We start from the raw sequence: 43,599 nt of genomic DNA, 5'->3' as shown, positions 1-43,599 counted from the left end.
ACAGATCGACGACGGACTTCTCGACGTTGTTGCGATGCGCCCCAAGAACCTGTGGGGGTGGATGCGCGTGAGCTACGCCGTGGTCTGGGAAAACGGCGTGCTGCAAAAGAGCAAGATCGGTCAGCGCATTCTCGCCGCCGACAAGAGCGTGCGCGCCCTGCGCTACTTTCAGGGCCGGCACATGACCCTTGCGTTCGATCGGCCAGAAGAGTTCGAGATCGACGGCGAAGAAATGGGCCTTGTGACCCGGCTCGATGTGCGCGTGGCGCCCGCCTCGCTCATCGTGCGCGTGCCGCGCGATTAGTCGACACGCATCGTGTGCATGAAATCGGGCAGTTCGCCGTAGATCACAGTGAGGGGCAAGCGCCTCTGATCACGAAGAGAACAGGACCCATCATGACCACTCAGCCTCGCACCCGCCGCCGTGGCATCATCGCGGCCGGCATCACGACGGGCGTTGTCGCGCTCACGCTCGGCGGCATCGGTGTCGGCATGGCACAGGCCGGCGTCGAGCTGCCCTTCGGGCCGGCTGTCGGTTCGGGGGGAGCCTTCGACCTCGAGGGCAACCCGATTCCCGAGTCCGAGCTGCAGACCGAACTGGGAGAGCTCGAATACTCGGGCGACGTCTCGGTTGACGACATGCCCGCCGGCGAGTCGGTGCTCGAAGGCTCGTTCGACGAGTAACGCCTGACCACCATCACCATCATGAGAACGCACGATCGCTCACGCTCAGAGTTCGAGCGGTTCTTTGCGACTCAGAAAGATGCGTGTTTTCGGGCCCTGTGTGCCACCGTCTCCCCCCTCGACGAAGCAGACGACCTCACGTCTGAAGGCTTCGCTCGAGCGTGGGAGCGGTGGCCCGAGGTGCGCGAGCACCCGTCTCCGGCCGCGTGGGTCGTGCGCACGGCGCTCAACCTGCACCGCGACCGCTGGCGTCGCGAGGGGAATCCGCGGCGCCACCTGTTTCTCGTGCCCGACGAACATCACGACCGCGAGTCGCTCGTCGACCCCGCCCTGCTCGCCGCCCTTCGGGCGTTGCCCGAGCAGCAGCGTGCCGTCATCGTTCACCGCGTGCTCCTCGACCTGTCGACCGAACAGACAGCAATCGAACTGGGCATCGCCGCGGGAACCGTGGGCACCCACCTCAAACGCGCGCTCACCGCGCTGCGCATTCACCTTGACGACCAGTCCACCGCCACGGAGGCAGCATCATGACCGATTCCGACGACCTGACCGACGACGACGTCGCTCGGTTGAGCAGTGCCCTTCGCGCGCAGCTGCAGCCTCTGCGGCACACGCGGCCGACTCCGGCGACGGATGCTGTGGCCGACGATCTGGCGCAGCGCCGCATCCGTCGCCTGCGTGCCGGGGCGATCGCGGCCATCGCTGCCGTGTCGGCGGGTGCCCTCGCGGTGTCACTGACGGTGGGATCGCCGGCCGACGCCGCGTGGGCCGCCGACCCCTCGCCCGTGACCGACGAGCTCATTGGCGACGTGTCGAGCGCCTGCGCCGCCGCCCTCAACCCTGGATCGCTCGAACAGTCAGGCTCGGCGACCGCAACGGAGACACCGACCGTTGAGAGTCTCGGCACGGCGCCCACGTCGACCGACGGCATGCTCGCGCCGCCGACCGAACTTCCTGACCTCGTGGCGATCGACGTGCGGGGTGACGGCGGCTTCGCGGTGTTCTCCACCGGCGACATTGGCGCACTCTCGACCTCGGTGTTCTGCGTCGTGTCGCTTGATGGTGCCACCTCGGTGACGTCGCTCTCGAGCGAGGTTGGGCCGGCGACACCCGGCTCAGCCGGAGTGAGCCTGGCGTCGGGCACCACAATTGCGGGCCAGGCGGGTTCGTCGACCCTCACCGGCACTCTCGTCGAGGGAGCGACCTCGGTCGAGGTGGTCATCGATGGTTTGCCGACCGCACGCGCATCGATCATCGACTCGCGGTATGCGATCTGGTGGCCAAGCACGACCGGTGCTCTCGTGCGCCAGCTCGACGCAGCGGGGCAGGTGCTCGCCGAAACCCCCGTGGGCTGACGCAACTAGCGCGTGTCGGGCTCGCCGTTGAGGATCGCGCGCAGCCAATCACGGGCGTCGGTGAAGACGTCGTCGCCGTACTGCGAGACGACCTCGATCTGGCGCGCATCCGCCCGCGGGTACGACCCCAAGAAGATGACACTGGGGCTGAACCGACGAAGGCCCAGCAGGGCATCGGCGACGCGCTCGTCGTGCACGTGCCCGTCGAGGTCGATGACGAAGCGGTAGCGGCCGAGGGCATCGCCGATGGGCCGCGACTCGATGAGGCTCATGTTGACGCCGCGCGTCGCGAACTGCTCGAGCATCTCGAGCAAGCGACCCGGAGCGTCGTCAGGTAGCTCGGCGATGACGCTCGTCTTGTCGGCACCCGTGCGCGCCGGCAGCTCGAGGCTGCGGCTCACGAGCACGAAGCGCGTGACCGCGTGCGGGTTGTCACCGATGAGGTCGCCGAGCACAACAAGGTCGTGGTGCTCGGTGATGCCGGGAGGGGCGACAGCGGCCTGAGCGGGCGAGCCCGGCTCGAGCAACGAGGTGGCGGCGGCAACGTTCGATGCGGCCGGAATGTGCCCGTGGGTCGGCAGCGTGCGCTCGAGCCAGCCGCGGCACTGGGCATAGGCAACGGGATGCGCGGCAACAACGCGCACATCATCGAGGGTCACCCCCGGCCGCGCCACGAGCACGAAGTTCACGGCGACCAGGTATTCACCAATGATGCGCAGACCCGGGATCGTCGCGAGCGCATCTTGCGTGGCACTCACTCCGCCCTCGACCGAGTTTTCGACGGCGATCATGGCGCCCACGCTCCGGCCCGAGACGACATCGTCGAGGGCTTCGCCCACGTTGCTCACGCTGCGCCACTCGGCGCCGACGGCCTCGGGTACTTGCCCGAGCGCCTGCCACGTAAACGTTCCGGCCGGACCCAGGTAGCTGTAGGTCGGCGCGGTGGCGGGCGGCTGATTCATGCTCGGCAGTCTATTGCCGCGCATCCACCCTCCCCTTCGTCGGCGACGGTGGTTGGATGGCATCATGAGCCGCGCCGGAACACCCGCCTTGCCCGCTGACCTCGTTGATCTCTCCGCACTGCTCGCGGCCTATGCCGATCGCGTGCCCGATCTCGACGACCCGGCACAGCGGGTCGTGTTCGGCACGAGCGGCCACCGTGGTTCGAGCCTCGATGGCGCGTTCACCGACACCCACATTGCCGCCATCACGCAGGCGATCGTCGAATACCGCGCGAGCCAGGGCACCACGGGGCCGGTCTTCGTCGGCGCCGACACCCACGCGCTGAGCGCTCCCGCGATGCAGACGGCGCTCGAAGTTCTCGCGGCCAACAGCGTGACGGCGCTGATTGACGCAAACGACGACTTCGTGCCGACCCCCGCGCTGAGCCACGCGATCATTCGCTACAACCGCGACGCGACAGCGAAAGCCGATGGAATCGTCATCACGCCGAGCCACAACCCCCCGCGCGACGGCGGCTTCAAGTACAACCCCCCGCACGGCGGGCCGGCCGACTCTGATGCGACCACCTGGATCGCCAACCGCGCCAACGCACTCATCGCCGAGGGCAACCGCGAGGTGCGCCGACAGACCACCCTGCTCACCGAGCCCTACGACTACCGCCTGCACTATGTCGCCGATCTCGCGAACATTCTCGATCTCGATGCGGTGCGCGGCAGTGGATTGCGCATCGGCGCCGACCCTCTCGGTGGCGCGAGCGTCAATTACTGGGCCCTCATCGCCGAGCACTATGGCCTCGACCTCACGGTGGTCAACCCGAGCGTCGACCCGCAGTGGGGGTTCATGACCCTCGACTGGGACGAGAAGATTCGCATGGATCCGTCGAGCCCGAGCGCGATGGCGAGCGTTGTCGCACGGCGCAACGACTTCGACCTGCTGACGGGCAATGACGCCGACGCCGACCGCCACGGAATCGTCACCCCCGACGCGGGGCTCATGAACCCCAACCACTACCTCGCCGTGGCCATCGAGTATCTCTACACGCACCGCCCCGACTGGCGCCCCGACGCCGCGATCGGCAAGACCCTCGTGTCGTCGACGATGATCGACCACGTCGCTGCGGGTCTCGGGCGACGGCTGTGGGAAGTTCCCGTGGGCTTCAAGTGGTTCGTGCCCGGACTCATCGACGGTTCCGTCGCGTTCGGCGGAGAAGAGAGTGCGGGCGCGAGTTTCGTTCGCCGCGATGGCAGCGCGTGGACCACCGATAAAGACGGAATCTTGTTGGCCTTGCTGGCATCCGAAATCACTGCCGTCACCGGCCGCTCGCCCTCGGCGCTCTATGGCGATCTCACCGAGCGCTTCGGTGCCCCCGTCTATGAGCGGGTGGATGCTGCGGCCAGCCCCGAACAGAAGGCGGCGCTCAGCAAGCTCAACGGAGCGGCCATCACGGCGACCGAGCTCGCGGGCGACACCATCACGGCTCGCCTGAGCGAGGCGCCCGGCAACGGTGCGGCGGTTGGCGGCGTCAAGGTCGTCACCGATCGTGCATGGTTCGCCGCGCGCCCAAGCGGCACCGAAAACGTCTACAAGATCTACGCCGAATCGTTCGTGGACGAGGAGCACTTGCGGCTCGTGCAGGCCGAGGCGAAGGAGATCGTGGATGGCGCCCTCGGCTGAGACTGTTGATCGCGCGGCGCTCTTCGCCGCGTGGGATGCCCTCACGGCCGAGCAGTTGCGCGCGGCGGGTGGCATCAAGTGGACCCTCTTTCCGAACACGATCGGCGCCTTCGTCGCCGAAAGTGATCTCGGCACCGCCCCGGCAGTCACCCGGGCATTACACGACGCCATCGACCGCGGCATGGTCGGCTATCTGCCGCGCGCCGTCGGCACAGAGATGGGAAAGGCCACGGCCGAGTGGATGCTCGACCGCTTCGATTGGCGCATCTCAGCGGGTCGCGTGCACCCCGTGGGTGACGTCATCGCCGGGCTCGATGCCGCTATCGCTCACTACTCGCGGCCAGGGTCGGCCGTCATCGTGCCGACCCCCGCGTATATGCCGTTCTTGACGGCGCCCGCGCGGCACGGCCGAGCCGTCGTCGAAGTGCCCATGGTGCTCGACGGGGGTCGCGAGACGCTCGATCTCGAGGCGATCGAGCGCGAGCTCGCGGCGGGGGCCGGGCTCGTTGTGCTGTGCAATCCCCTCAACCCGGGCGGGCGCGTGTTTGAGCGTGCGGAGCTCGAGGCACTCTCCGAGGTCGTCGACCGGCATGGCGCGCGGGTCTTCGCCGACGAGGTGCATGCGCCGATCGTGTTCGGGGCCGCGCGGCATGTTCCGTATGCGAGTGTGAACGCGGCAGCATCCGCCCACAGCATCACCACGACGAGTGCCTCGAAGGCCTGGAACCTGCCGGGCACGAAGGCGGCCCAGCTCATCACGACGAACGACGCCGACGAGCGAACCTGGCAAGCGCTCGGCCCCGGCGCGAGCCACGGGGCCAGCACGCTCGGCGTCATCGCGAACACGGCGGCCTATCGCGAGGGCCGCGAGTGGCTCGACGCGACGATCGCCTACTACGACGCCAACCGTCGACTGCTCGGCGAGCTGCTCGCTGAGCGCCTGCCCGAGGTTGGCTACCGCATGCCCGAGGGCACCTACATCGCCTGGCTCGATGTGTCTCGCCTCGGACTCGGAGACGACCCCGCGGTGACGCTGCGCGAGCGCGCCGACCTTGCCGTCACTAACGGGCAGGCGTGCGGCGTCGTGGGTGCCGGACACATTCGGGTCATCCTGGCGACCCCGCGGCCGATCGTCGAGCAGATCGTCGACCGCCTTGTCGCGGCCGCGCGGGGCTAACTAGTCGGTCGAGCCGAGCCGCTGCTCGACGAAGTCCGTGAAGATCCACAGCGACTTTTCGGTCTCTTTCGGGAACGAGCTGCGAAAGAGCACCCCGACGAGGCGCATCATCCCGGTGAGGCGCCACACGTTGTGCTGCTCGATGCGCGTCGTGTGGGCATCCACGGCAACGAAGCGGGTGTCGCAGATGTTGTGGATGCCCGACGCTTCGTAGACCGCGTTCCAGGTGCCCGGCAGCTCGCTCAGCGAGACGGTCTCGGTCATCACGATCGTGCCGCGCCCACGTCGATAGGTCAGCCGCGAGCGACCTCCCGTGGCCGGGGGCGCACCCTCGAGCACCTCGACACTCAGCAGCTCTGGCTGCCACTCGGGCCACGTCGACGTGTCGACGTACAGCGCCGCGACCTTCTCGAGCGGTGCGGCAACGGTCGTGCTGCGCGTGTATTCCATGGCCGCACGCTAGCGCGGTCGGGTGACGCGCGACAAGAAGCGAATGTCAGCCGGCGTAGGTCGGGGCAGGAGGCAGCCCGAAGAACTCTTCAAGGGTCGGGTTGCCTTGCGCATGCAGTTCGGCGGCGAGATCGAGGCCAACGTAGCGATAGTGCCACGGCTCAAACTCATAACCCGTAGTCGCGGTCTTGCCGTTTTGGTAGCGCAGCGTGAAGCCGAACCGGTAAGCGTTCGCGGCGAGCCACTGCCCGTGCGCCGTGTCGGCGAAGCACTGGTCGAGCGAGCACGAGGCCGGCGATGCCCCAATGTCAATCGCGAAGCCCGTCTGGTGTTCGCTGTGCCCGGGGCGCGCGCTCGTGAGGTCGGCGCCGGCCTGACCGAGGCTATTGACGAAGCCGTTGTAGATGCGCGTCTGGCTGTCGAAGCTGCGGTAGGCGCTTTCGAGGCGCAATGTCAGGCCCGCCTCGCTGAGCGCCGCGGCGAACATCGCTTCGGCAGCGGCGGCCGTTTCGGCGCGCATGAGCATGTCTTGAGTCGCCGGAATGTTCGCTTGCACGAGGTCACCTGGCACATAGGTCGTGGGGTTGAGCGGCCGCATTTTGTTGACGACGACCCAGATGCTGGTGGGGTCGTCGATCGAGTACTGCGCCGTGTCGAAGGTCGGCGTCGGAGTGGGGGTCGGCGTGGGCGTCGGGGTCGCCGTCGCCGTCGGCGTAGGGTCAAGAACAAGGGGCTCACGCTCGACCGCGCAGCCACCCAAGACAAGGGTTACGGTCATGCCGAGAACGACACCAGAGAGAGCAGCACGAGTCACAGAGCGAGCCTACTGGGCCGCCGTCGACGTCGAGCGACGCCCATTCGCGCCCACTCGTGTCGTGCAAGACATGGGTGCTGACCAGCCATTTCATGTTTTTCTGGAACAGTCGTTGACATTGCTGGTGCAACGTGCGTAGTGTTCGACTCAATGTGAGAGCGCTCTCACAACCACCACATGAGAGCGCTCTCATCCACACCACACCCACGCACACAAAGGAGTGACCGTGAATCTTTCACGACGCAGCACTGCGGCAGCCGCCATCGCGGGCGCCGCAGCATTCGCCCTTCTCGCCTCGGGCTGCAGCTCGACCGAGACGCCCGAGGCCGGGGGTGACATCACCCTCACGGTCGCCACGTTCAACGACTTCGGCTACACCGACGAGTTGTTCGCGCAGTACGAAGCCGAGAACCCCGGCGTCACGATCGTGCACAACCGCGCGGCAACCTCGAACGAAGCCCGCGACAACTTCTTCACGAAGCTCGGCGCCGGCAGCGGCCTCGCCGACATCGAGGCTGTCGAGGTCGACTGGTTCGCCGAGATGATGCAGTACAGCGACAAGCTCGCCGACCTGAGCGACCCCGAACTGGCTGACCGCTGGGTCGACTGGAAGACCGCTGCGGCGACGGATGCGAACGGCCGCTTGGTCGCCTACGGCACCGACATCGGCCCCGAGGCCGTCTGCTACCGCTCTGACCTGTTCGCTGCGGCTGGCCTGCCCACCGACCGCGAAGAGGTTGCTGCGTTGCTCGAGGGCGACTGGGACACCTACTTCGAGGTCGGCCAGGAGTACGTCGACGCGACCGGCGCTGCCTGGTTCGACTCGGCCGGAGCCACCTACCAGGGCATGATCAACCAGGTTGAGTTCGCCTACGAAGAGGCTGACGGAACCGTCATCGCCACGGAGAACCCCGAGGTCGAGCAGATCTTCACCGACGTGCTCACCGCCAGCAGCACCCTCTCGGCCCACCTCGGCCAGTGGAGTGACGACTGGTTCGCGGGTCTCTCGAACGGCGCGTTCGCGACGATGCTCTGCCCCGGCTGGATGCTCGGCGTCATCTCGGGCAACGCTCCAGACGTGACCGGCTGGGACGTTGCCAACGTCTTCCCCGGTGGCGGCGGAAACTGGGGCGGTTCGTACCTGACCGTTCCCGCCCAGGGCGAGAACATCGAGGCTGCGACGAAGCTCGCCGCCTGGTTGACCGCTCCGGAGCAGCAGCTGTCGGCGTTCGCCGCAGCGGGCACCTTCCCGAGCCAGGTTGAGGCCTACGAGTCGGAGGAGCTCACGAGCGCCACCAACGAGTACTTCAACAACGCGCCGGTCGGCCAGATTCTCATCGAGCGTTCGCAGGCCATCGAGGTCGCGCCGTTCAAGAGCGTCAAGTACTTCCCGATCAACGACGCACTGCAGAAGGCGCTGACCCGCGTCGACGTGGATGGCTCGCAGAGCATCCAAGAGTCGTGGGATCAGTTCGTCGCTGACGTCGCGGCGCTCGGCTAGCCACATCCTGCACCACCCGGGGCCGCTCTCCTCCTCCATGGCGAGCGGCCCCGGCCACACCACCCCCTTGATGACCACCGTCGTTCACAGGAGAACCACCATGTCGAAGACCGCCGCCTGGCCGCCCACGCAGCCGCAGAAAGAACGATCGGTTCGCCGCATCGCTTTCTCGCAGACGCTGTCGCGGTGGGACGTCAAGATCTCGCCCTATCTCTACATCTCGCCGTTCTTCATCCTCTTCGCCATCACCGGCTTGTTCCCGCTCGTCTACACGGCGTGGGTCTCGGTGCACGAGTGGAACCTCATCGGCGGCCAAGGCGACTTCGTGGGCTTCGACAACTTTGCCTTCGTGCTCTCGCAGCCGCCGTTCTGGATCGCCCTGCGCAACACCTTCTCGATCTTCTTGATCTCGGCCGTGCCGCAGGTTGCCTTCGCCCTGCTGATCGCCGCCGTGCTCGACCGCAACCTGCGGGCAAAGACCTTTTGGCGCATGGGCGTCTTGCTGCCCTACGTGGTAGCCCCCGTTGCCGTCACCCTCATCTTCAGCAACATGTTCGGTGACCAGTACGGGCTCATCAACAATCTGCTCGGCAACATCGGGCTCGACCCGATCGGCTGGCACTCCGATGTTGTGGCGAGTCACATCGCGATCGCCACGATGGTCAACTTCCGCTGGACGGGCTACACCGCCCTCATCTTGCTCGCCGCTATGCAGGCCATTCCGCGTGACTACTACGAGGCCTCGATGATCGATGGAGCCGGCATCGTGCGGCAGTTCTTCTCGATCACGATCCCCCAGCTGCGGCCCACGCTCATCTTCGTGATCGTCACGTCGACGATTGGTGGCTTGCAGATCTTTGACGAGCCGCGTCTCTACGACCAATACGGCCAGGGCGGCGCCAACAACCAGTGGATGACCATCACGATCTACCTCTACAACCTCGGCTGGGGCCAGCTGAACTTCGGTCGCGCGGCTGCTGTGGCGTGGCTCTTGTTCCTCATCATCGTGCTGGTCAGCTTGATCAACGTGGCCATCACTCGATCGATTGCGAAGGCATCATGACCGGCACCGGACTTCTCGAACGCCGCCCCCGTCGCCGCGGGCTCGCCAACGGGCAACGCCCCGGCTGGATGGCCTACGGCTTCCTCACCGCGGTCATGCTCGGCTCGATGTTTCCGATCTACTGGTCGTTTCTCATCGGCTCGGGTGATGCATCCACCATCAATCAGCAAGACATCGTGTGGTGGCCGGGGGGCAACTTCCTCCCCAACGCGGCCGCCGTGCTCGAGAGCGACAGCGTCAACTTCTGGCGCGCGATCGGCAACTCGATTATCGTCTCGAGTGTTGTGGCGGCATCCGTCGTCTTGTTCTCGACGCTCGCGGGATACACCTTCGCCAAGCTACGCTTTCGCGGCCGCGACGGCCTGCTGATCTTCGTGATCGCGACGATGGCGGTGCCGACCCAACTCGGCGTCGTGCCGCTGTTCATCGCGATGAGCCAACTGCAACTCGCGGGCACCCTGTGGGCCGTGATCTTGCCCGCGATGGTGAGTGCCTTCGGTGTGTTCTGGATGACGCAGTACCTCGCCCAGGCGCTGCCCTATGAGCTCATCGAAGCAGCGCGCGTTGATGGTGCCAGCATGATTCGCACCTTCTGGTCGGTCGCCTTGCCGGCGGCCCGACCTGCGGCCGCCATGCTCGCGCTCTTCACCTTCATCGCCACGTGGACCAACTTCTTCTGGCCGTTCATCGTGCTCGACCGCCAGAACCCCACGCTGCCCGTTGCTCTCTCGTTGCTGCAGAGCAACTACTTCGTTGACTACTCGGTCGTCATGGCGGGTGTCATCTTGAGCACGATTCCGCTGCTCATTCTGTTCATCGTCACCGGCCGCCACCTCGTGAGCGGCATCATGCAAGGAGCTGTCAAGGGATGACCGCCCAGACGTCTGCGTCGCTCTCGACGCACACCTCATCGCGCCCGATTCCGTCGGACTTTCGGCTGGGAGTCGCGACCGCGGCCTACCAAATCGAAGGCGCAACGCACCGCGATGGCCGAGCCGACTCGATTTGGGATGCCTTCTGCCGCGTTCCCGGTGCCGTCGTGGGCGGCGACAACGGGGACCGCGCGTGCGAGCACTACGACCGCTACCGCGACGACGTCGCGCTCATGAGCGACCTTGGCGTGCAGGTCTATCGCTTCAGTACCTCGTGGGCGCGCGTGCAGCCCGATGGGCGCACCGCCAACGCCGCGGGCCTCGACTTCTACAGCCGACTCGTCGATGAGCTGCTCGGAGCGGGCATCACTCCCTGGCTCACGCTCTACCACTGGGATCTTCCGCAGGCGCTCGAAGAAACGGGTGGCTGGCCTGCGCGCGACACCGCCCTGCGGTTCGCCGACTATGCGGCCGACGTGCACAGCGCGCTGGGCGACCGCATCGTCAACTGGACGACCTTGAACGAGCCCTGGTGCTCGGCCTTCTTGGGTTATTTGAGCGGGGAGCACGCGCCGGGCATCCAAAACCCCCAAGCGTCGCTTGATGCCGCACACCACCTGTTGCTCGGGCACGGCCTCGCGACGCAACGACTGCGCGAACTCGGACCCGACTTGAGCCTCGGCATCACCCTCAACATGACCGTGGCTGACCCCGTCGACCCGACGAGCGCAGGGGATGTCGACGCTGCTCGCCGCATCGACGCGCAGCACAACCGGCTCTTTCTCGACCCGATCTTCCGTGGCGAGTACCCGGCCGATCTCATTGCTGATCTGGATGCGCGCGGGCTGCACCTGCCAGTGCTCGACGGCGACCTCGCCGCGATCGCGACTCCCATCGACGCCCTCGGCATCAACTACTACAACGGCCAAGCGGTCAGCGTGCTGCCGCCGGTCGATGCGCCGCTGAATAACGCCGCGCCGTCTGAGCGCGTCAAGCTCTCGCCGTTTCCGGCGGGCGACGGCGTGCACACGCACCCGCGCGGCCTGCCGACCACGGTCATGAACTGGGAAGTTCAGCCCGACGGCCTGACACGGTTGCTCGTGCGCATTGACGAGGAGTACACGCGCGAGGCCGGGGTCACTCTCTATGTGACGGAAAACGGCGCGGCCTACACCGACGTCGTCGGGCCTGACGGCTCGGTTGACGACCGCGACCGCGCGGAGTTTTTGCGGCTGCACGTCGACGCGATTCTCGACGCAATCGACGCCGGAGTGAACGTCAAGGGCTATTTCTACTGGTCGCTCATGGACAACTTCGAGTGGGCCTGGGGCTACGACAAGCGATTCGGGCTCGTGCGTGTCGACTATGAGTCACAAGAGCGAACGGTGAAATCGAGCGGGCGGCTGTATCAATCGATGATCGCGTCGCGCAGCGTGCCGCGGCACGCTGGCTAGGATTCAGCCATGACGGCCGAAAGTTCGAGCGGGCGCGTCGCCCCCACGCTCGAGATGGTCGCCGAGCGCGCGGGAGTGTCGCGAGCGACGGTCTCGCGCGTGGTCAATGGCTCACCGCGCGTGAGCGACGACACGGTTGCGGCGGTGACCGCAGCGATCGAAGCGCTTCACTACACCCCCAACCGCGCGGCCCGGTCGCTTGCCAACCGGCGCTCGATGGCCATTGCCCTCGTGATTCCCGAAGACACCTCGCGCTTCTTCGGCGACCCGTACTTTGCGGCCATCGTGCAAGGCATCTCGACCGTGCTTGACGAGACGGGCTACGTGCTCAATCTGCACCTCGCGAGCTCGAGCGGCTCGTTCGACAAGACCCTGGCTTATCTGCAGGGCGGCAACGCCGACGGAGCCCTTGTGGTGTCACATCACACGGGCGACCACGTTCTTGCGCAACTGGGCACGAGCATCCCCGTCGTTTTCGGCGGTCGGCCCCTCGACCCGCAGGCCACGACGAGCTATTTCGTCGACGTCGACAACGCTCTCGCGGCCGCGGCCGGAACCCAGTACCTCATCGATCAGGGTCGGCGCCGAATCGGCACGATTGCGGGGCCCGATGACATGCCCGCTGGCATCGACCGGTTGGCGGGCTGGCGCACTGCGATGACGGATGCGGGGCTCGCGTCTGACGCGATCGTGCACGGTGACTTCTCCCTCGCCGGTGGAGTGCATGCGGCCCGCGAGCTGCTCGATGCCCACCCCGGCCTCGACGCGATCTTCGTGGCGAGCGACCTCATGGCCATGGGTGCCGTTTCGGTGCTGCGCGAGCGAGGAATCGCCGTGCCTGAGCAGGTTGCGGTCATGGGCTTCGATGATTCGCCCGCAGCGCTCGCGAGCGAGATTCCCCTCACGACGGTGCGCCAGCCCTCGGTCGAGCAAGGCGAGCGCATGGCCCGCATCTTGCTCGGTTTGCTCGACGGCGAGACCTTGCCGCGCCGCCACATCATGCCGACCGAGATCGTCGTTCGCGCCAGCGCCTAAGCTCGGCGGCTACCCTGGTGCCATGACTCGCGGTCGCGCCATTCTGTCGGCAGTGCTCGTTGCGCTCGGGGCGCTCGCCTACGGCGCATCGCCGATCGACATCATTCCTGAGTTGCTCACCGGCCCCCTCGGCCTCGCCGACGATCTCGCGGTGTGGGTCGGCGCGGGCGTCGCAATCTGGAAGCTCTTGTCGGGCAGCAAGCCCGCGCCGGGCACCACACCGCCTGCTGGCGAACAGCCGCCCGCTGCGCAACCCGCCGCCGAGCAGCCGCGGTGGGAGCAGAAACTGCCGGAGTAGGGTTCGACCATGAGCCTCACGGTCATTCACGAACCCGACGCCGATCGCTATGCCGCCTATGACGGCGATGAGCTGCAGGGTTGGATCGTGTACGACCGCGTGGGCTCGACCATGCGGCTGTTGCACGCCGAGGTTCCGCCCCTCATGCGCAACAAGGGAGTAGGCGGCGAGGTTGTGCGCGCGATTCTCGACGACCTGAGGGTCTCGACGACCGACCGAGTTCAGCCGTTCTGCGGTTTCGTCGTCATGTGGATGCGCCGGCATCCCGAATACGCCGACCTCACGACGCGCTAGGCACGTCCAGGGTCGCCCGGCACCCGTCGTCGGTCCATTGGAAGTGCAGCGGTATGCGCTGAAAGTAGGCGAGTTCTCCCCACGCCCACTCGAGAGTCACTTCAGATAGTTGTATTCCGTCGCGTGGAGCGGTGCGGGTGAGTTCAACCACAAGAACTGTTGGCTCGAACCCCACAACCGCGCTGGAACCATTCGCTGCAAGTAGTGCGGTGAGCGACCGTCGTTCTTCGCGACTCAGCGACGCGATCGACTCGCCCTCGAATGAGGTGACGGCGGCTATCGACATAGCTTCGCTCTCGACGGGCTCAACGCCCACGTAGGTTTCTTTGTCGAGCGCGGACAGCTGAACCTCGAGCAGGGCGCTGTTCGACCCCGACTGTGACCTACAACTCACCGACGTGATCGTGAAGCCTTCCGCTGATTTCGCCGAGAACAGAAGGAACACGCCACCCCACACGGCCATGGAGAGCGCCCAAATGACGAGAAGCGGGATGACCACGATGGCCACGAGAGAGATCACGACAACGATTGCCTGCGCGCCACGGCTGCGAGCCGTGGCCGTGCTGACGACATCGACGGGCTCGTTGAAGAGGTCCATGAGAGGACTCTTGCAGACGATCACATTGGTCGGTGCGCTTGTTTCCTGATCGTGATGGGCGCCCGAACTACAGGCGAATGGTCCCTCGGTAGCGGTCGGGGGCATCCGGATCGGCGTCTGCCGACAGCATGCCCGCATGGCCGTCTCCGGGGATCGGCGCGGGCGCGGGCAACGAGGTCTGGCGGTCGCGCTCGAGCTGCGCTTCGTGGCGCGTGGGCGCGAAGACTTCGTCGAGCGACCCCACGAGGCCCGCGGTCGATCCGCCACGACGGCCGTTGCCGCGCAGGTCGATGTAGCCGAGACGCTGGGCGATCGCGCCCAGCACGATTGCCGCGGTCACGATGAGCAACCAACCCCACCACGCGATCACGGTGCGAGCCTAGCCGCCGAGCCCTGCCGCACGGTCAGTCGCGCAGCGGAAGAACGATCGGGCGGTCGGATGCTCCCAGGCGGTGAATCTGCACATCGAGCCCATAGACCCGCCCGACACGGTCGGCCGTCATGACCTCGTGCGGGGTGCCGACGGCGTCAAGCCGGCCGTGGTCAAGCAGGGCGATGCGATCGGCGTATGCCCCAGCGAGCGAGAGGTCGTGCACCACGACCACTACCGCGCGGCCGTCGGCGGCCAAGCGACGCGCAAGGCGCATGACGTCTTCTTGGTGGCGCAAGTCGAGGGCCGCCGTCGGCTCGTCGAGGAACACGATGGGTGTGGTCTGAGCAAGCACGCGAGCGAGCGACACGCGCGCCTGCTCGCCGCCACTGAGGCTCGTGAAGCGACGGCCCAAGAGGTGCGTGATGTCGGTGGCCTCGATGGCCTCGGTGACGGCACGTTGGTCGTCGGCGAGCTCGGCGCTGCGCATCCACGGGCTGCGCCCCATCTGCACGATCTCGATGACGCGAAACGGAAAACTCACGGTGTTCGCTTGCGAGAGCACCGCCCGGCGACGCGCGAGCTCGAGCGGTCGATAGCTGTGCACGGCACGACCCATGAGGTCGACTGTGCCCTCAGTGGGCCGCAGGTCTCCGCTCAACACCGAGAGCAGCGTCGACTTGCCAGCGCCGTTGGGCCCGACGAGGGCGAGCACCTCACCACTGCGCACCTCGAGGTCGACGGCTGCGAGAATCTCACGATCATCGCGGCTCACCCGCACGGCGCGCGCGGCGATCATGACTGACGATGTGCTCATGCCCACCCCCCGCTGCGACGACGTTGGCGGTAGAGCAACCAGAAGAAGAACGGGCCACCCACAAGCGAGGTGAGCATGCCGATGGGCAGCTCCGCTCCGGCGATCAGGGTGCGCGTGAGCAAGTCAGCGACCACGAGCAGGGCACCACCCCCAACGGCACTCGCGAGAATGAGGCCGCGGTGAGCAGGGCCGATGATCATGCGAATGAGGTGCGGAACGACGAGGCCGACGAACGCGATGATGCCCGTGAAGGCCACGGCGGCTCCGGTCAGCAGCGCGACAAGCACAATCGAGACGAGCCTGAGTCGCTCGACGTCAACGCCGAGATGGCGGGCATTGCGCTCGCCGAGCGCGAGCAGGTCATAGCGTCGCGCGAGCACGAGCGCCAGCGCGATGCCCACCGCGGCGACCACGGCGACGAGCGCCACCTGATCCCAGCGCGACCCACCGAGCGACCCCAGCTGCCAGAAGACGATCTGCTCGCGGCTTGCGGTGTCGGCGGCGAAGAGCACGAACGCGATGCCCGCTTGCGCAATGGCGTTGACCGCGATTCCCGTGAGCAGCAGCGTCACGACCTCGGTGCGCCCACCCGCGCGCGCGACGGCATAGACGAGCAGCGTCGCCAGCAAGCCACCGATGAACGCGAAGAGGGCCACGCCCGGGCCCCCGAGAACGGAGACACCGAGCGCAATGGCGGCCGACGCGCCCAGTGCGGCTCCCGACGAGACACCCACGACGCCGGGCTCGGCCAACGGGTTACCGAAGACTGCTTGCATGACGGCGCCGGCCACGGCGAGCGCCGCGCCGACCGCAAGCCCCATGACGATTCGCGGAAACCGCACGACCCACAGCGTCGACTCAACGATCGGGTCGGTCGGCGCCCACGCCGTATCGATACCGATCGCGCGCAGCAGCGACCCCGCCACTTCGGTGGGCGTGATCGGCAGTTGCCCCGTGATGGCCGACAGCACGATGCCGCCGACGAGCACGCCGGCGAGCAAGAGGATGAGGGCGAGCGCCCGGATGCGCGGACTCACGGCACTCGATACAACCACTCGTGCGTGGAGAACTTCTCGGCCACGAGGCGATTGGCGCGCTCGAGTTCGGCTTCAGTAATGACGCTCTCGGTGAGCCCGTTCTGGGCGCGGAACGTCGCCACGAGTCGGTCGATGATCTCGTCACGCGCGAGGCCCGTTTGCGATTTGAGCGGGTCGACGCGCTTATTGGCGCTCGCAATGCCCTTGTCGCTGAGCTTCTCGCGGCCGATACGCAGCACCTCGACCATGCGATCCCCATCCATGTCATAGGCCATCGTCACGTGGTGCAGCACGGCACCCGAGCCGAGGCGTTTCTGCGCGGCCCCGCCGATCTTGCCGCTCGGGCTCGTGATGTCGTTGAGCGGTTGGTACGAGGCCTCGATGCCCAGCCCCTTGAGAGCCGTGATGACCCACTCGTCGAGAAAGGCGTACGAGTCGGCGAAGCTCATGCCCTGCACGAGAGCCGTGGGCGCATAGAGCGAATACGTGATCGCGGATGCTGGCTCGATGAACATCGCGCCACCCCCCGAAATGCGGCGCACCACCTCGAAGCCGTACTTCTGCGCGTTCTCGAGGTCGACCTCATTGCGCACACTCTGGAACGAGCCGATCACGACCGCGGGGCTCGACCACTCCCAGATGCGCAGGGTCGGGCCACGGCGTCCGTCGCCAACCTCTTCGGCGAGCACTTGATCCATGGCCATCTGCTGCAGGGGAGCCAGCGCGGGCCCGCGGAGCAACTGCCACTCGTAATCCGCGAAGGTCGTGGCGCTCGAGAGCGCGCGACGCACGGTCGTGGCCACGGCCTCGGGGCTGAAACCGAGCAGTACGGCGCCGGGCGGAAGGGCATCCCGAACCGCGACCGTGAGAGTGGCGGCATCGGTATCGGCGGCAAGCCCGAGCACGGCGGCCTCGATCGCGGGGATGGTCTCGTCGGGTTCGACGAAGAAGTCTCCGGCCAAGCGGAACGCGCTGATGCGACCGTCGGTCACGTCGAGGTCGACGACGACGAGCTTGCCGCCGGGAACCTTGAATTCTCCGTGCAGCGTGTCAGCGGGCATAGCCCCAGCCTATTCGTCGGTGGCGAGGGGCCGTGCGGGGTCGGCCGCGTACTGCGACCACGATCCGGCGTAGAGGCGGCCGGGGGCGAGGCCGGCGTGCTCGAGGGCGAGCAGGGTATGGCACGCGGTGACTCCCGAGCCGCAGTAGCTGATCACTGGCAAATCGGCGGCCCCGAGCGCCGTCAGGCGGTCGCGCAGAGTGTCGACGTCGAGCAGGGTTCCGTCGGCGGCCACGTTGTCGCGGCACGAGAGGCTCTGGGCACCGGGAATGTGCCCCGCGCGGGCATCCACGGGCTCGGTCTCGCCGCGGTAGCGGTCGATTGTGCGGGCATCGAGCACGAGCGCCGAGCCGTCGGCCGCGGCGCGCTGAGTTTCGTCGATCGAGGCGAGCGCGGCATCCGGCCACGATCGCGCGGTGAAGGATGCGGGGCGCACGTCGCGCGCACCTCGCTCGAGCTCGGCATCCGGGTGTGCCCGCCGCCACGCGTCGATGCCGCCATCGAGCACGGCGGCCTCGAGCCCGAGGGTGCGGAGCATTCACACCAAGCGCGAGGCAATCACTCCCCCGGCGTCGTCGTACGCCACGACGATCGACGTGTCACCGATGCCTGCCGCGCTCATGCCGGCGGCGAACACCTCGGGATCGGGCAAGGGGTGTCGTCCGGCGGCTGCCGACGGTGGCCCGGCGAGCCAGCGATCGAGCTCAACGAACACGGCCCCGGGAATGTGACCGGCGGCGAAGGCCTCCGCGCCCGACCGGCCATCGAGGTACCAACGCGTGTCGACCACGACGGCGCGCTGGGCTGCGTCGTCGACGAGACGATCGAGCGCCGTGGAATCGACGAAGGGGGCGATCATGGCCACCAGTTCAAACGCTAGGAGAAGAGGCGGTTGTTCAGCCAAGCAATGAGGTCAGCGCGCACCTCGGCCTGGTTCGTCTCGTTGAAGACCTCGTGGCGCGCACCGGGGTAGACGATGAGTTCGACGTCGCTGAGGGCACCGCGCTTGAGGTAGGCATCCGCCAGCTTCTTGGCGCTCTTCTCGCCACCCAACGGGTCGTCGTCGCCCACCATGATGAGCAGAGGCACGGGCGGCTGCACACGCTTGGGCGTGCCGAACAAGCGCAGGCCGTCGGCGAGGCCGAAGAGCTGCAAGACCTTCGCGTCGGTCGTGAGCGGGTCGGCGACGAATGCCGCCGACACGGCGGGGTCGCGGCTGAGCCACTCGGCGCCCGTCGTGCCGAGGTGCTTGTGGCGGTGGTTCAGGTCGCCGCCGTACATGTCGAGTGGCGTGCGCAGGGCGGTTCCCGTGAGCACGACGGCGTTCCAGGGATGCTCACCCGCGTTGAGCAGGTTCTGCACCATGAGCGAGCCCCACGAGTGGCCGAGCATCGTGAAGGGAAGGCCGGGGTACTCGGCCTTCGCGAGCTCCGTCAGGTCGAGGAGGTTCTGCTGGGTGGCCCGCAGGCCACCGACGCCCAGCTTGCCGATCTTGGAGAGGTCGCCCTTCCAGTACTCGACACCCGTCGCGCCGTGGCCGCGGTGGTCATCGGCGTAGACGGCGTAGCCCGCCGCGACGAGGTCGTGAGCGAGCAACTCGTAGCGCAACGCGTGCTCACCGACGCCGTGCGCGAGCTGCACAATGCCCTTCGGCTTACCCGGGGCCCACACATAGAAGTGCACCGACACCCCGTGGGAGTCGGTGAAGGTGCGGTGTTGACGCTCGGCAGTAATCTTCGGCATTGAAGGCCTCCTGGGCTCGATCTTATGAGCAGTGCGACCCTGCCGCACTCACGCTTCGCGCATGATCTCGACCGTCACGAACAGCTTCGAGCTCGAGGTGCCCGCTGGAGGCGCGCTAAGCGTTATCAACAATCACTTGATTTGAGATTGTCACTTCGCAACGCTGGGCTCTACACTCGAGTAAGTAGCTAGAGGTGAAACAGTCCTCTGAGCGCTGATTCCAGAGCCCACGCCTTTGTGCGTGGGTTTCTGTGTTTCGGAACTATTCTCGTCTATATGTTGCTCGCGTACATCGATGAAGTGGGCGAGCCTGGGGCATTCGTTTCTCGAACGGACGCCCGCTACAACACCAGCCCCGCGTTCGGCTACGCCGGCTTCGTGATTAGCGAATCGGCCGCTCGTCGAATGGGTGAGGTTTTCACGTTTAAGAAGCGTCAGCTGTTCGCCAGCGAAATCGAGCTCGCAAGCCACCCCGGGCGTTGGGAACGAAAGGGGTCGGAGTTGTTGAGGCCCGACACGCCACAACGGTTCCCACAACACATTCGGGTGCTGAACTTCTTGTTCAAGACATTGACTGCGTTAGGCGGCACCCTCTTCTACTACGCAGAAGAAAAGAAGATTGGCACACCGCGTCAGACTGAGCTTGACCCAGTCCAACGAGAGACCGATGTGATGGGCCAAACCCTGAACAGGCTGTGCCGATACGCCGACGCGAGCGATCAGAATCTTCTCGTCATGATTGATCAAGTGAATGAAAAGACCCGGGCGGAACGACTTCCAACGATGTACGGCCACATACTCGGGCGAGCAGCTATGTACCCAGAGATGAAACGAATCGTTGAGCCTCCAATGCACATCGACAGCGTGCTGAGTGCCAACATCCAGTTCGCAGACTGGGTGGCGGCGACGGTGAGCCGGGCGGTCGACAATCAATTGATTCGCGAATCCCGCTACCCCTGGGCCAACTATCGCGATGGTTTCAAGGCCATACGTGGAGCATTCACCCGCGAGTCGAAGCTCTTCCTTCGAAATCGATCGATCGAGCACCTCCATCACTCAGAACTTTTCCAGGTCGAGCGACCACTGTTCCCTCGAGCAGCTGGGCAACTGCTCCAAGACCAGGTGGATCCAGCGGTCTTTCGCAGGATCAAAGCTGCGGCTGAACGAGCGCGATCGCGAGACGGCGGAAGCTAGCCCAGTGCGACCCCGCCGCACTCACGCTTCGCGCGTGATCTCGACCGTCACGAACAGCTTCGAGCTCGAGGTGCCCGCATAGACACCGCGCAGCGGCGGAACGTCGCGGTAGTCACGGCCGCGACCCACGATGACGTGACGGTCGCGAATCTCGAGCATGTTGGTGGGGTCGAAACCGTGCCACTCGCCGTCGAACCACTCGACCCAGGCGTGCGACTCGCCGGCGATGGTTTCGCCGATCTGGGGCTCGCGCGAGGGGTGCAGGTAACCGCTGACGTAGCGGGCCGGGATTCCGATTGACCGCAGGGCCCCGAGCGCGAGGTGCGTGATGTCTTGGCAGACACCTTTCTTGTGCATCCACGCCTCGGCGGCCGTTGTGTGCACACCCGTGATTCCCGACATGTACTGCACTTCGTCGTAGATCCACTGGCAGATCTCTCGGGCCGCCGCCTCGGGGTTGGCCGCGACGGCGGCGAACTCGCGCGCGCGATCCGCAACCTCGGCGGGGGGCGCCGTGAGCTTGGTTTGCACGGTGTTTTCGACCGAGCTCACGGTCTTCTCGACGGCGATGGCCAGGTCGGCCCAACTGATCGATCCCTCGGTCGAGCCACGAGGGCGCAATTCAACGAGACTGTCGGCCGTGAGCGAGAGTTCTTGGTGCTGTTCGAGTTGCTCAAACGCCGCAACGCGCGTGCCGAAATAGTCGACGTAGTGGTGCTGCGACGAGCTCGGGCTGATCGCGAGGTGGGAGTGCAGCACGACCTGACCGTCAGAGCTCGCGGGCAGCATGCGCGCCTCGTTGTACGACGCCGTGGCGTTGCCCTTGTAGTGGTAGCCGGTGATGTGCCGGATGCGCAGGCGGTTCATGTTTTCTCTGCCACCCAACTCGGCGCCGCGTTGGTCGGGAAGTACCGGTGCCGCACGGCTTCGCTCGTGGCGCTCGTGGCCAGTTGCACAGCATCCATGTGTCGCTGCAAGTCGTCGAGAATCTCGGCGATCGGTCGGTACTCGAGTTCGCTGCGAATCTGACCCAATTGCCGCAGGGCCTGGTCGCCGATGCCGGCGCGATCGCTGCGCGGTTCGATGTCGCGCAAGCACTGCTCGGCACGCGTGACCGCAAAAAGAATCGAGCGCGGAAACAGTCGGTCGAGCAGCAAGAATTCGGCGGCATTCTTGGCGCTCGGTACGCCGCGGTAGGTGCGCAAATATGCCTCGTAGGCGCCGACGCTGCGCAGGATCGTGGTCCACGAGGGGCCGGATGCCTCGGTGAGCGAGCGTGTCGCCAGCAAGCGGGCGGTCATGTCGGCACGTTCGAGCGAGCGGCCGAGCGTGAAGAACGAGTAGGCCTCGTCGCGGCTCGTCGCCGATTCGACGATGCCCACGGCGAGCGCCGAACGCTCGCGCACCCAGCCGAAGAACTCGTGCACCTTTTCGGGAGCAACCTTGCGCGGCATGCGCGCCCGCGTGGTGTTCAGCACCTCCCACAGCTCGGTGCTCACGACCTCGCGCGCGCGCCGAGCGTTTTCACGAGCCGCTCCCAGTGAGTAGGCAATCGACGCGGGATGCGAGCGGTCGACCGCGAGAATCGCGAGCACGTCGGCCCGCGTAATCGCGTGGCCGGGCTCGACGTCGCTGCCCATGACACTCAAGAGCGAACGGCACGCGGTGTCTTCGTCGATCCACGGGTCTTCGAGCAGCAACTGCAAGTGCACGTCGAGAATGCGCGCTGTGCCGTCGGAGCGCTCGACATAACGCCCAATCCAGAACAGGCTTTCAGCAATCCGGCTCAGCATTTCTTGACCCCCCGCGAAGATGCGAGAGCCTCGTTGCTCAACGATGTGACAGAAGACGTGGACTGTTGTTGTTGTTCTTGTTGCGCCCGCCGCGGATCGTCTTGCGGGTTGTGGTCAACCTCGTGCACGAGGGCGTCAGAAATGATCGGAATCGCCTGCGTCACGGTCGCTTGCTCGGCCACGATGCCTTGCACGTCGTGACTGTCCGCAACCATCGGCAGTTGGCCGACGACCCAGGTGTCTTTTGAGCCGCCGCCCTGGCTCGAGTTGACGACGAGTTGCCCCTCGGGCAGCGCGACGCGCGTGAGACCGCCAGGCAGCACCCACACGTCGCGGCCGTCGTTGACGGCGAAGGGCCGAAGGTCGGCATGGCGCGGCCGCATGCCCTCGTCAACGAGGGTCGGGATAGTCGAGAGCTGAACGACCGGCTGCGCGATCCACCCGCGGGGGTCTTCTTGCAGGCGCATCCGCAATTCATCGAGTTCGGCGGCGCTGGCCGCTGGGCCCACCACGAGGCCCTTGCCGCCCGAGCCATCGACGGGCTTGACGACGAGCTCGTGCAGGCGGTCGAGCACCTCTTCGAGCGAGTCCGGCTCTTCGAGCCGCCACGTGTCGACGTTGGGAATGATGGGGTCTTCGTTGAGGAAGTAGCGCACGAGGTCGGGCAGATAGGTGTAGACGAGCTTGTCGTCGGCCACGCCGTTGCCCACGGCGTTGGTGATCGTGACGTTGCCGAGGCGCGCGGCGAGCATGAGGCCCGGCGTGCCGAGCATCGAGTCAGCGCGAAACGTGAGCGGGTCGAGAAACTCGTCGTCGACGCGGCGATAGATGACGTCGACACGCTGCGGGCCCGCGGTCGTCCGCATGAACACGCGACCGCCCGAACAGTAGAGGTCGCGGCCCTCAACGAGTTCGACGCCCATGAGGCGCGCGAGCAGCGTGTGCTCGAAGTAGGCCGAGTTGTAGACACCGGGTGTGAGCACGACGACGGTCGGGTCGTCAACGCCGGCGGGGGCGGATGCCCGCAGCGCGTCAAGCAACCGCGTCGGGTAATCGCCCACGGGGCGCACGCGCATCGACACGAAGAGTTCGGGCAGCGTCTGCCCCATGACGCGGCGGTTTGAGATGACGTAGCTCACGCCACTCGGAACCCGCACGTTGTCTTCGAGCACGCGCCACGTGCCGTGCTCATCGCGGATGAGGTCGATGCCCGAGACCTGAATGCGCACGCCGTTGGCACTCTCGATGCCCGCGGCCGAGCGGTGATAGTGGCTCGAGCTCGAGATGAGCCGCGCGGGAATCACCCCGTCGGCAATGCAGCGCTGCGGGCCGTAGACGTCGGTGAGAAAGGCTTCGAGCGCGCGCACGCGCTGGGCAACCCCGGCCTCGAGGTGGCTCCACTCGGCGCGTTCGATGACGCGCGGCACAGCATCCAGCGGAAACGGCCGCTCTTCGCCCGCGAAGTCGAACGTGACGCCTTGCGCAAGGTAGCTCGACGCGAGGGCCTCGGTGCGACCGCGCAGTTCTTCTTGCGACATTTGCGCGAGAGCCGCGTGAATCTGCCGGTAGGGCATGCGCACGTCGCTGTCGGGCGTGAACATCTCGTCGAAGGCGACGGCCGTTCCCGTACGGGCGGCGGTCGCCGCATACCCGTCAAAGAGGTCGGCCATGACGAGAGCCTAGTCGCGGCGTGTTGCGGCGATGTTTCGCAGGATGCTCGCCGCGCGACCCCCGCCAGCCCGAGGTGCGCTCGGCCCGCGCTTAGGCAGTTGCCGCGGCCGCGAGGTCGCGCTCAAACTGCTCGACCACATCGCGGTGGCAGAGCTCGGTCGCCTCGGTCGTGGCCGTCGCTACACCGGCCGCAACGCCCGCGCGGAATGCCGCCGCGAGGTCGTGGCCCTGGGCAAGCCGCAACACGAGCGCCGCGAGAAAACTGTCGCCCGCGCCGACGGTTGAGCGCACGGTGATGGGCGGCGAGGCGAGACGCGTGACCGAATCGGCCGTGACGAGCACGGCGCCGTCGCCGCCGAGGGTGAGCGCAACGACCTCGACGCGGCCGCGGCCCACGAGCTCGCGCGCGGCCTCGATCTTCTCGTCGATCGTGAGGGTGGGAGCCCCCAGAAGCTCACCGAGCTCACGGCCTGAGGGCTTCACGAGATATACGCCCTCGGCGACGACCTCGGCGAGCGCGGCACCCGACGCATCAACGACACACCGCACGCCCAGTTCGCGGGCGCGCCGAGCGATGCGCGCGTAGAAGTCGTCGGGAACGCCGGGCGCAAGTGACCCGCTCGGCACAACGTAACCGCCGAGGTGCATCGCCGCTTCGGTGGCACTCACGCACTGTTGCCACTCGGCTTCACTCACGGTCGGGCCCTGCAAGACGAAGCGGAACTGCTGGCCCGTCGACGTCTCGTCGATCGTGATGTTCTCGCGCGTCGACCCCTCGATCGCGATTGCCCGCCCGATGATTCCCTCGGCCTCAAGCAATTGGCGATAGGCCTGACCCGTGGCGCCGCCAACCGCATAGATGGCCGTCGAGTGACCGCCAAGCCGTTCGATCACCCGGCTGACATTGACGCCGCCCCCACCCGCGTCGACACGACTCGGGCCACAGCGCATCTTGTGCTCGGGCTGCACCGCCTCAGTGCTCGTGCTGACGTCGAGCGCGGGGTTCACGGTGAGCGTGACGATGGGGGCCGGATGAGCGGCGGATGCTGCAGGGCTGTGCGCCATGCCCTCAGGCTAGTGACCGCTGCGCGCAAACGCCGCGGCATAAGCGGCGCGAACCTGGGGCTGCGACGGATGCTCGACCGAAGCATGCAGCGCGAGCGGCCACTCGGGGCTCGCGCCGAGCAGCACCCCGGCCGCTTGCCGCGCGGCCCCGCGAGCCACGTACTCCCCCGGCTCGGGCACCACGACCGGAAGCCCGAGCACGGCCGACGCGATCGCGGGCACCGCCCGCGATCGGGCCGCGCCCCCCACGAGCAGCAAGCGCCGGGGGTGCAGGCCGTGGCGCGCGATGGCGTCGAGTCCGTCGGCGAGGCCGCACAGCATCCCCTCGATGGCGGCGCGCGCGAGGTTTTCGCGGGTCGTCGACGTGAGGGTCAGGCCGCTCAGCGTCGCGGTCGCGTCAGGCAGGTTGGGGGTGCGCTCGCCGTCGAAGTAGGGCAGCAGCACGACTCCGCCGGCGCCGGGCTCGGCCGCGAGTGCGAGGTCGGCGAGGCCGTCGTGGTCGACGCCGAGCAGCCCCGCGACCGAGTCGAGCACGCGCGCGGCGTTGAGCGTGGCGACGAGGGGCAAGAAGTCACCCGCGGCATCGGCGAAGCCCGCGACCGTGCCCGACTCATCGGTGACGGGCTCGGGGCTCACGGCGAAAACCGTTCCGCTCGTGCCGATCGAGATGACAACGTCGCCGGGGCCGGCGCCGAGGCCGAGGGCCGCTGCGGCGTTGTCTCCCGCACCGGGGCCGACGAGCACGCCCGCGCGCGAACCGCGCAGCGACGGCGTCGCCGCGTCGACCGTGACCCAGTCAGCAGGCTGCAGCACGCGCGGCAGAATCACCGCGTTACCGGCTGACGCCCCGTGCGGGTCGGCTTCGCGGGCCGGGCGACCGAGGGCGAGCGCGAACAACTCGAGGTCATACTCGCCCGAGGCAGGAGACCAGTAGGCCGTGCCACTCGCGTCGGAGCGGTCGGTCACGAGTTCATCGAGCACGGGACCGAGCGGGCTTTCGCCGAGGGGGCCGTAGCCGCGCAGTCGCCAGGTCAGCCAGTCGTGGGGCAGGGCGACGGCCGCGATCGTCGGCACGAGGTGCGGCTCGTGATCGCGCATCCAGCGCAGCTTCGTTGCTGTGAACGAGGCTACGGGCACCGATCCGGTGCACGCGGCGTAGGCGGCGGCACCCACCTCGGCCACGAGGTCGGCGGCGGCGGCGGCCGAGCGGGTGTCATTCCAGAGCAGGGCATCGCGCACCACACGACCCTCGGCATCGAGTGCGACGAGCCCGTGCTGCTGGCCGCCGACCGCGATCGCCTCAACATCGGCAAGCCCGCCCGCCTCGTCCACCGCCGCGATGAACGCGGCCCACCACGCGGCGGGGTCGACCGACGTGCCATCCGGATGCGGCGCGCGCCCCTCGCGCACGGTCGCCCCCGTCGCAGCCTCGACGATGAGCACCTTGCAGCTCTGCGTCGAGGTGTCGACGCCCGCGACCAGGGTCATCGTCAGCGGGCACCCATGAGGTGCTCTGCAGCGAGCTGCTGCAGGTGCACAAACCCGAACCCGCGACCGTTGAAGTACGAGCCCGAGTCGAAGTTTTCAAACGCCGACGCGTCGGCGAGCAAGTCGTCGACCGTCTCCCCCGCGCCGAGCGTGGGCTGCGCAAGCTCGTCGACGCGCGCCGCGGCGAGCGCCGCCTGCACCTCGGGGTCGGCGCGGAACGCCTTGGCGCGCTCCTTGAGCAACAGGTAGGTGCGCATGTTCGCGGCGGCCGAGGCCCACACGCCGGTCTCGTCTTCGGTGCGGCTGGGCTTGTAGTCGAAGTGTCGGGGGCCGTCGTAGGCGCGGCCACCACCAGGCCCGCCGTTCTCGAGCAGGTCAACGAGCGAGAACGCGTTGTGCAGGTCGCCGTGGCCGAAGACGAGGTCTTGGTCGTACTTGATGCCGCGCTGACCGTTGAGGTCGATATGGAACAGCTTGCCCGCCTCGAGCGCCTGGGCGATGCCGGCCGTGAAGTTGAGGCCCGCCATCTGCTCGTGCCCGACCTCGGGGTTGAGGCCGACGAGCTCAGGGTGCTCGAGCGTCTCGATGAAGGCCATCGCGTGACCGACGGTCGGCAGCAGAATGTCGCCCCGCGGCTCGTTGGGCTTGGGCTCGATCGCGAAGCGGATTCCGTAGCCCTTGTCGATCACGTACTGCGTCAGCAGGTTGACGGCCTCGCGGTAGCGCGCGATCGCCGAGCGCACATCTTTCGCCGCGTCATACTCAGCACCCTCACGCCCGCCCCACATCACGAAGGTGTGCGCGCCCAGCTCGGCGGCGAGGTCGAGGTTGCGCAACACCTTGCGCAGCGCGAACCGGCGCACGGCGCGGTCGTTTGAGGTGAACCCGCCGTCTTTGAACACGGGCGCGCTGAACAGGTTGGTCGTGATCATGGGCACCTTCAGGCCCGTGGATGCCGTGGCCGCGATCAAGCGATCGATCTGCGTGCGCCGCTCGGCATCCGTCGAGCCGAAGGCGAAGAGGTCGTCGTCGTGCAGCGTGAGGCCGTAGGCACCCAGTTCGGTGAGCCTCTCAACGACGTGCACGACGTCGAGCGCGGCGCGCGTGGGCCCGCCGAAGGGATCGGCGCCGTTGTAGCCGACGGTCCAGAGGCCGAAGGTGAAGTGGTCGGCGGGGGTCGGCGTGAGGGCCATGAGCGACTTCTTTCTGCGCTGAAAGGTATATGTTGTGAAGCACAACGTATCACCCGAGGGCGGGGCGCGCCAGACTGGATGCATGGTGACCTCACGAGCGGCGACGGATGCCGGCCGAGTGCGCCAGCGCAACCTCGCGGCGGTGCTTCAGCTTGTGCACCACAGCCGCGGAGTCACCCGCGCCGACCTCACCCGCGCGCTCGGCCTCAACCGCTCGACCATCGGTGATCTCGTCGCGGCCCTCGCCGAGGCGCACTGGGTCGACGAGGTCGACGACGCGCCGCGCGAAGGCGTCGGCCGGCCAAGCCCGCGCGTTGTGCCGCGACGCGACCGACTCGTCGCGGCGATCAACCCCGAACTCGATGCCGTCGACGTCGCACTCGTCGCGCTCGGGGGGCGCGTGGTCGCGCGGCGCCGGGTGGTGATCGACTCGCCTGCGGTCGACCAGGCCGTGAGTCTTGCGGCGCGCGTGGTCGGTGAGCTCGCGAGCGAGCATCCGTCGTCGCGGGTGGTGGCAGCGGCCGCCGCGATTCCCGGACTCGTGCGCACCGACGACGGTGTCGTGCGTTTCGCCCCGCACCTGGGCTGGCGCGAAGAAGCGTTTGCCGAGCCCCTCGCGCGCGCGCTCGGCGTGCCGGCCTTCGCCGCCAACGACGCGCAACTCGGCTGCCGCGCCGAGCTCGCGTTCGGCGCCGGACTCGGCGCGCGCACCATGGTGTACCTCAACGGCGGAGCGAGCGGCATCGGCGGCGGCATCGTCATGAGCGGCCAGCTCGTCGAGGGCCGGGATGGCCACGCGGGCGAATTCGGCCACCTCAGCGTCGACCCCCTCGGGCCCGTGTGCGCGTGCGGTGCCCGCGGCTGCCTCGAAGCTGTGGTGTCGCGCGCGCACCTTGTGGAGACTCTCGGCCTCGAGCACCCCGACGACGTCGAACTCGAGGCCGCCCTCAGCGCAGCGGATTCCTCGATCACCGACCCCATCGTGGCCGACCAGTTCGCGGCGCTTCGCGTCGCGCTGCGCACGATCTCGACGATGGTCAATCCCGAACTCATCGTGCTCGGCGGGTACCTCGCAACGCTGTGGGCCGCTGCGTCGACCGACGGCCGTCGCGCCGTGCTCGCCGAGGCGCTGCCCGCGATCGCGGCCGACGTGCGCATCCAGCCCGCGGCCCTCGGGTCATCGCGCCTGTTGATCGGCGCGGGCGAACTGGCGTGGGCCCACATCGTGAGCGATCCCCTCGCGGGGTAGGCGGGCGCGACGACCAGCCTTAGTCGCGCGGCTCGAATCGCTGCGGCGGGTACGCCTCAGCGACGAGCGCCCGCAGGTTCTCAAGCGAACCACCCAAGCCGAGGGCGCGCGCTTGCACGAGCACGTTGCCGAGAGCCGTGGCTTCGACGGGGCCGGCGAGCACGGGCATCCCGGATCGATCGGCGACCAGTTGACAGAGCAGATTGTTGAGCGCGCCACCCCCCACGAGGTGGATCACCCCGACCTCGCGATTGGCGAGTCTGGCGGCATCGTGCACGGCGCCCGCAAATGCCACCGCCAGGCTTTCGAGAATGCAGCGCGTCATCGCGGCGGGAGTGGCCGGCACGGCGTCACCCTGCTCGACGAGCACTGCGGCAATGCGCCCGGGCATGTCGCCGGGCGGCAGAAAGCGTTCGTCGTTGGCATCGAAGAGGGGCACCGGTGAGCTGACTGCGGCCGCGTCGACAAGCAGACGGCCCAAATCGACGGGGCCCGATTCGGCCTCCCACGAGCGAATGGTCTCGCTCAGCAGCCACAGCCCCATGACGTTGTGCAAGAACCGCACGCGCCCGTCGACGCCACCCTCGTTGGTGAAGTTCGCCTCGCGGCTGCCCTCGGTGATCACGGGATGCTCGAGCTCAAGCCCCACGAGCCCCCACGTGCCGCAGCTGATGTAGGCGGCGTCGGGGCGCGTCATGGGCACACCGACCACGGCCGAGGCCGTGTCGTGGGATCCGACGGCCGTGACCCTCACTCCCTCCGGCGCGGCCAGCTCAGCGGCCATCGTCGATGTCAGCGGCCCCAGTTCGTCGCCCGGCCGCACGAGCTCGGGGAACACCCGGCGCGGCAATCCCACCCGCTCGATGAGGGCGTCGTTCCACTCGCCCGTGCGCGGGTCGAGCAGCCCCGTGGTGGAGGCATTGGTCGCCTCGGCGACCGAGCGGCCCGTGAGCCAGAAAGCGACGAGGTCGGGAATGAGCAAGAACCGCTCGGCAGCGGCGAGCGCGTCGCCCTCAGCCGCGAGCTGAAAGACCGTGTTGAACGGCAAGTGTTGCAGGCCGGAGGCGGCGTAGAGCTCGTCGGGCGGCACGACCGCGTGCACGGCGGCGACCCCGCGAGCCGTGCGGTCGTCACGGTAGTGAAAGGGAGTGCCGAGCATCCGGTCGCCCGCCATGAGCGCGTAGTCGACAGCCCACGAGTCGATGCCAATCGAGGTGATCGCCGGGTCTTCGGCGAGCGCCGCGCGCAGCCCCGCGGTGATGTGCCCGCGCAGCGCCTCGATGTCCCAGTGCAGACCTCCTGCACGCTTCACCGGCCCGTTCGGAAAACGTGCCACCTCGACGAGCTCGAGCCGGTCGGGGCCCACGACAGCGCGCATGACCCGGCCGCTTGTGGCGCCGAGGTCGACCGCGGCGACGTGATACTCGTTCACCGCAAGAACGCCGCCGCGACGCCCGCGTCAACGGGAATGTGCAGGCCCGTGGTGTGCGAGAGGTCGGGGCCCGTGAGCACCGCGACCGCGTTGGCCACGTGCTCGGGCAGAACCTCGCGCTTGAGAATCGTGCGCTGAGCGTAGAACTTTCCGAGATCGTCTTCGGCGACGCCGTAGGTCGCCGCACGGTTGGCGCCCCAACCGCTCGCGAAGATGCCCGAGCCGCGAACGACGCCATCGGGGTTGATGCCGTTGACCTTCACACCGTGTTCGCCAAGCTCGACCGCGAGCAGGCGCACCTGATGCGCTTGGTCGGCCTTCGTCGCCGAGTAGGCGATGTTGTTGGGGCCCGCGAAGACCGAGTTTTTGCTCGAGATGTAGATGACGTCGCCGCCCATGCCCTGATCGATGAGCACGCGAGCGGCGACCTTCGACACCAAGAACGAACCCTTGGCCATGACGTCGTGCTGCAGATCCCAGTCGGCTTCGGTCGTGTCGAGCAACGGCTTGCTGAGCGAAAGCCCCGCGTTGTTCACAACGATGTCGATGCCACCGAACGCGAGCACCGCATCCTGAATGCCGCGCTCGATCTGCGCCTGATCGGTCACGTTGACCTGCACGCCGATCGCGACGTCGGTCGAGCCGAGCTCGGCCGCGGCGGCCTGCGCTTTCGCGAGATCGAGGTCGGCGATGACGACGCACGCACCCTCGGCTGCGAGGCGCGTGGCGATGGCCTTGCCGATGCCGCTCGCCGCACCCGTGACGAAGGCGACGCGGGTGGCGTGGCTCTTCGGTTTCGGCATGCGCTGGAGCTTCGCCTCTTCGAGCGCCCAGTACTCAATGCGGAACTTCTCGGCATCGCCAATAGGCGTGTAGGTGCTCACCGACTCGGCACCGCGCATGACGTTGATCGCATTGAGGTAGAACTCGCCGGCGACGCGCGCGGTCTGCTTATTGGCGCCGAAACTGAACATGCCCACGCCCGGCACGAGCACGATGAGCGGGTCAGCGCCGCGCATGGCCGGCGACTCCGCGGTCGCGTGCTTCGTGTAGTAGGCGGTGTAGTCAGCGCGGTACTTCTCGTGCAGTTCTTTGAGGCGCTGGATGCTCGCCTCGACACTCGCGCCGGCGGGCAGGTCGAGCAGCATGGGCTTGACCTTCGTGCGCAAAAAGTGGTCGGGGCAGCTCGTACCCAACTCGGCCAGGGCCGGCGCCTTGGTCGAAGCGATGAAGTCGAGCACCCGCGCGTCGTCGGTGAAGTGCCCGACCATCGGTCGGTCGTGGCTCGCCAGCCCGCGAATCGTGGGCGCGAGGGCGGCGGCCTTCGCGCGGCGCTCCTCTGCCGGCAGTGCCGCGAACTTTGCGCGCGGCTTTCCGAACGGCGCCTTCGCGCCCTTCGCGTCGAGGTACGCCTGCGCGGTGTCGATGATCCACCGGCTGTTCTTTTCGCACTGCGCGCTCGTGTCGGCCCACGCCGTAATGCCGTGCCCGCCGAGAATGCAGCCAATCGCCTGCGGGTTGGCTGCCTTGATGGCGGCAATGTCGAGACCGAGCTGGAAGCCCGGCCGGCGCCACGGCACCCACACGACCTTGTCGCCGAAGATCTTCGTCGTGAGCTTCTCGCCGTCTTTCGCCGTCGCAATGGCGATGCCGGCGTCGGGGTGCAGGTGGTCGACGTGGGCCGCATCCACGAGGCCATGCATGGCGGTGTCGATGCTGGGGGCCGCGCCGCCGGTGCCGTGCAGGCAGTAGTCGAATGCGGCGACCATCTCGTCTTCGCGCTCTACGCCCGGGTACACATTCACGAGGGCTCGCATGCGGTCAATCCGCAGCACGGCCAGCCCCGACGCGGTGAGCGTGCCGAGGTCGCCGCCCGAGCCCTTCACCCACAGCAGCTCAACCTGCTCGCCCGTCACGGGGTCGGTCTCGGTGCCCTTCGCGGAGGTGTTGCCCCCCGCGTAGGTGGTGAGGTGGGGCTCGGCGCCGAGGCGGTTGCTGCGGGCGATGAGGTCGTTCTGGGTGGTCATTACGTCACTTTTCTGAAATCAGTACAGGTTACGGAGCAAGAGGAATGGCGCCCTGCGCGGGCTGGCCGAGCACGACCGGATCGAGAAACCAGACGTCGTAGGGTCGTTCAAGAAGGTCAGCGTTGAGTTCGTTCAATCGCGCAAGCGGGGCGCCCGCCGCATGGGCGTCGAGGTCAGCGCGAGTCGTCCACCGCTCGACCATGACGACCGTGTCGCCACCCTGTTCGAGGTGAGCCGCGTAGAGCTCGCACCCCGCTTCGTTGTGCACAAGCGGAGAGACCTCGCGAAACGACTCAATGACCTGAGGGCCCATGCCGGGTTTGGCGGTCAGCACCGCCACAACAACGAGCGACATGCCTCAGACCTGGCGGAAGTCAATGCCGAGCAGGCTTGCTGCGGCCTTGTAATCGCCGGCGCGGTGGCCAATCGAGAGCGACCAGTGGTGGCCGATTCCCGTGGCGCTCCACTCGTCAACCCACTCGCCCGGGTCACGCCCGAAGTCAACGCGGCTCGTCGTGTTGCCGATCGCCAACAGCGGGCCCGGTACCACCGTGCCTTCGGAGGCAATGAACGAGAGCCCACCATCGCGATCTTGACCGAGACCCAAGAGCGTGACGGGGCCCTGCTGAACGTCGAACTCGACGCTCACACCCCACCCACGCTTGCCATGGAAGACTCCGAGACCACGAAGCAGCGGGTCGCGCGAGCTGACCGCGAGGTGTGCCGGGCCATCGTGGCCCATTTCGACAACACCGTCATCGAAGTTCAGGGCCTGGATCTCGCAGAACGATCCGCCGGCACCGACCACTTGGGTCGCGAGTTGCGCGACGGTCGTGCGCAGTTCGTATTCACCAGTGGCGGGGATGCCGCGTGCCGTGAGCAGCGATGCGCCCAAGATCATGCCGGCACCGAGCCGTTCGTGCTGCTCGCCGTCGAGACCCCGGTGGTAGTACGCCAGGCTGTCGAGCTCGAAGTCGTCCACCAGTCGGTCGAGTCCGACCGACACTTGAGCACCCCAGGCAAAGTCTTCTTCGACAACCGTGTCATCGAGAGTGAAGATCTCGCGGGCGAGGTCCATGCGCGCCCGTGTCTCTGCCTCGGTGACCTTCTCCACCCGAACGCGCAAGTCATCGAATTCGAGAACCTCAACGTGCGAGCCGAACGTCACGGGCAACAACGTGAGGTCAGTCGAGACGTCGAGCATGCCGGGGTAGACGTGGCCCATGAGTCCGTGGCGGGCGTGGCGCAGTGTCGCACGCACGTGCGCCGCATTGATCCACTGCTCGATGCGTCGCCACGCGGGTTCGTGCGTGAGGTGACCCGAAACCGAACGGAACGGGATGCCCGCCCGACGGAAGACGTTGCCCACTTCCGGCACCGAACACTGGCCGCAGTAGGCAAGCCACGCACCCGTGTCGAAGTTCGCGTGATCCATTTTCTCTGACGGCTGCATGTCGATCACGAGCACGGGAGTGTTCGAGCGCTGAGCAATCGGAAGCACCATCGACGACGTCAAGTAGGTCGTGAGGAACATCACGATCAAGTCGCAATCGGCGGCGCGCAGCTTTTCGGCCGCCGCTGCGCCTTCTTGAGCATCGGAGATGAAGCCCACGTCGATCACGTCGGCGTCCATCGCCTGGAAGCGCTGCGACACGTACCGCGAGCTCTCTTGCAACTGAGGCAACAACGTGGGGAACTGGGGCCAATACGTTCCTAGTCCGCCAGCGACCAGGCCAATGCGCGTCTTCCGTCGAACCTTCGGGCTCAACAGTGTCGAAATGTCAGTCATCAGGCTCCCCATCCAGCTTGAGTGCCGCCGACTCGTTCGGCGACGATGCGGTCACGGTATCCACTGGCCGCGTAGGCGGCCATCGGGTCAGCAGGAAGGCCGCGCGACTCGCGCCAGGCGGCGAGGTCGGGGCGAACATCCGTGTAGAAGGCGTCCATCAGGATGCCGTTTGCCGTCAGCACGTCGTTCGCGCGCTGGGCGGCGTTGAGGGCCTCGCGATCGATGAGCAAAGCCCGCGCCGTCATCTCTTGCACGTTCAGCACGCTGCGAATCTGGCCGGGAATCTTCTCTTCGATGTTGTGGCACTGGTCGAGCATGAAGCCGACATCGCTGCCCTCGTCATAGCCCCCACCGCGAACCACCTCGACCATGATGCGGAAGAGCTGGAACGGGTCGGCCGCCCCGACGATGAGGTCATCGTCGGCGTAGAAGCGCGAGTTGAAGTCGAACGAGCCGAGCTTTCCGAGACGCTGCAGCTGCATGACGATGAACTCGATGTTGGTGCCCGGCGCGTGGTGCCCGGTGTCGAGACACACCATCGCACGGTCTCCCAAGGCGGCGACCTGCGCGTACGCCGTTCCCCAATCGGGAACATCGGTGTGGTAGAACGCGGGCTCAAAGAACTTGTACTCGAGCACCAGGCGCTGGTCGTCGCCGATGCGCTCGTAGATCGTCGCGAGGCTCTCGGCGAGGGCGTCTTGCCGACGCCGCATGTCGTCTTGGCCCGGGTAGTTCGTGCCATCGGCGAGCCAGATCTTGAGGTCACGCGAGCCCGTCTCATGCATGATGTCGATGCACTCAAAGTGGTGATCGATTGCGCGTTGGCGTGCTGCGGGGTCAGACGCAGCGAGCGAACCGAACTTGTATTCCTCGTCTTGGAATGTGTTCGAGTTGATCGTCCCAAGGGCCACTCCGAGGCTCTCGGCGTGGGTGCGCAGCGCTGCGTAGTCGTCGACCTTGTCCCACGGAATGTGCAGGGCTACCGACGGCGCGAGGCCCGTGTGTGCGTGAACTTGCGCCGCATCCGCGATCTTCTCGAAGGGGTCACGGGGTGTGCCGGGCGTGCCAAAGACGCGAAACCGGGTGCCGGAGTTGCCAAAGGCCCAGCTCGGAAGCTCGATGGCCTGGCGCTCGAGGTGCGGCGCGATCTGGGCAAAGCGGGAAGTCATGAGTGTGTCTTTCGATCGGGGGTGTCACGGATGGCTGCAAGCTGCGTTTCGAGCTGAAAAACAAGGGGAAGAACGCGCATGTTTTCGTCGGGGCGGCCGTTCAACTCAACGAAGAACGGGGCCATTTCGGACTGCCACCGGCTATTGACATCTGTCTCGGCCATCGCGGCCTGCGCCGCAGCAAAGTCATCGGTCTCGAGATAGCCGACCAGCAATCCGTTGTCGTCAAGGAAGAGTGAGTAGTTGTGCCACCCCGTTGCCGCGAGGGCCTCGAGCATGTCGGGCCACACGGCCTCATGGCGCTCGCGATACTCATCGAGCCGATCAGGGCGCACCTGCAAGATGAAGCAAATGCGAGTACGTTCGGTGGTCATGAGCAGCTCCGGTGGGCGGGGTCGTGTCGAGGAGGTCGTGCGGGGGTTCGGTTGCAGCCGAACCCCCGCACGCTAGGCGACTAGAAGGAGATGTACTCGTACTGGTCGATGTTCTCGGCGTTGAACTCAAGCAGTTCACCGACGATGATCAGGCCGTCTTTGCCGATCGTGTAGGTGCCCAACTTGCCGGCCTCGAAGGTCTCGCCCTCAGCACCGGTGATGGTGCCCTCGAGCAGAGCCTTGCCCGCGTAGGCAGCCAGGTAACCAACCTCCGACGGGTCCCAGAGCGCGAAGCCCTCGACCGTGCCGTCAAGCAGGTATTCCTTCATCTGGCCCGGAAGGCCGAGACCCACGAGCGCAACTTGACCCTTGTACTCCGAGGTCGAGAGGTAGCGAGCCGTGGCCGCAATACCGACCGTCGTGGGCGAGATGATGCCCTTGAGGTTCGGGTACGACTGCAGCAGACCCTGAGCCTCCTGGAACGACTTGGTGTCATCGTCGTCACCGTAAACGGTCGCAACGAGGTCCCACTCGTACTCGGGGTTGGCCTCGATCTCGGCGATCATCGCCTCGATCCACGCGTTCTGGTTGGGGGCCGCGGCCGTCGCCGAGAGGATGGCGATCTCGCCCGTGCCACCGATCTGGTCGAAGAGCTGCTTCAGCTGACCGGCAGCAACGAGCTCGACCGACACCTGGTTGATGAAGATGTCGCGGCACTCGACGGCCGAGTCAGAGTCGAAGGTGATGATCTTCGCTCCGCCGGCGCGGGCGTCTTCGAGCGCGGGGCAGACAGCGTTCGGGTCGTTGGGCGACACCGCAATGATCTGCGTGCCGTTCTGAACCTCGGTCTGAATGAACGGAATCTGGCTGTCGGCACCGGCGTCGAGCGGTGCGGCTTCGTTGTAGACGAAACCGAGCTCCTCTGCCGCTTCCTTCGCGCCGGAAAGCTCAAGCGTGATGTACGGGTTGTTGAGGTTCTTCGGGATGAAGGTGATGGTGGCACCCTCGCTCGATCCCGAACCCTCTTCGGCGGGGGCGGCAGCGGTGCAACCAGTCAGGGCGATCGCCGCGACGGTGCTGACCGCAGCGAACGTAAGCAGGCGGCGACGAACGCCCCCGCGGTTATTGCGAAGCAACTCCATTGTCATTCCTTCTCTTGGTGGGCCGACGTCGAGTGTTCGACGCCGTGATCTCCCCGGGCACTGCCCTGGGGAAGCGAGCGGCGATTGCGAACCGTTGCGCGTCGCCGACGAACGGCGTCGACAACGCTCGGGGCAACCACCGAGACGATGAGCAGGGTGCCGGTGATGATGATGAGAACCACATCGGGCACACGCTGCAGGCGTAGGGCGTAGTTGATGACGCTGATGATCAGCACGCCGGTAATCGCTCCGACGACCGTTCCCCGGCCGCCGAAGATCGACACGCCACCGAGAAGCACGGCGGCGATCACGGTGAGCTCGAGTCCCGTCGCGCTGTCACTCCGCGCGCTGTAGTAGAGCGCCCAGTAGACGCCGATGAGCGCAGAAACGAAGCCGCTCGCAACGAAGAGCCAAAACTTCGAGCGCGCCACCTTGATGCCGACGAACGTCGCGGCGTCTTTCGAGTAGCCAAGCGCGTACAGCCCGCGGCCGAACGGCGTAAGGTGCAGCACGACGGAGAACAGCACGATGAACGCGAGCACGATCAGAATGACCGCCGGAATTCCCGTGGCGCCAAGCTTGAGATTGATGAACTGCGGGAACTCGGGCGGGTACGAACTGCTCGAGACGGAGTTGTCGCCAATGAACACAAGCGTGAGCCCGCGATAGAGCGCGAGTGTTCCAATCGTTACGGCAAGAGATGGCAGTCCCACGAACGCGATCAGGACTCCGTTGAGCACTCCCCCGAGCGTGCCGACAACGACGGCCATGGCCACGGCGGGGAGAAACTCCCAGCCGGCAAGCGTGAGTGAACCAATCGTCGCGGTGCTCATCCCGACGATGCTCGCGACGGAGAGGTCGATCTCGCCCGTGATGATGATGAGCGTCATGGGGAGCGCGATCATCAGAATCGGCACGGCGTTGAGCAGCAGATAGCCGACGGTCACGGGGCTCGCGAAGCGGGGCAACGCGAGGCTAGCGATGAGCACGATGAGCAACAAGACGCCCACGAGCACAGCATCCCGACTGCGAAGCCACGTGACGACCGGGTGGGCACGGCGATGCATACCCGTTGTGGACTCAGTCATTGCGGGCCTCACTCACGCGAAGTCGACGAGCAGTGCGAATGCTCGCGAGGCGGTCGATGATGATTGCGGCGAGAATCAGCACGCCGACGACGGCTTGCTGCCAGAACTTGTCGACGCGCAGCGCCGTCAACGAGCTCGTGATGGTGGTGAGCAGTAGAGCGCCAATCGCCGCACCGACGACGGTGCCGGATCCGCCAAAGATCGCCACACCACCGACGACTGCTGCCGCGACGACATCGAGTTCGATGCCTGTTCCCGTCGTTGCGCCGACCGAACTGAATCGCGATGCATAGAGCACCCCACCGAGGCCGGCGAGCGCTCCATTGATGAGGAATGCCGTGAACACGCGTCGGCGAACGGGAATGCCGAACAGTGTGGCCGCATTCGGGTCAGATCCGATGGCGTAGAAGTCGCGACCGGAGCGCGTGCCGGCCAGCGCGATCGCGAGAATCACGAGCACGACCAAGGCAATGAGCGTGATGATCGGGAAGCCCAGAACGGTGTCGACAGAGAGATTGCCGAACTCCTCGGGGCGGTCACCCGAGAAGTACTCGCGACCTCCGGCCCACGCGTTGTTGATGCCGCGATACACGTACAGCGTTCCGAGCGTGATGACGAGTGCGGGCACGCCGGCGAGCGTGACGAGCAAACCGTTGATCGCTCCCAAGAGTGTGCCCAGCAGAATTCCTGCGAGGAAAACAAGCGGAATCGGGATGCCGGGCACCGTCGCAAAGAGCGTTCCGGTCAAGAACCCTGAGAGCCCCAAGATCGAGCCCACGGAGAGGTCGACGTTGCGAGTGATGATGACGATGGCCTGACCAACAGCCAGAATCAACACGATCGTGGCGTTGAGCAGCAGGTCTTTCGTGCTTTGCGGCGTCAAGAATCGCGGATTGATGAGAGCGGTGACGATTACGAGGGCGACGAGCGCCACCGCGACCGGCAGCTCTCGCAAACGCAACACTGCACGCAATCGGTCACCCATCGTTCGGCGGTGGTCGTGAGTGGTGGCAGTCATCGGGCGTCCTCTCCGGCTGCGGTGGCGGCACGCATGACCGACTCAGGGGTTGCCTCTGCGCGATCGAGCTGAGCCGTGATGGCACCTTCACGCACGACGATCACGCGGTCGGCCATACCGAGCACTTCGGGGAGTTCAGACGAGATCATGATGATCGCGATGCCTCGACCGGCGAGGTCAGAAAGGAGTCGGTGTACTTCGGCCTTCGTGCCGATGTCGATGCCGCGGGTTGGTTCGTCGACAATGAGCAGCTTCGGCTCTGTTGCCAACCACTTCGCGAGCACGACCTTCTGTTGGTTGCCTCCCGAAAGCGTTGACACTTCGGCGTCAAGCCCACCCTTTACCTGAAGGCGGGTGGTCCAGATGGCGGCTTCGCTGTGTTCGCGAGCACCGCTGATAATGCCGAAACGCGCGAGTGCGTGACGCAGGGTGAGGGTCGCATTGCGTGCGACCGAGAGGTCCATCACCAGGCCCTGCTTGCGACGGTCTTCAGGCACGAATGCGATTCCCGCGTCAATCGACGCCATGGGATCGCCCGCACGCAACGGTTGCCCCAGCAGTTCGACTGTGCCCGAGTCATACCGATCGATCCCGAATACGGCACGAGCGATCTCGGTGCGGCCGGCACCCACGAGGCCCGAGAACGCAACAATTTCGCCCGCCCGTACCTCGAAGTTCACGTCGCGGAATACTCCAGCGCTATTGAGACCCGTCACGCGCAGAACGACGTCACCGATCGTCGCCGCCACTTTCGGAAACAGCTGATCGATGTCACGGCCGACCATCTCGCGCACGATGGCGTCGACCGTGGTATCTCCTGTGGCGTGCGTGGCAATGTACTGGCCATCGCGCATGACGGTGATGCGATCACACAGCGCGAAGACTTCGTCAAAGCGATGCGAGATGAAGAGAATCGCCGCTCCGCGGTCGCGGAGGCTGCGCGCGACCGTGAAGAGACGGTCAACCTCGACACCCGAGAGCGCAGCGGTGGGCTCGTCCATGATCAGCACTCGGGCATCCATCGAAATGGCCTTGGCGATCTCGATGATCTGTTGGTCTGCGATCGAGAGACCTTCTGCGAGGCGATCGGGATCGATGGGCACACCGAGCTGCGCGAAAAGCTCTCGTGACTGCGCGCGCATCGCCGAGCGGTCGATGAGGCCAAATCGGCCACGCGGCTGACGGCCGACGAAAATGTTCTCGGCAACTGTCAGATCAGGAAAAAGCGTGGGCTCTTGATAGATGACAGCGACGCCCGCATCTTTCGCCTGAGCCGTCGTGTGAAAGTCAACGGCACGACCGTCGAGCAGGTACTCGCCACGATCAGGGCGATAGAGACCCGCAATAATCTTGACGAGGGTCGACTTGCCTGCACCGTTCTCGCCCACGAGCGCGTGGATGGAGCCAGAGTCGAGGCGAAGTTCGCCGTCACTCAGGGCCACCACGGCGCCAAATGACTTGGCAACCGCGATGAGCTCAAGAGCAGGCGTTGCCGGCTCTGTGTTCGTCGTCACTGACGTGCTCCCAACGTAAAACGTTTCATTAGGTTGAGAGGAAGATACATAAATACTTCGAACTCGTCAAATGAAACGAATCACAATCCGGTAAACCGCTCTAGACTGGCCCGGTGATGAAGGGGTCGCCCGCGAGCATGCGAGATGTCGCCGAGCGCGCCGGCGTATCCATCGGCACCGTTTCCAACGTGCTTAACCGCCCCGACAAGGTGTCGAGCGCGACGGCCCGCAAAGTGCTCGCGGTCATCGATGAATTAGGGTTCGTGCGCAACGACGCGGCGCGCCAACTGCGAGCCGGAAGCAGCCGGGCTATCGGGCTCATTGTGCTCGACGTGCGCAACCCGTTCTTCAGCGAGTTGGCGATCGGAGCCGAAGACGGCGCGCGTGAATCGGGTTACTCGATCATTCTCGGCAACAGCGATGAGAAGACCGAGCGCGAGGCGGGTTACCTCGATCTGTTTGAAGAACAGCGCATGCGGGGCGTGCTCATCACGCCATTCGGTGACGTCGAGACGAGGCTCCGCCGACTTCGCGAGCGCGGCATCCCGGCGGTTCTCGTCGACCGCACGTCGAGTTCTGGCGACGTGAGCTCGGTGTCGGTGGACGACGTCGCCGGAGGGAGACTCGCGGGACAACACCTGGTTGCAATCGGGCGGCGTCGAATCGCGTTCGTCGGGGGGCCCTTGAATATCCGCCAGGTGCAAGATCGCTTGCTCGGTCTACAGCAGGTTGCCCAACAGCATGACGACGTGCGCGTTGAGATCATCACCGGCTCGAGTCTGAGCATTCTCGAAGGTCGCCGACTGGGCGAGCAACTCGCGGCCCGAGGGCCGGGCGACCGCCCTGATGCGGTCTTCGCCGCCAACGACCTCATGGCCATCGGTGTTCTGCAAGCCTTTGTCATGCTCGGTTCGATGCACGTTCCCGACGACATCGCGATCGTCGGCTATGACGACATCGACTTTGCCCGGGGCGCGGTTGTTCCCTTGACGTCAGTTCGGCAGCCGGCCTCGCTCATTGGGCGCACAGCAGTCGAAATGCTGCTCGCCGAGGCCGACGACGGAGTCGAGCCCGGACGACAGGTCGTGTTCACTCCCGAACTCATCGTTCGGGCCAGTAGCCGACGCTAAACGGCAACCCCGCGCGACTCGAGGTCACCCAAAAGAGCGTCGCGTAGCTCGTCATCGATCGGCTCGGACATGGCGGCGACGGCGTCGCGCACGGACGCGACGCGCGTCGATCCGATGACGGGCCAATAGCCGGGCAGCACGGCGAGCATGACCTCGAGCACGAGGCGATGCACCGAGGTTCCGCGCTGGGTCGCGAGGGCGGCAACATGCGGAACGCGCGTCGCGAGTGGCGCGGCGCGTGGGCCCCCGAATGGCGCGTATCCGAAGAAGTCGATGCCGGCCTCACGGCAGTGTCGGTATTCGTCGAACGAGTCGACCCCGAGACCGAGCCGGTTCTGCACAGCGTCGATTGGTGCGACAGTGAGCGCGCGGTCGATCAGCTCCACCGAAGCATTCGAGAGGCCGATGGCGCGAACGAGTCCTTCGTCGCGGAGTGCCGCAAGCGTCGCGACCGACTGCTCGAGGTCGTCGACGCGGTCGGCGCGATGGAGCAAGAGCAAGTCGACAGGGGCGCCGAGCAGCTCGGCGCTGCGGGCGGCGTCGGTGCGTATCCGTTCGACGCTGCCGTCGGAGTGCCACGCCGACGCGCCCGCGCGATAGTGGCCCGCCTTCGTGATGATCGGCAGTCCCGGGCGACGATCGCGACCCTCGGCAGCGAGTCGCTCGCCGACCCCGTCGTCATCGAGCCGGGCATAGGCGCGCGCCGTATCGAGAGCGACGACTCCCTCATCGACGGCCGCCGCGATGACCGCGCGCGCGTTCTCGTCGGTCGCCCCCTCGTTGAGCACGAGGGCGGCGATGCCGAGCACGATGCCGGGGCGATCGAGCACGTGGGTCACTCTTCGAGCGTAGGGCTTCGGCTCAGCGCCGGGATACTCCACGCTGTACAGGCAGATTGACGCTCGTGTACTTGTATAACAATCTGCTACTGTCGCCGACATGAGCAGTGACGCCCTCGCCGTGACGCGCGTGCCTGATGCGGTGTACGAGGCGCTGCGCGAGAGCATCCTGAGCCAGCGCGAAGCGCCCGGGTCGGCCGTGACCGAACAGGCCATCGCCGACCGTTTCGGGGTCGCCCGCCCGACCGCCAAGGTTGCGCTTGAGCGACTCGTTGCCGACGGGCTGCTGCGGCGCGAAGCCCACAAGACCGCGCGCGTGCCTGAACTCACGCGCGTCGACATCGTCGACCTCTATGCCAATCGCGCCATTGTCGAAGAGGCCGCGCTGCGCACGCTTGCTGCCGACGGCGTCGTTCCCATCGCCGCCATTGCGGCGCAACGGATGCTCGCCGACGCCGCCATCGCTGCGAGCTCTTCGGCGCCGGGTTCGGCCGTGCCGCCGGCGCTGGCCCGCGCCGACATCGCGTTTCACCGGGCTCTCGTCGAGGCGCAGCGCTCTCCGCGGCTCGCGCGCCTGCACGCGCTGCTCATGGGCGAGATCGAACTGTGCACGGGCCAAGTGCAGGCCCACCGACTGCTTGCCCTCGACGACGTCGTTGCTCAGCACCAGGGCATTCTCGACGCCGTTGCCGCGGGCGACCACGAGCTCGCCGGCCGCCTGACGCGAGCGCACATCGAGGGTGCGCGCGACCGACTACTCGCCCGCTACGACGCGCAACACACCCAAGCCACCCACGCAGAGGACTAACCCATGGCCAAACGCCGCTTTCCGCGCCCGAAAGAACTCGCGCCGCTCATGCGCTTCAAGAAGCCCGAGCTCAACGCGAAGAAGCGCCGCCTGCAGGGCGCGCTGACGATTCACGATCTGCGCGCGATCGCTCAGCGTCGCACGCCCAAGGCGCCCTTCGACTACACCGAGGGTGCGGCCGAAGCCGAGCTGAGCCTCGCGCGAGCCCGTCAAGCTTTCGACGACATTCAGTTCAATCCCGCGATTCTGCGCGACGTGAGCCAGGTCGACACCGGCTGGGAGGTCCTCGGCAAGCGGGTCGAGCTGCCCTTCGGCATTGCGCCCACGGGCTTCACGCGCATGATGCACACCGAGGGC

Annotated in this window: 46 protein-coding genes; 18 read left to right on the top strand and 28 right to left on the bottom strand. The window is 66.5% G+C overall.

Annotation, left to right across the window (positions count from 1 at the left end; genetic code table 11):
• The 4 genes from SFU54_RS08835 to SFU54_RS08820 form a co-directional block, all read left to right on the top strand.
• The coding region (locus tag SFU54_RS08835; protein ID WP_413466592.1) for a diacylglycerol/lipid kinase family protein at positions 1-304 on the top strand (304 nt) is incomplete at its 5' end.
• A gap of 92 nt (positions 305-396) precedes the next feature.
• Complete coding sequence (locus SFU54_RS08830; protein ID WP_319015912.1) at positions 397-684, top strand: hypothetical protein; 288 nt, start codon at positions 397-399, stop codon at positions 682-684.
• 21 nt (positions 685-705) lie between these two features.
• A complete protein-coding gene (locus tag SFU54_RS08825; RefSeq protein ID WP_319015911.1) occupies positions 706-1,215 on the top strand; it encodes an RNA polymerase sigma factor in 510 nt (169 codons plus the stop codon).
• On the top strand, positions 1,212-2,039 hold the full coding sequence (locus SFU54_RS08820) for a hypothetical protein (RefSeq protein WP_319015910.1): 828 nt from the start codon (positions 1,212-1,214) through the stop codon (positions 2,037-2,039). Before SFU54_RS08825 ends, SFU54_RS08820 begins: the two co-directional genes overlap by 4 nt.
• A 5-nt stretch (positions 2,040-2,044) precedes the next feature.
• On the opposite strand, the gene pheA is transcribed toward SFU54_RS08820, so the two are convergent.
• Positions 2,045-3,001 carry a prephenate dehydratase gene (gene pheA, locus SFU54_RS08815; protein WP_319015909.1) on the bottom strand — a complete coding sequence of 319 codons (957 nt, stop codon included), beginning with the start codon at positions 2,999-3,001 and terminating at the stop codon, positions 2,045-2,047.
• A gap of 61 nt (positions 3,002-3,062) precedes the next feature.
• Here pheA and pgm point away from each other — a divergent pair, with 61 nt between their 5' ends.
• Positions 3,063-4,676, top strand: coding sequence for a phosphoglucomutase (alpha-D-glucose-1,6-bisphosphate-dependent) (gene pgm / locus SFU54_RS08810; RefSeq protein ID WP_319015915.1), 1,614 nt, complete (start codon positions 3,063-3,065; stop codon positions 4,674-4,676).
• Positions 4,660-5,853 (top strand): MalY/PatB family protein, encoded by a 1,194-nt coding sequence (locus tag SFU54_RS08805; protein ID WP_319015908.1) that lies wholly within the window; start codon positions 4,660-4,662, stop codon positions 5,851-5,853. The genes pgm and SFU54_RS08805 overlap by 17 nt, the downstream gene beginning before the upstream one ends.
• Here SFU54_RS08805 and SFU54_RS08800 read toward each other — a convergent pair whose 3' ends face one another.
• Both SFU54_RS08800 and SFU54_RS08795 read right to left on the bottom strand, forming a co-directional pair.
• Positions 5,854-6,303 carry an SRPBCC family protein gene (locus SFU54_RS08800; RefSeq protein ID WP_319015907.1) on the bottom strand — a complete coding sequence of 150 codons (450 nt, stop codon included), beginning with the start codon at positions 6,301-6,303 and terminating at the stop codon, positions 5,854-5,856.
• Positions 6,304-6,349: 46 nt separating this feature from the next.
• Positions 6,350-7,117: a M15 family metallopeptidase gene (locus SFU54_RS08795; RefSeq protein ID WP_319015906.1), complete on the bottom strand. Its 768-nt coding sequence runs from the start codon at positions 7,115-7,117 to the stop codon at positions 6,350-6,352.
• Positions 7,118-7,343: 226 nt separating this feature from the next.
• On the opposite strand from SFU54_RS08795, the gene SFU54_RS08790 reads away from it, so the two are divergent.
• From SFU54_RS08790 to SFU54_RS08760, 7 genes are all read left to right on the top strand, one after another.
• Complete coding sequence (locus SFU54_RS08790; RefSeq protein ID WP_319015905.1) at positions 7,344-8,618, top strand: ABC transporter substrate-binding protein; 1,275 nt, start codon at positions 7,344-7,346, stop codon at positions 8,616-8,618.
• A gap of 100 nt (positions 8,619-8,718) precedes the next feature.
• Positions 8,719-9,681: a sugar ABC transporter permease gene (locus SFU54_RS08785; protein WP_319015904.1), complete on the top strand. Its 963-nt coding sequence runs from the start codon at positions 8,719-8,721 to the stop codon at positions 9,679-9,681.
• A complete protein-coding gene (locus SFU54_RS08780) occupies positions 9,678-10,553 on the top strand; it encodes a carbohydrate ABC transporter permease (RefSeq protein ID WP_319015903.1) in 876 nt (291 codons plus the stop codon). Before SFU54_RS08785 ends, SFU54_RS08780 begins: the two co-directional genes overlap by 4 nt.
• A complete protein-coding gene (locus SFU54_RS08775) occupies positions 10,550-12,007 on the top strand; it encodes a GH1 family beta-glucosidase (protein WP_319015902.1) in 1,458 nt (485 codons plus the stop codon). Before SFU54_RS08780 ends, SFU54_RS08775 begins: the two co-directional genes overlap by 4 nt.
• A 9-nt stretch (positions 12,008-12,016) precedes the next feature.
• Entirely contained in the window at positions 12,017-13,042 is a 1,026-nt protein-coding gene (locus SFU54_RS08770) for a LacI family DNA-binding transcriptional regulator (RefSeq protein WP_319015901.1), read from the top strand.
• Between the two features lie 22 nt (positions 13,043-13,064).
• Positions 13,065-13,340, top strand: coding sequence for a YkvA family protein (locus SFU54_RS08765; RefSeq protein ID WP_319015900.1), 276 nt, complete (start codon positions 13,065-13,067; stop codon positions 13,338-13,340).
• A 9-nt stretch (positions 13,341-13,349) separates the two neighbouring features.
• Positions 13,350-13,634: a GNAT family N-acetyltransferase gene (locus SFU54_RS08760; protein WP_319015899.1), complete on the top strand. Its 285-nt coding sequence runs from the start codon at positions 13,350-13,352 to the stop codon at positions 13,632-13,634.
• Here the strand turns inward: SFU54_RS08760 and SFU54_RS08755 are convergent.
• From SFU54_RS08755 to SFU54_RS08720, 8 genes are all read right to left on the bottom strand, one after another.
• Positions 13,621-14,232, bottom strand: coding sequence for a hypothetical protein (locus SFU54_RS08755; protein WP_319015898.1), 612 nt, complete (start codon positions 14,230-14,232; stop codon positions 13,621-13,623). The genes SFU54_RS08760 and SFU54_RS08755 overlap by 14 nt on opposite strands.
• Positions 14,233-14,299: 67 nt before the next feature.
• Positions 14,300-14,602: a hypothetical protein gene (locus SFU54_RS08750; protein WP_319015897.1), complete on the bottom strand. Its 303-nt coding sequence runs from the start codon at positions 14,600-14,602 to the stop codon at positions 14,300-14,302.
• A gap of 34 nt (positions 14,603-14,636) precedes the next feature.
• Positions 14,637-15,419 carry a heme ABC transporter ATP-binding protein gene (locus tag SFU54_RS08745; RefSeq protein ID WP_319015896.1) on the bottom strand — a complete coding sequence of 261 codons (783 nt, stop codon included), beginning with the start codon at positions 15,417-15,419 and terminating at the stop codon, positions 14,637-14,639.
• On the bottom strand, positions 15,416-16,456 hold the full coding sequence (locus SFU54_RS08740; RefSeq protein WP_413466591.1) for a FecCD family ABC transporter permease: 1,041 nt from the start codon (positions 16,454-16,456) through the stop codon (positions 15,416-15,418). Before SFU54_RS08740 ends, SFU54_RS08745 begins: the two co-directional genes overlap by 4 nt.
• Positions 16,453-17,502, bottom strand: coding sequence for a biotin/lipoate A/B protein ligase family protein (locus SFU54_RS08735; RefSeq protein WP_319015914.1), 1,050 nt, complete (start codon positions 17,500-17,502; stop codon positions 16,453-16,455). Before SFU54_RS08735 ends, SFU54_RS08740 begins: the two co-directional genes overlap by 4 nt.
• A gap of 24 nt (positions 17,503-17,526) precedes the next feature.
• Complete coding sequence (locus SFU54_RS08730) at positions 17,527-18,054, bottom strand: sulfurtransferase (protein WP_319015894.1); 528 nt, start codon at positions 18,052-18,054, stop codon at positions 17,527-17,529.
• Positions 18,055-18,375: a rhodanese-like domain-containing protein gene (locus SFU54_RS08725; protein WP_319015893.1), complete on the bottom strand. Its 321-nt coding sequence runs from the start codon at positions 18,373-18,375 to the stop codon at positions 18,055-18,057.
• Positions 18,376-18,392: 17 nt separating this feature from the next.
• A complete protein-coding gene (locus tag SFU54_RS08720) occupies positions 18,393-19,259 on the bottom strand; it encodes an alpha/beta fold hydrolase (RefSeq protein WP_319015892.1) in 867 nt (288 codons plus the stop codon).
• 276 nt (positions 19,260-19,535) lie between these two features.
• Here SFU54_RS08720 and SFU54_RS08715 point away from each other — a divergent pair, with 276 nt between their 5' ends.
• On the top strand, positions 19,536-20,453 hold the full coding sequence (locus SFU54_RS08715; RefSeq protein WP_319015891.1) for a DUF3800 domain-containing protein: 918 nt from the start codon (positions 19,536-19,538) through the stop codon (positions 20,451-20,453).
• A 21-nt stretch (positions 20,454-20,474) separates the two neighbouring features.
• Here SFU54_RS08715 and SFU54_RS08710 read toward each other — a convergent pair whose 3' ends face one another.
• The 6 genes from SFU54_RS08710 to xylA form a co-directional block, all read right to left on the bottom strand.
• Positions 20,475-21,320: a transglutaminase family protein gene (locus SFU54_RS08710; RefSeq protein WP_319015890.1), complete on the bottom strand. Its 846-nt coding sequence runs from the start codon at positions 21,318-21,320 to the stop codon at positions 20,475-20,477.
• Positions 21,317-22,246: an alpha-E domain-containing protein gene (locus SFU54_RS08705; protein ID WP_319015889.1), complete on the bottom strand. Its 930-nt coding sequence runs from the start codon at positions 22,244-22,246 to the stop codon at positions 21,317-21,319. Before SFU54_RS08705 ends, SFU54_RS08710 begins: the two co-directional genes overlap by 4 nt.
• Positions 22,240-23,916, bottom strand: coding sequence for a circularly permuted type 2 ATP-grasp protein (locus tag SFU54_RS08700; protein WP_319015888.1), 1,677 nt, complete (start codon positions 23,914-23,916; stop codon positions 22,240-22,242). Before SFU54_RS08700 ends, SFU54_RS08705 begins: the two co-directional genes overlap by 7 nt.
• A 91-nt stretch (positions 23,917-24,007) precedes the next feature.
• Positions 24,008-24,982, bottom strand: a complete 975-nt coding sequence (locus tag SFU54_RS08695; RefSeq protein ID WP_319015887.1) for a 1-phosphofructokinase family hexose kinase — start codon at positions 24,980-24,982, stop codon at positions 24,008-24,010.
• Between the two features lie 9 nt (positions 24,983-24,991).
• On the bottom strand, positions 24,992-26,470 hold the full coding sequence (locus SFU54_RS08690) for an FGGY family carbohydrate kinase (protein ID WP_319015886.1): 1,479 nt from the start codon (positions 26,468-26,470) through the stop codon (positions 24,992-24,994).
• Positions 26,471-26,472: 2 nt separating this feature from the next.
• Positions 26,473-27,663 (bottom strand): xylose isomerase, encoded by a 1,191-nt coding sequence (gene xylA / locus SFU54_RS08685; protein ID WP_319015885.1) that lies wholly within the window; start codon positions 27,661-27,663, stop codon positions 26,473-26,475.
• A gap of 82 nt (positions 27,664-27,745) precedes the next feature.
• Here xylA and SFU54_RS08680 point away from each other — a divergent pair, with 82 nt between their 5' ends.
• The gene (locus tag SFU54_RS08680) at positions 27,746-28,912 is read left to right on the top strand and encodes an ROK family protein (RefSeq protein ID WP_319015884.1); all 1,167 of its coding nucleotides are present in this window, start codon (positions 27,746-27,748) and stop codon (positions 28,910-28,912) included.
• Between the two features lie 19 nt (positions 28,913-28,931).
• Here the strand turns inward: SFU54_RS08680 and SFU54_RS08675 are convergent, their stop codons facing one another.
• From SFU54_RS08675 to SFU54_RS08630, 10 genes are all read right to left on the bottom strand, one after another.
• Complete coding sequence (locus SFU54_RS08675) at positions 28,932-30,344, bottom strand: rhamnulokinase family protein (protein WP_319015883.1); 1,413 nt, start codon at positions 30,342-30,344, stop codon at positions 28,932-28,934.
• Complete coding sequence (locus SFU54_RS08670) at positions 30,341-32,371, bottom strand: bifunctional aldolase/short-chain dehydrogenase (protein ID WP_319015882.1); 2,031 nt, start codon at positions 32,369-32,371, stop codon at positions 30,341-30,343. Before SFU54_RS08670 ends, SFU54_RS08675 begins: the two co-directional genes overlap by 4 nt.
• A 28-nt stretch (positions 32,372-32,399) precedes the next feature.
• A complete protein-coding gene (locus SFU54_RS08665; RefSeq protein WP_319015881.1) occupies positions 32,400-32,726 on the bottom strand; it encodes an antibiotic biosynthesis monooxygenase family protein in 327 nt (108 codons plus the stop codon).
• A gap of 3 nt (positions 32,727-32,729) precedes the next feature.
• Positions 32,730-34,160 (bottom strand): L-fucose/L-arabinose isomerase family protein, encoded by a 1,431-nt coding sequence (locus SFU54_RS08660; protein WP_319015880.1) that lies wholly within the window; start codon positions 34,158-34,160, stop codon positions 32,730-32,732.
• Positions 34,160-35,329 (bottom strand): L-rhamnose isomerase, encoded by a 1,170-nt coding sequence (gene rhaI, locus SFU54_RS08655; RefSeq protein ID WP_319015879.1) that lies wholly within the window; start codon positions 35,327-35,329, stop codon positions 34,160-34,162. Before rhaI ends, SFU54_RS08660 begins: the two co-directional genes overlap by 1 nt.
• Positions 35,326-35,703 carry an L-rhamnose mutarotase gene (locus tag SFU54_RS08650; RefSeq protein WP_319015878.1) on the bottom strand — a complete coding sequence of 126 codons (378 nt, stop codon included), beginning with the start codon at positions 35,701-35,703 and terminating at the stop codon, positions 35,326-35,328. The genes rhaI and SFU54_RS08650 overlap by 4 nt, the downstream gene beginning before the upstream one ends.
• An 80-nt stretch (positions 35,704-35,783) precedes the next feature.
• Positions 35,784-36,845 (bottom strand): rhamnose ABC transporter substrate-binding protein, encoded by a 1,062-nt coding sequence (locus SFU54_RS08645; protein ID WP_319015877.1) that lies wholly within the window; start codon positions 36,843-36,845, stop codon positions 35,784-35,786.
• A gap of 2 nt (positions 36,846-36,847) precedes the next feature.
• Positions 36,848-37,933 carry an ABC transporter permease gene (locus SFU54_RS08640; protein WP_319015876.1) on the bottom strand — a complete coding sequence of 362 codons (1,086 nt, stop codon included), beginning with the start codon at positions 37,931-37,933 and terminating at the stop codon, positions 36,848-36,850.
• A complete protein-coding gene (locus tag SFU54_RS08635; RefSeq protein ID WP_319015875.1) occupies positions 37,926-38,951 on the bottom strand; it encodes an ABC transporter permease in 1,026 nt (341 codons plus the stop codon). The genes SFU54_RS08640 and SFU54_RS08635 overlap by 8 nt, the downstream gene beginning before the upstream one ends.
• Positions 38,948-40,465: a sugar ABC transporter ATP-binding protein gene (locus SFU54_RS08630; protein WP_319015874.1), complete on the bottom strand. Its 1,518-nt coding sequence runs from the start codon at positions 40,463-40,465 to the stop codon at positions 38,948-38,950. The genes SFU54_RS08635 and SFU54_RS08630 overlap by 4 nt, the downstream gene beginning before the upstream one ends.
• 116 nt (positions 40,466-40,581) lie before the next feature.
• Between SFU54_RS08630 and SFU54_RS08625 the strand changes: the two genes are divergently transcribed.
• A complete protein-coding gene (locus SFU54_RS08625) occupies positions 40,582-41,595 on the top strand; it encodes a LacI family DNA-binding transcriptional regulator (protein WP_319015913.1) in 1,014 nt (337 codons plus the stop codon).
• Here SFU54_RS08625 and SFU54_RS08620 read toward each other — a convergent pair.
• The gene (locus tag SFU54_RS08620; RefSeq protein WP_319015873.1) at positions 41,592-42,434 is read right to left on the bottom strand and encodes an aldo/keto reductase; all 843 of its coding nucleotides are present in this window, start codon (positions 42,432-42,434) and stop codon (positions 41,592-41,594) included. The genes SFU54_RS08625 and SFU54_RS08620 overlap by 4 nt on opposite strands.
• A 100-nt stretch (positions 42,435-42,534) precedes the next feature.
• On the opposite strand from SFU54_RS08620, the gene SFU54_RS08615 reads away from it, so the two are divergent.
• Positions 42,535-43,242 carry a GntR family transcriptional regulator gene (locus SFU54_RS08615; RefSeq protein WP_319015872.1) on the top strand — a complete coding sequence of 236 codons (708 nt, stop codon included), beginning with the start codon at positions 42,535-42,537 and terminating at the stop codon, positions 43,240-43,242.
• Between the two features lie 3 nt (positions 43,243-43,245).
• Positions 43,246-43,599: alpha-hydroxy-acid oxidizing protein (locus tag SFU54_RS08610; protein WP_319015871.1), on the top strand; the 354-nt coding region annotated here is incomplete at its 3' end.

This window comes from Microcella sp. (assembly GCF_033763155.1).
GTDB lineage: Bacteria > Actinomycetota > Actinomycetes > Actinomycetales > Microbacteriaceae > Microcella.
This window is presented reverse-complemented; position numbering and strand designations above follow the sequence as displayed.

Excerpts from the sequence above, each read along its gene's own strand:
- SFU54_RS08695 (WP_319015887.1), bottom strand. The coding sequence starts at position 24,982 with ATGGCGCACAGCCCTGCAGCATCCGCCGCTCATCCGGCCCCCATCGTC.
- SFU54_RS08645 (WP_319015877.1), bottom strand. The coding sequence starts at position 36,845 with ATGGAGTTGCTTCGCAATAACCGCGGGGGCGTTCGTCGCCGCCTGCTT.
- SFU54_RS08770 (WP_319015901.1), top strand. The coding sequence starts at position 12,017 with ATGACGGCCGAAAGTTCGAGCGGGCGCGTCGCCCCCACGCTCGAGATG.
- SFU54_RS08660 (WP_319015880.1), bottom strand. The coding sequence starts at position 34,160 with ATGACTGACATTTCGACACTGTTGAGCCCGAAGGTTCGACGGAAGACG.
- SFU54_RS08825 (WP_319015911.1), top strand. The coding sequence starts at position 706 with ATGAGAACGCACGATCGCTCACGCTCAGAGTTCGAGCGGTTCTTTGCG.
- SFU54_RS08625 (WP_319015913.1), top strand. The coding sequence starts at position 40,582 with ATGAAGGGGTCGCCCGCGAGCATGCGAGATGTCGCCGAGCGCGCCGGC.
- SFU54_RS08690 (WP_319015886.1), bottom strand. The coding sequence starts at position 26,470 with ATGACCCTGGTCGCGGGCGTCGACACCTCGACGCAGAGCTGCAAGGTG.
- SFU54_RS08805 (WP_319015908.1), top strand. The coding sequence starts at position 4,660 with ATGGCGCCCTCGGCTGAGACTGTTGATCGCGCGGCGCTCTTCGCCGCG.
- SFU54_RS08745 (WP_319015896.1), bottom strand. The coding sequence starts at position 15,419 with ATGAGCACATCGTCAGTCATGATCGCCGCGCGCGCCGTGCGGGTGAGC.
- SFU54_RS08710 (WP_319015890.1), bottom strand. The coding sequence starts at position 21,320 with ATGAACCGCCTGCGCATCCGGCACATCACCGGCTACCACTACAAGGGC.
- SFU54_RS08650 (WP_319015878.1), bottom strand. The coding sequence starts at position 35,703 with ATGACCACCGAACGTACTCGCATTTGCTTCATCTTGCAGGTGCGCCCT.
- SFU54_RS08725 (WP_319015893.1), bottom strand. The coding sequence starts at position 18,375 with ATGATCGCCCCCTTCGTCGATTCCACGGCGCTCGATCGTCTCGTCGAC.
- SFU54_RS08670 (WP_319015882.1), bottom strand. The coding sequence starts at position 32,371 with ATGACCACCCAGAACGACCTCATCGCCCGCAGCAACCGCCTCGGCGCC.
- rhaI (WP_319015879.1), bottom strand. The coding sequence starts at position 35,329 with ATGACTTCCCGCTTTGCCCAGATCGCGCCGCACCTCGAGCGCCAGGCC.
- SFU54_RS08680 (WP_319015884.1), top strand. The coding sequence starts at position 27,746 with ATGGTGACCTCACGAGCGGCGACGGATGCCGGCCGAGTGCGCCAGCGC.
- SFU54_RS08665 (WP_319015881.1), bottom strand. The coding sequence starts at position 32,726 with ATGTCGCTCGTTGTTGTGGCGGTGCTGACCGCCAAACCCGGCATGGGC.
- SFU54_RS08640 (WP_319015876.1), bottom strand. The coding sequence starts at position 37,933 with ATGACTGAGTCCACAACGGGTATGCATCGCCGTGCCCACCCGGTCGTC.
- SFU54_RS08780 (WP_319015903.1), top strand. The coding sequence starts at position 9,678 with ATGACCGGCACCGGACTTCTCGAACGCCGCCCCCGTCGCCGCGGGCTC.
- SFU54_RS08730 (WP_319015894.1), bottom strand. The coding sequence starts at position 18,054 with ATGCTCCGCACCCTCGGGCTCGAGGCCGCCGTGCTCGATGGCGGCATC.
- SFU54_RS08705 (WP_319015889.1), bottom strand. The coding sequence starts at position 22,246 with ATGCTGAGCCGGATTGCTGAAAGCCTGTTCTGGATTGGGCGTTATGTC.
- xylA (WP_319015885.1), bottom strand. The coding sequence starts at position 27,663 with ATGGCCCTCACGCCGACCCCCGCCGACCACTTCACCTTCGGCCTCTGG.
- SFU54_RS08830 (WP_319015912.1), top strand. The coding sequence starts at position 397 with ATGACCACTCAGCCTCGCACCCGCCGCCGTGGCATCATCGCGGCCGGC.
- SFU54_RS08755 (WP_319015898.1), bottom strand. The coding sequence starts at position 14,232 with ATGGACCTCTTCAACGAGCCCGTCGATGTCGTCAGCACGGCCACGGCT.
- pheA (WP_319015909.1), bottom strand. The coding sequence starts at position 3,001 with ATGAATCAGCCGCCCGCCACCGCGCCGACCTACAGCTACCTGGGTCCG.
- SFU54_RS08635 (WP_319015875.1), bottom strand. The coding sequence starts at position 38,951 with ATGACTGCCACCACTCACGACCACCGCCGAACGATGGGTGACCGATTG.
- SFU54_RS08715 (WP_319015891.1), top strand. The coding sequence starts at position 19,536 with ATGTTGCTCGCGTACATCGATGAAGTGGGCGAGCCTGGGGCATTCGTT.
- SFU54_RS08820 (WP_319015910.1), top strand. The coding sequence starts at position 1,212 with ATGACCGATTCCGACGACCTGACCGACGACGACGTCGCTCGGTTGAGC.
- SFU54_RS08785 (WP_319015904.1), top strand. The coding sequence starts at position 8,719 with ATGTCGAAGACCGCCGCCTGGCCGCCCACGCAGCCGCAGAAAGAACGA.
- SFU54_RS08615 (WP_319015872.1), top strand. The coding sequence starts at position 42,535 with ATGAGCAGTGACGCCCTCGCCGTGACGCGCGTGCCTGATGCGGTGTAC.
- SFU54_RS08775 (WP_319015902.1), top strand. The coding sequence starts at position 10,550 with ATGACCGCCCAGACGTCTGCGTCGCTCTCGACGCACACCTCATCGCGC.
- SFU54_RS08720 (WP_319015892.1), bottom strand. The coding sequence starts at position 19,259 with ATGCCGAAGATTACTGCCGAGCGTCAACACCGCACCTTCACCGACTCC.
- SFU54_RS08700 (WP_319015888.1), bottom strand. The coding sequence starts at position 23,916 with ATGGCCGACCTCTTTGACGGGTATGCGGCGACCGCCGCCCGTACGGGA.
- SFU54_RS08760 (WP_319015899.1), top strand. The coding sequence starts at position 13,350 with ATGAGCCTCACGGTCATTCACGAACCCGACGCCGATCGCTATGCCGCC.
- SFU54_RS08765 (WP_319015900.1), top strand. The coding sequence starts at position 13,065 with ATGACTCGCGGTCGCGCCATTCTGTCGGCAGTGCTCGTTGCGCTCGGG.
- SFU54_RS08800 (WP_319015907.1), bottom strand. The coding sequence starts at position 6,303 with ATGGAATACACGCGCAGCACGACCGTTGCCGCACCGCTCGAGAAGGTC.